The sequence below is a fragment of the Streptomyces toxytricini genome (genome assembly GCF_014649915.1).
GTDB classification, from domain to species: Bacteria; Actinomycetota; Actinomycetes; order Streptomycetales; family Streptomycetaceae; genus Streptomyces; species Streptomyces toxytricini.
On record NZ_BMTY01000013.1, the window covers coordinates 144027 to 199958 of the forward strand.

Sequence of the window (55932 nt, forward strand, 5' to 3'; positions counted from 1 at the left end):
CCGGCGAGGTCCGTTCCAGGTGGAGCCGGTGGGCGTGGCCCGCCCCCATGTCAGACCGCCGAGGTTTCGGGGTCGGCGGCGGGGCGCGCGGCGGCGGTGCGGCGGCTGCGGGCCGCCCAGAAGACGCCGGTGCCGACGGCGACGGTCGCGCCGACTCCGATGACGCCCGCGAGGCCGACGGAGAGGCGCTCGTCGTCGACGTCCTTGACGCCGTAGTCGGCGAGCGGGGAGTCGGCGGTGGCGTGCTCGTACTGCTCGGCCTTGGCGTCGATGCCCTGGTCGGCGGCGACCTTCTCCAGGCCGTCGGGGCTGGCGGAGGCGTAGAAGGAGACGAAGCCGGCGAGGACGAGGGCGGCGGCCAGGCCGGCGGCCCACACGGCGCGGCCGGAGCGTGCGGGACCGGCGGCGGGGGCCTCGGCGGCCGGGGCGTCGACGAGTTCGCCGCCGACGCGCAGCTTCAGCGGGGCGGCGAGGCCCTTGACGCCGTGGACGAGGTCCGGGCGGACGGCGAGGACGGCGCCGACGGTCGCCGCGGTGATGGCGGCCTCGCCGATGCCGATCAGGACGTGGACGCCGAGCATGGCGGCGAGCACCTTGCCGACGGGCACGTCCGTGGTGCCGCCGACGGCGTACAGCAGGGTGAACGCGGCGGCGGAGGCGGGCACGGAGACGAGCGCGCCGGCGAAGGCGGCCGCGAGCGCGGAGCCGCGCCCCCGGGGCAGCACGGCGAGCAGGCCGCGGAAGACCAGGTGCGCGGTGATCACGGTGACCACGCCCATGACGGTGATGTTGACGCCGAGGGCGGTGAGCCCGCCGTCGGCGAAGAGGACGCCCTGCATCAGCAGGACCACCGAGATGCACAGCACCCCGGTGTACGGGCCGACGAGTATCGCGGCGAGCGCCCCGCCGAGGAGGTGCCCGCTGGTGCCGGCCGCGACCGGGAAGTTCAGCATCTGCACGGCGAAGATGAAGGCGGCGACGAGGCCTGCGAGGGGGGCGGTGCGCTCGTCGAGCTCGCGGCGGGCGCCGCGGAGGCTCACGGCGACCGCGCCGGCGGCGAGGACACCGGCGGCCGCGGACACGGGGGCGTCGATGAATCCGTCGGGCACGTGCATGGCTGGCTCCGCTTCCTGCCGTCCTTGAGCTGACAAAATCTTTATCCACCCAAGATTAAGGCTCACCTGCAAACCATGGGCAAGAGCGGGGAGGTCACAAAAAGCGCCTCGCACTTTCGTGGGAATGTGCGAGGCTGGGGGCAATACGGACTTATATGTTCCGATTCGAGGAGTTGTCGATGTCGCCGACCGCCGAGAATCCGACCGGGCCTGCAGCCGGGGCCGCCACCGCCTCGCTCACCGCCGTCGCGCCCGCCGCCGCGGTGGTGCCGGGTGTGGAAGAGCGCGTCATCGCCCGCGTCATCAGCGACGATCCGCTCTACCGGAAGATCCCCGTCGCCCTGCGGTACGCACCCGCCGAGCCGCTCGCCGTACGGATCGTCTTCCCGGCGGGCCTCTCCCCCGAGGGCACCGACAACGAGTGGGTCCTCCCCCGGGCCCTGCTGGAGTCCGGGCTGCAGGCCCCCACCGGCACCGGCGACGTGCGCGTCTGGCCCTGCGGCCGGGTCCAGGCCGTCGTCGAACTCCACTCCCCCGAGGGAGTCGCCGTCATCCAGTTCGACATCGCCGCGCTGCGCCGCTTCCTGCGCCGCGCCGCCGCCTCCGCCCCGGCCGCCGCCACCCGTCCGGCGTAGAGCGCGCCACCGGGCTCCGGCCCGCGCGGCCGCCGGACGCGCGGACGGCCCGGCCCCGCACCCGCCGTCAGAAGGGGGTGCGGGGCCGGGCCGCAGGCGCACCGGGCCGCCAGGGCACCGGGTGGCAGGGCGTCAGGCGCTGACCAGCTCGCGGTCCTTGCCCGTCCCCTCCCCGGAGTCCCCGCCGGCCAGGTGCTTGCGCAGGCTCTCGCCCTCGACGTCCACGTTCGGCAGGATCCGGTCCAGCCAGCGCGGCAGCGCCCACGCCCGGTGTCCGAGCAGCGCCAGCACCGCCGGGACGATCGCCATGCGGACCACGAACGCGTCGAAGAACACGGCGACGGCCAGGCCGAAGCCGATCATCTTGACCATCTGCTCGCTGGAGCCGATGAAGCCCGCGAACACCGCGATCATGATGACGGCCGCGGCGACGACGACCCGCGCGCTGTACTTGAAGCCGGTCACGATGGCCTGGCCGGGCCGCTCGCCGTGCACGTACGCCTCGCGCATGCGGGTGACGAGGAAGACCTCGTAGTCCATCGCCAGGCCGAAGACGACGCCCACCATGAAGATCGGCATCATGCTCATGATCGGACCGGTCTGCTCTACCCCGAACACCGAGCCCAGCCAGCCCCACTGGAAGACCGCGACGACCGCGCCGAGGGCGGCCACCACCGACAGCAGGAAGCCGAGGGCCGCCTTGAGCGGGACCAGGATCGAGCGGAACACCACCGTCAGCAGCAGGAAGGCGAGGCCGACGACGAGCGCCAGGTAGGGCAGCAGCGCCTCGTCCATCTTCTGCGAGAAGTCGATGTTCATCGCGGTGGCGCCGGTGACGAGCACCTCGTCGCCGCTGGCGTCGCGGATCTCGCGGACGAGGTCCTCGGTCGCGACGGAGGACGGCCGGTCCTTCGGGATGACGGTGATCACCGCGGCGTCGCCCGCCTCGTTGGGCGTCGGCGGGGTGACCACGGCCACGCCCTCCATGCCCTTGATCCGCGCCTCGGCTGCGCCGGCCAGCTTCTCGTCGCCGTCGACGACGACCATCAGCGGGCCGTTGAAGCCGGGCCCGAAGCCCTCGGACAGCAGGTCGTACGCCCGGCGCTGGGTGGTGGAGACCGGCTGGGAGCCGTCGTCGGGCAGGCCCATCTCCAGGCTGCCGGCCGGGACGGCGATGGCGCCGAGGCCGATCACGCCGAGGAGGAGGACGGCGACGGGGCGGCGCAGCACGAAGCTCGCCCACCGGGTGCCGACGTTGGCCTTGGGCTCCGCGCCGGCCGGCCGGCCCTTGCCGAACAGCCTGCTCTTCGTCCCCGCCGGGAGCACCTTGCGGCCGGCGAAGCCCAGGATGGACGGGACGAGCGTCAGGGCGACGAGGACCGCGATGACGACGGTGCCCGCGGCCGCGAGGCCCATCTTGGTCAGCATCGGGATGTTGACGACGGCCAGGCCCACCAGGGCGATGACCACGGTCAGGCCGGCGAAGACGACCGCGGAGCCGGCAGTTCCGGCGGCGCGGCCCGCGGCCTCGTCCCGCTCGTGGCCCTCGGCGAGCTCCACGCGGTAGCGGGAGACGATGAAGAGGGCGTAGTCGATGCCGACCGCGAGGCCGATCATCATCGCGAGGGTCGAGGTGGTGGTGCCGAGGTCCAGCACGTTCGCGAGGGCGGTGATGGTGGAGACGCCGATGCCGACGCCGATCAGCGCGGTGAGCAGCGGCAGTCCGGCCGCGACCAGCGATCCGAAGGTGATGACCAGGACGACGGCCGCGACGAGGATGCCGATGACCTCGCCCGAGCCGGTCTCTGGGGCCGCCATCAGGGCGTCGCCGCCGATCTCGACGGTCAGCCCGGCCTTCTTCGCCGCGTCGCCGGACTCGGTGAGCGCCTCGCGCGTCTCGTCCTTCAGCTCCATGCCGCTGACGGTGTACTTGACGCTCACGTACGCGGTGGAGCCGTCCTGGCTGACGGCCTGCACCTGGAAGGGGTCGGCGACCGAGGCGACCTGGGCCTTGCCCGGGCCCTCCTGGAGGCCGGAGACGATCTTCTGGACCTGCGCCTTGTTCGCCTCGTCGGTGATCCTGGCGCCCTGCGGCGCCTTGACGACGATCCGGGCGGACGCGCCGTCCGCGGCCATGCCCGGGAACTTCTCGTCGAGCAGGTCGAAGGCCTTCTGGGCCTCCGTGCCGGGCATCGAGAAGGAGCCTGAGGTGGGGGCGGACGCCGATGCCGCGCCGAAGCCGGCGGCGAACAGCAGCGCCACCCATATGAGGGCGACGAGGCCGCGGCGCCTGAAGGCGCCCCTGCCGAGTCGGTAGAGGAAGGTGGCCACTGGAGTGGTTCTCCCGTTCGAGTCGTGGGATGGATCCGGGTGGATCAGGGCGTGGAGAGCCGGCCCGACGACGAGAGCGGCGTGTCAGGAGCAGCGTGGATCTGGTGCGGTGGAGCGTGCGCGGCGGGAGCCGCGCGGTGCATCTGTGCGGTTGTCTGCCGTACGGGGCCCGGGCGGGTCCCGCGCGGCGGCTCAGACGCCGAGGGCGGGGAACACCACGGCGTCGATGAACTCTCCGAGGAAGGCCCGGTCGACGGGACGGTCCTCGATCAGCGGGAGCGCGATGAACGCGCCCACGATGACGTGCGGCACGAACTCCAGGGCGGGGCAGTCCGGGGAGACCTCGCCCCGCTCGACGGCCCGTTGCAGCATCAGCTGCATGCCGTTGAGCTCCGGTTCGACCAGCAGGTCCCGCAGCGCCTTGTGGAGCTCCGGGCTCTCGTGGACGGCATGCGCCAGGCCCCGCAGCAGGGCGGTGTCCTTGGCCATCTGCGCGTCGTCCGAGTACTGGACCATGAGCCCGAAGTCCCCGCGCAGGCTGCCCGTGTCGATCTCCGCGAGGGGGACCGGCTGGGTGCAGCGAAGGGCCCGGGCGACCAGCTCCGGCTTGCTCCCCCACTGGCGGTAGAGGGTGGCCTTGCTGGACTTGGTGCGGGCGGCGACGGCGTCCATGGTCAGCGCCTCGTACCCGACCTCCCGGAGCAGGTCCAGGACCGCCCCGTGGAGTTCGGCCTCGCGCTCGGGGGTGATGCGGCTGCGCCGGGACGACACCTCGTCGGACATCGCTGGGCACCTCCCGTCGAACGAAACCGTTTCGTACACCGAAGACGATACCCCGTACGCAAGCGAAACGAAACCGTTCCGTTTCGCTTGTCGCCGTGGCCTGGATCACCTGTACGGGTTGCCGGGCCCCTTCCCCGCGGAAAACATGGGGACGTGAGCCACGACGTCGCGTACCTCCGCTATCCCCACCTCCACGACGACCTCCTGTGCTTCGCCGCCGAGGACGACCTGTGGGTCGCGCCGCTCGTCCCCGACGGCGCCTCTCCCGGCCGGGCCTGGCGCATCACGGTGGACCGCACCCGGATCGGCCACCCCCGCTTCTCCCCCGACGGCCGCCACATCGCCTTCACCACGTGGCGCAGCCTGGACCCCGAGGTCCACCTCGCCCCCGTCGAGGGCGGCCCGGCCCGCCGGCTCAGCCACTGGGGCGCCACCGACACCCGGGTCTGCGGCTGGACGCCGCCCGACAAGGACGGCCGCAGCGACATCCTCGCCGTCTCCTCGCACGGGCAGCCCTTCTCCCACTACGCGTGGGCGTACAGCCTGCCCACCGACGGCTCCCCCGGCGGACGGCTGCCCTGGGGCCCGGTCTCCGACATCGCCGTGCACGACGAGCCCGGAGCGGACGGCTCCGTCGAGCGGCGCACCCTGCTCCTGACCGGCAAGCCCCCGCACGAGCCGGCCGCCTGGAAGCGCTACCGCGGCGGTGCCACGGGCCGGCTCTGGCTGCACGGCAAGCGGCTGCTGGAGGACATCGGCGGCCACCTCGACGCGCCCATGTTCGTCGGCGGCCGCATCGCCTTCCTCTCCGACCACGAGGGCATCGGCAACCTCTACTCCTGCCTGCCCGACGGCACCGACCTGCGCCGGCACACCGACCACGAGGAGTTCTACGCCCGCCACGCCGCGAGCGACGGCTCCCGCGTCGTCTACCAGTGCGCCGGCGACCTGTGGCTCGTCGAGGACTTCGGCTCCGAGGGCGTGCCGCGGAAGCTGGAGGTCCGCCTCGGCGGCCCGCGGGCCGGCCGGCGCACCCACCAGGTGCCCGCCGCGCACCACGTCGACTCGCTGTCCGTCGACACCACCGGGCGGGCCAGCGCCGTCGTCGTCCGCGGCAGCCTGTACTGGCTCACCCACCGCGACGGCCCGGCCCGCACGATCGCCGACACGCCGGGGGTGCGGGTGCGGCTGCCGGAGATGCTCGGCACCGGCGGCCAGGTCGCGTACGTCACGGACGCCGAGGGCGAGGACGCCGTCGAGATCGCCTACCTGCCGCGCGCCTCGGGCGAGCGGGAGCCGCGCCGGCTGGCCTCCGGGAAGCTGGGGCGCGTACTGGAGCTGGTGGCCGACCCGGACGGGGAGCGCCTCGCCATCGCCTCGCACGACGGCCGGCTGCTGCTCCTCGACGCGACGGAGGAGTCGAACGGCGAGGTCACCGAGCTGGTCGCGTCCGTCAACGGGCCGGTCACCGACCTGGCGTTCTCCCCGGACGGGGCGTGGCTGGCCTGGTCGCACCCGGGCATCGGCCGGTCCCTGCGGCAGATCAAGATGGCCAGGATCTCCGGCCCGGGGCCGCGGACCGTCGTGGACGTGACGAACGGCCGCTTCGAGGACGACCACCCCGTCTTCACCCGCGACGGCCGCTACCTGGCGTTCCTGTCGTGGCGCGGCTTCGACCCGGTCTACGACGTGCACACCGGCGACCTGTCGTTCCCGCTGGGCTGCCGGCCCTACCTGGTGCCGCTGTCGTCGGCGACGCCGTCGCCGTTCGCGTTCACCCCCGACGGGCGGCCCGCGGCGGGCGGGCTCGACCCGGTGGAGGGCGAGTCCGGCGAGGGCGACGGCTCGGTGATGGTGGAGGTGGAGGGGCTGGAGAGCCGGGTGACGCCGTTCCCGGTGTCGGCGTCGAAGTACTCGGCGCTGCAGCCGGTCAGCGGCGGCGGGCTGGTGTGGCTGCGCTGGCCGATCTCGGGTGCCCTCGGCGAGACGTTCGCCAATCCGGCCGACACCAGCGGCAAGCCGACCCTGGAGCACTTCGACATCACGAAGGCCCGCAAGACCGAACTGGCCTCCGGGCTGGACTGGTTCGCGGTCAGCGGCGACGGCACCCGGCTCGTCGTCAACGACGACGGCGACCTGCGGGCCGTGCCCGCCACCGAGTCCGGCGACGGCGACTCCACCGTCTACCTCGACCTGCGCCGCATCCTGCACGAGGTGGACCCGCCCGCCGAGTGGCGGCAGGCCTACGAGGAGGCCGGGCGGCTGATCCGCGCCTACTTCTGGGACCCGAAGATGTGCGGGATCGACTGGGACGGCATCCTCACCCAGTACCGGCCGCTCGTCGAACGGGTCGCCTCCCCCGACGAGTTCGCCGACCTGCTGCGCGAGGTCCTCGGCGAGCTGGGCACCTCCCACGCGTACGTCTCCCCTTCCCGCCGCAACGAGGGCCCCCCGCACTACCAGCGCCCCATCGGCCTGCTCGGCGCCAACCTGGTGTGCCGGGACGGCAGCTGGACCGTCAAGCGGATCCTGCCCGGCGAGTCCTCCGACTCCAAGGCCCGCTCCCCGCTGGCCGGCACCGGCATCCGGGAGGGCGCCGTCCTCACGCACGTCGACGGCCGGCCCGTCGACCCGGTGGCCGGGCCGTACCCGCTGCTGGCGGCGGCCGGCGGCACCACCGTCGAGCTGACCTTCGAGCCGGCCGAGGGCGAGGGCCGCGCCCGCTGGGTGGCGGTGGTCCCGCTGATCGACGAGCGGCCGCTGCGCTACCAGGACTGGGTGTCCAAGCGGCGGGCGGTGGTCCGCGAGATCAGCGGCGGCCGCTGCGGCTACCTGCACATCCCCGACATGGGCGGCTCGGGCTGGGCGCAGTTCAACCGCGACCTGCGGATGGAGATGTCCCGGCCCGCGCTGATCGTGGACGTACGGGGCAACGCGGGCGGGCACATCAGCGAGCTGGTCGTCGAGAAGCTGACCCGCTCCATCCTCGGCTGGGACCTGACCCGCGACGCGCAGGCCGTCAGCTACGCCTCCAACGCGCCCCGCGGCCCGATCGTCGCACTGGCCGACGAGGCGACCTCCTCGGACGGCGACATGATCACGGCGGCGTTCAAGCTGCTGGGGCTGGGCCCGGTGGTGGGGCAGCGGACCTGGGGCGGAGTCGTCGGGATGACCGGCCGGCACGTCCTCGGCGACGGCACGGTCATCACGGTCCCGATGAACGCCGCCTGGTTCGAGGAGTACGGCTGGTCGGTGGAGAACCACGGCGTGGAGCCGGACTTCGCGATCCTGCGGACCCCGCTGGACTGGGCGGAGGGCCGGCACGCGCAGCTGGCGGACGCGGTGCACCTGGCGCTGGAGCTGCTGGAGGCGGAGCCGGCCGCGGTCCCGCCGGGCTACACGGACGTACCGGACCTGCGGCGGCCGAAGCTGCCGCCGCGGTAGCGCCCGCGGGCTCCGGCGGGCGGGCCCCGGGTGGTGGGGGCCCGCCCGGCGGCGCCGTCAGGGCGTGCCGGCGGCGCGGGTGCGCTCCCGCTCGTCGGCGGCCCCGCCCTCGCCGACCAGCCCCTTGGACACCCCGGCCAGGCGCGGTTCGAACCGCCGCACCTCCCGCTGCCCGCCGGCCGCGATCAGCGCCGGCAGGTGGCCCCGTACGCCCTGCATGCCGCGCAGCCACCACTGCGCGTACACGTGCGCCGAGCGGCGCTCGATGCCGGCGACGATCCGGTCGACGGCCGGGCCCAGCGGGTACGTGCGGTTCGCCGGCCAGGGCAGCCGCTGCCGCAGCTCGCGCATCACGCCGTCGCGGTCGGCGCCGCGCACCATGTCGGTGTCGGTCCACGACAGGTAGCCGACGCCCACCCGGACGCCCTTGTGGGCGACCTCGGCGCGCAGGCAGTGCGCGAACGCCTCCACGCCCGACTTGGAGGCGCAGTAGGCGCTCATCATGGGGGCCGGGGTGATCGCGGCGAGCGAGGCGATCTGCAGGAAGTAGCCCCGGCTGTCGGTGAGCAGGGGCAGGAAGGCCCGCGCGGTGACGGCCGACCCGACCAGGTTGACCTCGATGACCCGGCGCCAGGCGTCGGGGTCGGAGTCGGCGAAGGGCCCGCCCGCGGCCACGCCGGCGTTGGCGACGACGATGTCGGCCCGGCCGAAGCGCTCGCGGACCTCTCGGGCGACGCGGGCCATGGCCTCGTGGTCGGTGACGTCGGCGTGCCAGTGGGCGCTGTCGGTGTGCAGCCGCCCCGACACCTCCTTGAGGGCCTCCGGCTCCAGGCCGACCAGCGCCACCCGCGCGCCGCGCGCGGACAGCTTGCGGGCGAGCAGCTCGCCGACTCCGCGGGCCGCGCCGGTGACGACGGCGACCTGTCCCTGAAGGTTCCTGTGCGCGCTCACGGCGTCCTCTCCTCCTGCTGCTGCCGGGTTTCCTGCGGGTGGTCGGCGAGATGGCGGCGGGCCAGGTCGCGCACCGCGCCCGCCACGGCCTCGGGAGCTTCGACGGGCGTCATGTGCCCCATGCCGGCCAGTTCGATCAAGCCGACACAGCGGGGAAGCGCGGCGGCGAGTCTGCGGGCGTGCACGATCGGCGAGAGCCGGTCGGCGGTGCCGCCGAGGACGGCGGTGGGCGCGGTCAGCGCGGCGAGCTGCGCGTCCACGTCGAGTTCGGCGAGGACCCGGGACCAGCCGTGCCGGACGGCGGTGGGGCAGGCGTGCACGATACGGGCGCAGGCCTCGACCTTGTCGGGCGCGGAGCCGGGGCCCATCGTCGCGTACTTGAGCACCTGCCGGGCCGGCGGGGTGACCGGCCCGAGCGGGGCGCGGGAGCCGAGGAGGGCGCGGGTCAGCCGGGTGCGCAGGCGTCCGGGGCGCAGCGGTACGACGCGCGCCTCGGCGGCCAGGCGGGAGCTGCCCGTGCTGCACAGCAGGACGGCCGCGGCGTGCTCGTCGAGTTCGGGCCGGCCCGCCGCCGCCATGATGGTCATGCCGCCCATGGAGTGCCCGGCGAGGACGGCCCGCTCGCCGGGGGCGAGGGCCGCCCGCAGGACGGCCGCGAGGTCGTCGGCGAGGACGGTGGTGGAGTAGCGGGAGGTCGCCGGGGTGCGGCCGTGGCCGCGCTGGTCGTACGCGATGACCCGGTGGTCGGCGGCGAGGTCGCGGATCGGGGCGGCCCAGAAGGCGGTGGAGCAGGTCCAGCCGTGGGCGAGGACGACCGGCGGGGCGTCCGGGTCGCCGTGCTCCTCGACGTGCAGCCGGGCCCCGTCGGCGGATACCGCGACCAGCTCGCGGCGGGCGGCGGGCGGCGCGTACCGGCCCGCGGCGGCGTGCGTCAGCCGGCTCATGCGGCGGCCTCCCCGGCGGCGGCCGCGGCGGCCCGGGCGGGGGTGTCCTCGCGCGTGCCGCCTCGGGCGCGGAGGACCTCGTACTCGGCCATGTCGACGGTCTGCGTCAGCCGGCGGAACTCGCCGGTCGTTCCCGGCCAGACGGTGGTGTTGCGGCCCTGCGCGTCCAGGTACCAGCTGGTGCAGCCGCCGGTGTTCCACACCGTCCGCTCCATGCGCGCCTGGACCTGCCGGTTCCAGCGGCCCACGGCCGAGGGGCGGGCCGCGAGGGCGACCCGGCCGCCGAGGACGTCCAGCTGGCGCAGGTAGTCGGCCATGTAGTTCAGCTGCGACTCGATCATCAGGATCATCGAGCTGTTGCCGAGGCCCGTGTTGGGCCCGATGATCGTCATCCAGTTCGGGAAGCCGGCCGCGGTCGCGCCGCGCAGCGCCTGCATGCCGTCCTTCCAGTGGTCGGCGAGGGTGCGGCCCTCGGCGCCCACGACCCGGTCGGCGATCGGCATGTCGGTGACGTGGAAGCCGGTGCCGAAGACGATGGCGTCGGCCTCGGCCTCGGTGCCGTCGGCGGCGACGAGGACGCTGCCGCGGACCTCCTCCAGCCCGGAGGCGACGAGGTCGACGTGGGGCCTGGCGAGCGCCGGGTAGTAGTCGCTGGAGAGCAGGATCCGCTTGCAGCCGATCCGGTAGGAGGGGGTCAGCTTCGCCGCCAGCTCCGGGTCCTTGATGGAGCGGGCGATGTTCGCCTTGGCGAGGGACTCGATCAGGCCGAGCCGGTTCGGGTGCCTGGTGAACGCGCTGACCTGGAGCTCCCGGATGCCCCACAGCAGTCCGCGGCGCGCCGCCCGCGTGAACGGCAGCTGCCGGTGCAGCCAGCGCTCGGCGGCCGTGATGGCGCGGTCGGTGCGCGGCATCACCCACGGCGGGGTGCGCTGGAAGAGGGTCAGCCGCTGCACGTCGGGGGCGATGGCGGGGACGATCTGGATGGCGGAGGCGCCGGTGCCGACGACGGCGACGCGCTTGCCGCGCAGGTCGTAGTCGTGGTCCCAGCGAGCGGAGTGGAAGACCTTCCCGGGGAACCCGGCGAGGCCGGGCACCTCCGGCAGCTTCGGCTCGGAGAGCGGGCCGGTCGCGGAGACGACGACGTCGGCGGTGAGGGCGCCGCCGGAGGTCTCGATCGCCCAGTGCAGCCGCTCGGCGTCCCAGCGCATCGACTGCACCTCGTGGCGCAGCCGGATGTGGGGGCGCAGCCCGAAGGTGTCGGCGACGCGCTCCAGGTAGGCCCGGATGTGGGGCTGCCCGGAGAAGGTGCGCGGCCAGTCCGGGTTGGGCGCGAAGGAGAAGGAGTACAGGTGTGAGGGGACGTCGCAGGCGCAGCCGGGGTAGCTGTTGTCCCGCCAGGTCCCGCCGACGGAGTCGGCGCGTTCCAGGACGGTGAAGTCCGTGATCCCCTCGCGGCGCAGCCGGACGGCGGCTCCCAGCCCGCCGAACCCCGCCCCGATGACCGCCACCCGCACGTGCTCGCCCATGCCGCCTCCCAGCCGCCGCACCGTCGCGCCACACTGCCAGCAATCACTGGCACAATCGGGAGGGTAGAGCAGCACCGTACCGAGGGGTAGGGGTCGCACCCGGAAAGTTACTGCGGGTACGCCATAGGCTTCGGCCGTGGCAGAGAGGGAAGCGGGGACGACGTTGCGCGAATACCGTACGGAGGAACTGGCCGAGGCCGCCGGCATCCCCGTCCGCACCCTGCGCTTCTACCGCGAGCGCAGGCTCCTGCCGCCGCCGCGCCGCGAGGGCCGCATCGCCTGGTACGACGAGCACCACCTGGCCCGGCTGCGCACCATCGCCGCCCTGCTGGAGCGCGGCCACACCCTCGGCGGGATCGCCGAGCTGACGGCCGCGTTCGAGCGGGGGCGGGACGTCGGCCAGCTCGGCGAGCTGCTCGGCATCGGCTGGTCGGAGGAGACCCCGGTCCGGCTGACCCCGGAGGCGCTCGCCGACTACTTCGAGGGCGAGGTCACCCCGGAGAACCTGGCGGCCTCCCTCGACCTCGGCTACGTCGCCACGGACGGCGACGAGATCGTCCACGTCAGCCGCCGCCTCCTCGACGTCTCCTCGGCCCTGGTCCGCGAGGGCGTCCCGCTCGCGGCGGTCCTGGAGACGGGCCGCCGGGTGCGCGCGCACGCGGACGCCCTGGCCGTGCTGTTCGCCGGGCTGGTCGCGGAGCACCTGCCGGACGACCCCGAGGCGGTCGTGCGGCTGCGGCCGCTCGCGAAGAGCGTGGTCGAGGCGGAGCTGTCGATGGCGATGGACCGCCTGCGGGCGGGAACGGGACAGGCGGAGGCGGGGCCGGCGGAGGCGGGGCCGGCGGGCGAGGACGGGCCCCCTCGGGCTCAGACGGCGCCGAGCCCGTAGACCACCGTCACCGGCGCGTGGTCGGACCACCGCTCCGGGTGCGTCTCGGCCCGCTCCACCCACGCCTTCACGGCCCGGTCCGCCAGTCCGGGCGTGGCCACCTGGAGGTCGATGCGCCACCCGGCGTCGTTGTCGAAGGCCCGGCCGCGGTAGGACCACCACGAGTACGGGCCCTCCGTGTCGGGGTGCAGCGCGCGCACCACGTCCACGTACCCGGCCTCCGCGTAGACCCTGCCGAGCCACTCCCGCTCCTCGGGCAGGAAGCCGGCGCTCTTGCGGTTGGTCCGCCAGTTCTTCAGGTCGGCCTCGCGGTGGCAGATGTTCCAGTCGCCGCACACGACGACCTCCCGCCCGTCCGCCGCGGCCCGCTCCCTCAGTCCGGCCAGGTAGGGCAGGAACGCCTCCATGAACCGGTACTTCTCGTCCTGCTTCTCCGTCCCCGCCTCCCCGGAGGGCAGGTACAGGCTCGCGACGGTCACTCCCGGCAGGTCGGCCTCCAGGTAGCGCCCGGACGCGTCGAACTCGGTGCTGCCGAAGCCGACCTGCACCCGCTCCGGCTCCCGCCGCGTGTACAGCGCGACCCCGGCCCGTCCCTTCGCGGCGGCCGGCGCGAAGACCGTGTGCCAGCCCTCGGGCTTGCGGACCTCCAGCGGGATCTGCTCCTCCTCCGCACGGACCTCCTGGAGGCACACCACGTCGGCGTCCGACCCGGCCAGCCACGGGGAGAACCCCTTCTTGGCGGCGGCGCGGATCCCATTCACGTTCACGGAGGTCACGGTCAGCATCCCAGCACCATAGCCCGACCGTTCCGTACGATGTCCGGATGTCTCACGGGATAGAGATCCGCACCGTGCCGTACGACCACCCGGACGCGGTGAAACTCAACGACGAGGTCCAGCTCGAGTACCAGGAGCGCTACCAGGGCGACGGCGACGCCACGTACCTGGACCCGGCGATGTTCGCCCCGCCGAACGGCCTGTACCTCCTGGCGTACGACGCGGGCACCCCGGTCGCCAGCGGCGGCTGGCGCCGCCAGGACGAGAACGCGGAGGGCTACTCGGACGGCGACGCCGAGCTGAAGCGCATGTACGTCGTCCCGAGCGCCCGCGGCCGGGGCCTTGCCCGCCGCCTCCTCGCAGAGCTGGAGGCCGACGCCCGCGCCGCCGGCCGCGTCCGCATGGTGCTGGAGACCGGCGACAAGCAGCCCGAGGCGATCGCCCTGTACCTGTCGGAGGGGTACGCGATGACGGCCAAGTTCGGCTACTACCGGGAGTACGAGTCCAGCCGCTGCATGGCCAAGCCCCTCTCCTGACGCCCGCCCTCCCCCGGCCCCGCCCCGGCCGACGGCCGGGGCGGGGCCGGGGTCATCCCGTCCGGAGCCGGAGCCGGAAGTCCGGGCAGACGTCCGGGTCCGGGTCGTCGTAGACGAACGTGCGCTTCGCATCGATGCCGATGGAGAGCCTGTCGAGGGTGTCGCCCCGCATGACGCCCTCCGGCTCGGCGAAGCTCAGGAGGAGCGTGGTCCGGTCCCGGCCGCTGCCCGCCGGCTCCACCACCCAGGTACCGGACCCGCTGAAGGCCTTGCCGAGGTGGGCGTGGAAGGAGCTGTCGCCCGTCGGCCAGTTCTCCACGGTGAAGCTGCCGCCCTGGGCCGTCCCCGGGGTGAGGGCCAGCGCCAGGCGGACGCCCTTCGCCTCCAGCTCACCGTCGAACGTCCCCGCCAGCTGCGCCGCACCCGCGGTGTCCGCGGCCTCCGGGACGCACCGCTCGAACGCGTCGGAGCCGCAGCCGGTGAGCAGCCCGGCCACGGCGGCGAGCGCCGCCACGCCTGCCGCCACCCGCACCCTGCGCCGGTACATCGGTCACTTCCCTTCCGCGGGGACGCGCTCGGTCCACGTGATCTTCTGGTCGATCGTGGAGAACCCGCCTTCCTCCCGGTTGAAGTTCTCCAGCCAGTCGGCCATGTACGCAATTCCCCCTATGCGAACGCAAGCACGCGAACATCAAAGCCAGCCCACCCTGGCCCAGCCCACGAACCCCCCGCCCCCATCCCTCAACCCGTTTGCAAACACCACCCCGCCCACAACACACCGCGCGAACACCCTCGCGACGAGTGACCACTCCGAAGCCCAAACCACCGAAGTCCCTCCCCAAGCCGCACAAATGACGCACCATCGACTCTGTCCCCGACTGGCTGCTGCCGACCCGGTTCGACAGCGAGGAGCCGATGAGCCCGGCACCAGAGCGTCGAGGGCGGCAGGAGCGACCGAGAAGGCTTGGTGCCTGCCCTGGATCAACTGGGGTCCCGGCAGCCCCGCGTTGCAGAGAGGGCAGCCGGCCCGAACGTGGAGCTGGGCGCTCTGGGGCGGGCCGCCCTTCCGGACCTCGTCCCCGAGGACGTGGCGTCCGCAATCGCAGCGGAGCGATACCGGCGGCAGGTCCCCACACCGCTCGACCACAAGGGGCGGCTCCGCCGACCCGAACCCCGAAACGCCGGAATCCCGCCCGATCTTTCGATCGGGCGGGATTCCCTGACGTTCGCGAGAGCTACTCGCGGACTGTCGTTTGTGGGGTGTTCACGAGTACGCCTGACCAGGAACTTCAAGGGCGCATGAAGATCGCTTCCCAATCCGGCGGAGATCGTTTCCCACCCCGCCGACGACCGGGCACCATCCACTGTCAGACGCAGGGGCAAGGATGGGCGGCATGACGAAGACCGCAGCGGACTACACATGGTTCGAGGACGACTTTCCCGACATCGCCGAGGCGTACTGCTTCACCCTGGTGCGGGATCTGCCGCCTGCTGAGCTGATGTCCCGGCTCGAAGGACGACCGGAGACACCCCTGCAGGGCATAGCCGCAGTCATCGACGCAACCTTCGCCCAGTACGACCGGGAGGACGGGAACCGGCAGCTGGTCGCCATGACGACTGTGGGTACCTGGACCCTGCTGATCGAGCCCAACGGCTACCTCGGGGTCACCGAAGAACAAGCGCTGCCGGCCTCCGCCGGAACGAGCTGGATCTCCCACTTCAGCAACATCAACGCCGTCGGCACGTTCCTCTGGGCAGAGGACCAGGTGCTGCGGCTGTGCTTCGACCCCATGCTCCCGGAGCGCCGGCGGGGCACCGCACCGGACGAACTCCTCGACGTCATGCGACGGATCGGCTTCCATCTCGACGTAGAGGATCCGGAACCGGACTTCCCCCACCAGGCGGCGTTCGCTCTGGCAGAACACCTGACCGGTGTCGCCATCACTCCCGCGCTGCTACAGGAGACGACGTTCACCTGCGCCACAGTAAAGATCCGCTGACCGCCCCTCGTTGTCAGAGGTCGCCTCTATCGTGCGGGCAACGATGATGGGGAGGAACAGCAATGGGGTTTTCGGGTGAGTTGGTCTTCGGTCGCAGTGAGCGTCCACTGATCGAGGCCCCAGTCTTCGGCGGTGCGCAAGAGGACGACGAGGGTGGCATAACCGCTTGGTGGCCACGGCCAGGTGGGTGGCAGATGTGGCAGTTCCACGGGACCTTGCCCGACGGGGCCGAGGACGTCCTGCGAGCCGTAGTCGAGTGGACAGGGGCTCCGGCTTGTGTGGCGTCCGTGCACGACAGTGACGTCGCGTTGGTGTCGGGGCTGGCGCCTGGTGGCGACGAGTGGGACGTGTGGCTGAATCTCCGCATCGCGGCAGAGATGTTGGACCGTCCGCTGGCCGAGTTGGACGCCTCTGTACCTGCCGGCGCCCGCCATGCCCTGTCCTGGGCTCGGTCTGCAGGGGTCGGTGACGGCGCGGACGCGACCGTGATCGAGAAGGTCCTGCGGTCTCACGAGATCTTCGTGGAAGAGCTCTTCGACGCGTTTCTGGATCGCTTGGGATTTCCTGCGGCAGTTGATCCTGAGGCAAGCTGAGCGAGGACCGCCTCGTCTTGCCGGAGTCCGCTCGATAGTGGCTGGAGTTGCAGCGGCTACACACGGCAGAGTGGCGTGGTGACTGAGATGTGGGCGCACACGCTGACCTGGACGGAAGTGGATCCGTCACGGCATCCGTTCGAGCTTGACGAGGATGCGACGAAAGCGCTGGCCGATCTTGTCAGCGTCTTGTTGCCCAGCCCCGAGGTCGCCGAAGAAGATCGCCTGCGCTCGCTGGAGCCGGTCACCAGGTTTCTGGTTGACAGGTACGGCCGCTGGGCGTGTGGGTGGAACTGGTCGGTAGGAGAGGGCGACACCGATGGTGGGGTGGTCGGCGCTTGGTGCTGCACGTCCCATTCCGTGACGACGGCGGCCGAGACGGCCTCTCTTGTTGTCGCCGGCCTGCTTGAGTGGCGTGACTGGTTGGAGGATCTGGCGGAGCGCTTTGCCGCGCTGGCGCCTCCGTCGCACTCGACGGGGGCCGCGGCGGATCCCTGGCATTGGGAGCGGGCCTGCACGCGGCTGGTCACCGTGGTGGCCGACCGAACGCAGGCCGAGAGCGGCTGGTACGGACACTGTGAGCAGGTGCTCGGCTGGTTCCTCGCCTACAACGGCGTCGATGAGGAGCGAGCCAGCGAGATTGCGGAGGGTGCGATCGGCGGCCGCTTCGGCAGTTGGATCGCGCCGGACGCCACGGTGGTCGACGCGGTGAGTTCTAAGTTCGCCCGGGCCATGGGCGAGACCGGATGACGTTCGCCCCCGACCACTCGAAGGACGCCCTCGCCGACTGGCTGCGCATCCGTCCACAGATCTCATGGCCGTGTTGGAGCAGTGTCCACCGCAGCAATCGAGCACCGCATCGAGACGCCTTCCGGGACTTCTTCAACGCGACCCGTGGCAGCCGCGACACCGAGGGAACCACGAGGGTCCTGGCAGCCCTCGATCTGGCCCTGACTGATGCGAAGAGGGGCGATCGGTTGACGTTCGCTCTCATGGCCGACTGGCAGCAGACCGTGTTGGGCGAGGGCGTGGCCGCCTTCCGTACGGTGCCGGCTTTCTCCAAGAGAGGGCGAGAACGCTACGGCATCGCACCGGGCACGCGGGCGTGGTTCGAGCAGTGCCTGTCCGAGAGCACTCAACCGGACCTGCCGCTCCCCTCACGCGCCGCACGAACCTACCTCGACATCCTCTTCTTCCACCCGTTCGAAGACGGCAACGCCCGCGCGGCGATGCTGGCGCTGGCCTTCGTCCTGGCCCGCGAAGGAGTGGCGATCGACCAGGTGCACCCGCTACAGACCACCCGCTGGGCCGACGACGCCGAGGGAGCGGCCGATCTGGCGGTGCTGCTCGGCATCCTGATCACCGCGGCGGAGCACCGCCTGTCCCACGGGAGGCAGTCATGAGCGAACGCGACATCCTGCTCAACGAGCTCGCGCAGGGGCTGCGCCCGATATCAGAGGGCATCGAATGGTTCGACGGCCTCGGCCAGGAAGAGCAGGCCCAGACTCTACGGTTCCTGGTTCACCACTGCACCCAGGCGCGCGCAGTCCCCGAAGACGGACCGGAGAGCATCCGCCGTGCCGGGCTGCGCCCGACGCATACGCCCGCAGTGCTGATCTCACGAGGCCGGATCGACGAGCAGCTGGGAAAGATCGCCGGTCTCGCACCTCTCGACGAACGCCGCAAGGCGTTCAGGCTGCTGATCGCGGTGCTCACGATTGCCGACGCACGGCGCCGCGAGCGCTTCTGCTCCAACGGCTGCAGTCACTGGTGGCACAGACTGTCCGCCGCCTGAGGCTCCGGCACCGCACCCCTGAGGCCAGTTCCCAGTTGAGCGTTTTCTGCGGACAGGATCAGTCCCACCAGAAGTCCCAGCGGTGGGCGTCGGTGATCCGCTCGGCGTATGCGGGCAGTGCGTACGGACTGCTGCCCTGCCAGATGTTGTCCGGGCAGAAGGCGAAGTGCTCGGCCGCCATCAGGAGAGCCTCGTGCTCGCCCGCAGGCGGCGCGGCGACACTGAGGTGCAGCGTGGAGAACCCGACCGCGACGACACGGGCGCCGAACCGGCGCTCCCAGTCGCGGACGACCGCGGAGAACTTCGCGGTGTCGTTGTCGTAGTTGCAGGGGCCGGCCCAGCCTGCGGCTGTCAGCGCCTCGGCACCGGATGCTGCGGCGACGAGCCCCAGACGCGTCTGGGGGCGGTCAGCGAGGAACGCCTGCGCGAACCCGGCGGCCAGTTGATCAGGGTTCGTTGTCGTCTCCCGACTGGGCGCGAGACCGGGCCAGGTCTGCCCGAAGGGAGCCGTGACGGCGAGGCGCCTGCCTGCGTCGAGCATGTCGTCTTCGTCGACCGCTGTGTAGGTATCCCACCACCGGGCGAGGAGGCCGGCAGAGTCGTGGCTCGCCGGGGAGGACATCTGCTCGGGAAAGACCTCTCCGGATCCCCACGGGCGGAATTCGCCGTCGTTCGGGTCCAGCGAGTCGAGCAGCAGCGGCCACAGGCCGGAACGTGTGTGTTCGGCGTGCATTCGCGTCCACAGCTCGATCGCGGCCGGCCCGTCACTGAGCCATAGGGGTTGTACATCTCCGTCGCCCTCATCGGACGTGACCATCCGGCCGGGCGGAAGGTCCAATCGGGTTTCGGGGTGCATGGGGTGGATGCCGGCGCTGTGACCGGGAGGTATCACTGAGAGGGTCCCATCACTCGATCGCGGAACTGCTGGAAAGCGTGCCAGCCCGACGTCTGCGCCGGAGTGATCAGGTCCCCTTCGGCGCAGTCGAGCGCCTTGCACCGCAGAGCCTCGGTGAGACGGAGGACAGGCGTCAGCACGTCGTCGCCGGAGCCCCGGATGTGGAGCATGACGGAGTCCACCGGGTCTTCTGAGCCGATGTTGAGCTCGATGGACCACGTGGGGCCGGAAAGTTCGCCCCACGCGGGGTCCGAGAGATCAACGTCGGGAACGGCCTGGGTGACTGCCGCGAGTACGTCGTGTCGTCGGCCGAGCGGGTCCGGGGTGTAGTCGGCGGGGATCTCCTGCACCGAGGTGACGTCGTCGGGCAGGCGAAGGAGGATCACGTCCCAGCTCATGATGGCCTTCCGGATAGGACTCGAGTAGCGGTTGCGGTGGGGCAGTCCAGGCTGGGCTCTGTCGGAATCACGGGATGCTGCCGACTGCTGTCAGTACGAATACAGCGCGGTCAAGGCGGGGAGCCTGCGAGCCATCTCTTCACGGTCGTCAAAATTGAAGTTCCAGGCAGGGGCCAGGTCCGGGTACCGGATGGTGAAGGCGTCGGCGGGAAGTTCCTGGCCGGTGGCTTTCTGGTGTGCGTTCCAGGCGATGCTCAGCATGTCTTCGCAGTCGAGGTCGATACCCTCAGCCGCGGCGGCGCGGACGTGGGGGAGTTCGGCAAGTGCGTCGGGGTCTGCAAGGACACGCTCGAATGTCGTACGTCCTTGTGCGATCAGCCAGCCGCGGAAGTAGTCGAAGCCGTCGTCCGAGCAGCCGCCGTTGACGACATAGGCGGCGGCCCACAGCGGGTTCTGGTAGGAGTCGGCCATGAGATCCCACAGGGTCTGCTGCGCCGCGGTGATCTCTTGGGCTGGGCGGCGAGCAAGCAACGCGGAGGCACGGTCGGCGATATCGGAACCGTCCCTGGTATCAGGTACGTGTTCACGGGCTTTCTCGATCAATGTCCAGAAGTGCTCCTTGTTCATGGCCGCGAGCATGCCACCACGTACTGACATCGGCTCCCGGCACGGTGCCTGTCAGAGGGCACGGCTACCGTGCTGGCGTGCCGAACTCATATACGACGTTGTGGACCAACGACTTGTGCCGAGAGCTTGAGCGGTCCGGCTATACCGGTCAGCGGCTGACGATGCTGTTCGGCGGGCCGCACCAGTCGCTGCCGAGTTTCCAGCGCGCGGGAGTGCAGCCTGGCGACCGCATCTACCCCGTGAGCGTCCACCGCACCCGCCTCCATGTGCTGGGGATGCTGGAGGTAGCCCGCATCGTTCCCTACGAGAACGTCGGCTCGACGCTTCCCGATGACGACTACGTGAAGTTGCTGGACTGGCGCCCGCTCAAGGGTGGATGTGTCACTGAAGTGCTCGTCGGACCGCCAGGTGCCCCACTCACGTTCGACACGGTCGTCCCGGGGGACCTCCTGGAACGGCTGACGTTCACATCTCGTCGTGGCGAGCGCCTGCTCAAGTACGTCGACGACGGACGGCTGATCCGCTCGGTGAGCCTCCAGGGCATCTACCGCCTCGCCGCCGACTCCGCCGAGGAGCTTGACCAGCTGGTTCGCCACGACGGCCCGAGCGGAGGAGCCGATGAAGTTTGATGAAATCACGGCGTCCTTCTGGAGCGGACACACCTACGGTGTCCAGCCCACCTTGACCCAGGCGACCGTCACCGAAGCGGAGCGAGTCCTCGGGCTGCGACTCCCCGAATCGCTGCTCGACCTCCTGCGTGTGCAAAACGGCGGCGGTGTCACGGCCGACCGGGATGCCTTTCCGACCATTCAGCCAACCTCGTGGAGCGAGGACCACATCCCGTTCACCGAGTTGATGGGGATCGGCACCGGCGGGCACGGCTTGTCGCTGTTGGACACGCCGTATCTGGTGGAGGAGTGGGGACTGCCGTCTCCAGTCGTGCTGTTGTCCGGTGACGGCCACTACTGGATCGGGCTCGACTACCGAGCCTGTGACGAGTCGGCGGAACCTTCGGTGACATGGTTCGACACCGACTCCGGCGCAGAACTGCCGCTCGCGGCAGACTTCCGGACATTCGTGGAGGGCCTTCAGCCTATGGTCTGGTTCGGCGACCAGCCGTAGATTCGTTCCGTTCGCCTGCCCGTCGCGGATCCTCCTGGACCAGCCGCTCTCCCGGCTCCAGCAGGCAGCTCCCGTGCCGATGCCGTGTCGCTCGTGGCAGCCCTGCTCCGTGACGACCGAGAAGGCTTGGTACCTGCGCTGGACCGCCTGGGCTCCTGGCTGCCTCGCGTTGCAGAGAAGGCAGCCAGCCCGAGCGTGGATCTTCAGAGTCCGGGACTGGCCGTCCTTCCGGACCTCGTCCTCGAAGACGTGGCGTCAGGAATCGCAGTAGAGCGTGATCTGCCATAACCCTTAACGACGTTAAGAGTTACGACTGGCATCGCAGACACGCAGGTCAGGGGTGCCAGACATCAGGCTCATGCTCCGCTGTACCTCAACTGCCAGACTTCATTGGCCATTTGGCTGCCGGGCACGACTGGCATTCCCTACGATGACTGCCGTTGTCCTGTCGCACGGGAGCGCCGAGGAGGGGCGGATGGACTTCACAGGGGCGGGCGAGCCGGATGCGGCTCCCGGGTTGCGGACGGCTGTTGGGATCTACTCCGGCAAGACTGATCGGACGCTGGCGCGGATCTCGGAGCTCGAAGCAGAGCTCGCGGACCTCCGAGTCGAGGCGGCAAAGTACGCGAGCACTCGCGATCAGCTGAGCGAAGCTCTCGCCGAGCTCCTCGCGGGTCGCTCGGCGCCGTCCGAGGACGATCAAAGCTTCCAGCAGGAAGCTGACGCGGAGGACGAGGACGGCGATGCGTCCGCCGACGACGAGTCGGAACCGAGCAAGCCGCCAGAGGAGACGCGTGCCAGGCAGAGCGGGCCTTCACGGTCGCCGTCCGGGCAGTTGATGCAGGCGGTCGAGCAGATCCTCGTGGGCGCCGGACGGCCGATGAAGGTCAAGGACATCACAGAGGCCCTCGGGCGCCCGACCAAGGGCGACGAAGGGCGGGCGCCCATCGAGACGACCCGCCGGACCTGCAAGCGGCTAGTGAAGAACGACCGTGCCGTGGAGCACCCGATTGGCACCTTCGCCGCCCGCCGGGTCACGGAACCGCAGGGAGGGGACGCCTGACGCCGCCGCCCCGAACATGAGACGTCCCCTCCTCCCATTGCGGGGAGAAGGGGACGGATTCCGTTGAGCTTGGACCCTCTTCGGAACCAGTGACGTGGACCCTCGTAGTGGCTCACGCATCCCCGAGGCTAGAGCAATCCGCCCCGCCTCGGGGGCGCGTGGCCTATTTCGTCGTTCCCTGGGACGGGTTTCCCTGGGGACGGGAAGGCCGATTTTGATGCGTACTGCGCATTCCGTCCCGCGGGTACAGCGGGACGGCGAGGAAATCTTCCAGGCGGGCAACGGTGACGACGTCCGGCCAGCATCGGCCGGCGAGCAGGTCGGCAATGGCCTGCCGGCTGACCCCGGATCCGGTGGAGACCTGCCGCAGGCTTCGCTTCTCGCGCTCCAGGGCGAGCGCGAGCGCGCGGGCGATGGCCTGGACGACTCTGGCGGCAACGTCGTCGACGGCGGAGTGGGGCCAGGATTCCGGATCGCGGGCAAGGCCTCTCGGCGCGGTCTTGCGGGCCAAACCTCCGACCATGTCGATGCACTCCTTTCCGTGAAGATCGCCTTCGACGTCTTCACTGGCTGCTTGTCCAGCCGGTTCTGTTGGTCTGTGACACTGAGTTCGGAGGTCTCCAGCAAGATCCGTGACTACCGGCCCCGGCTGCCGTATCGGCAGTGGGCGCCGGTCGCAGAGCTGGTGAGAGCCACCGTGACGGCGACAGCTCCGGCCACCTGCTACGCGGCGGAGCACCTGCTGCACGTGATCGGCCGGATCGCGGTCTGGGCGGACCGACGCGGGTTGCCGCGCGACCCGGGAACCTGGCTGCGGACCGAGACGATCGACGCCTTCATCCTGTCGGGCTGCGTTGCGGCGAAGGACTCGACGGTGCTGACCTACCGGACCTGGCTGCGGCGGGCACGGGAAGCTCTGGTGTGGGTCCAGCGCGGGGAGGCCCCTCCGGCTCGGCTTTCCTCGCCCCGTACGCCTCAGCCGCCTTATGGCGCCGGGGAGTTGGCTCGCCTGCGGGATTGGGCGAATCATCTGCCGGACCAGGCTCGACTCGACGGCCTCGCGCTCATGGCGCTCGGAGCCGGGTGTGGCCTGACGCCGGGCGAGGTCCCTCCCATGCGAGGCAGTCACGTTCGCGTGACCTCTGGTGGGGTCGCAGTGCTTAAGGAGAAGCTCCTCGGCCGGCTCGTGGCGTGCCACTCCGATTGGGAAGGCACTCTGGCCGAGCTGGCAGAGAGCTCCGCAAACGGATTTCTCTTCAGGCCGGGACGGAAGGTCGCGGCAGCCAAGAACCTCGTCTCGTCCTGGCCTGCCCGCCATCGGCCCCATGCGGGTCTGCCGCCGCTCTCCGCTCGGCGGTTGCGGTCGACATGGATCGTCGGCCGGCTTTCCGAGGGCATCAGTCCGGAGGCGGTCGCTTCCGCCGCGGGCATGGCCTCCCCTGCCGGTTTGGCGGGCTACCACCACTGGGTGCCCCCACTACCCAGGGCGGAGGTGATCCGATTGCTGCGCGGCCGCCGCTCGTGAGGGCGCGGCCTGAAGCCGACCAGCTGGCCGCCCGCCATGCGCGGCCACGTCTGCGGCCTGGACGGCTCACCGAGATCCCCGACTCCAAGGTCGGCCAGCTGCTGACCGTCCTCGACCGCTCTGGTCTGCCCCAACAGTTGGAGGACATGCTGCGAGGTCGCCCCGGGCCACCAGGCGTGCAGCCTAGGACCGTACTGGCCGGCCTGATGCTCGCCGTGTACTACACGGGCCGAGCCACAGTCTCCGACGCCTGGCGGATCCTGCACTTCCGCCTCCAACCCACAGCTCGTGCCTGGCTCGGCATCCCCGAGATGCCGCCGTCCACGGCACGCGCGTGCATAGCTGCCAGTCGTCGTCTCTACCGAGGACTGGACCGGATCACCACCATGCTCGACCCGGCACGCTGCGACCGGCGCCGGCGCCTCACCCAAGCGGAGGCTGACATCCACTCCGCTGTCTGGGATGAGGCTGCCGGCCGCGCCGCCGCGAACCGGCTCCAACGACTGGCGAACGATCTCGTACTGGCCCCGGTCCGGCTGGCACAGCAACGCGGATACCTGCGGCACTGGGCCGGTGACGTGGGAGTGGACGCCACCTCGATCCCGGTTCTGGCCAACCCTGACAGCGACCGCTCGGGCACGGCCTCCGTCGAGATCACCGCTGGCTGGCACTTCAGCGGCGGCTCCGACAAGGGCACCTTTGGCTACAGCGCGAGCCTGCTCGTCGCCGCCCATTCCCGCTCCGGCGAGGGGGCCGCGAAGGGCCGCCGGGCGCCCTCCTACCCGCAGCTCTGCCTCGGCCTCGGCCTGGACACTCCGACCGTCCGTACGGGCGAGAACGCGGTCACCGTGCTGAAGCACCTCGCCGAGCTTCGATTGCCGACAGGTACCTGTGCCGCAGATCGCGCCTACACCGGCTGCTCGCCGGAGAAATTCCAGATCCCCGTACGCCGACTCGGCTACCGCCTCGCCCTGGACTACAAGGCGGCCGACCGTGGCATCCAGGGCAGCTGGCAGGGAGCTGTACTGATCGACGGCTCCCTCGCTTGCCCGCACATCCCCAACGCCCTGGCTCAGGCCACTCACGGCATGGACGACAAGGCCTTCCGCCGACGGCTCGATGAAGTGAAGCCGGTGGTCGCCGAGCGGCTGCCCTACTTCCTCAAGCTCAAGCAGAACGCCGACGCCCGAGGAACCACGCGTCTCCAGTGCCCGGCGGCCGGCCCGTCCCCTTCGGTGAACTGTCCACGCCGAGAACGCCTCCGTCCTGCACGACCGACCGCCTCTGGCCCGCCTCAGAGCGTGATCAAGCTGGCGGATCGCCGCTCCCGCGCCAGCCATACCTCGGCTCGCCCCACCATCCAGCTTCCTGACAGGGAGTGGACGGACCCTCCCGGCAAGGATGCTCTGCCGGCTGTCTGTGGGGCATCCGCGATCAGCGTCCCCGCCGACGCGGCCGGAGACCTGAGGATCGCAAAGTTCCGACAGGACAGCCACTACCTCAGCCCCGCCTGGGACCGGATCTACAAGCCGATCCGCTCCCACAACGAGGGCCTCAACGGTCGCCTCAAGGGCACCTACATGGACATCGGCAACCCCATGCACCGCCGAGCACCCGGCCAGGTTGCCCAGACGATCCTGATCGCGATCATGGTGGCCGTCGGGAACCTGGACATCCTGGAAACCTGGCTCTACGAGCGCACTGGCAGCCGACTCTCCGACGCCGACTTCGACTCCATTCCGGCTCCGCCAGATCGCGACCGGCCGCACGTCCCCACGCCACTCGACAAAGGGCGACATCCGCCGGCCAATCTCTGATCGAGCTGCGACACAGCCACACATCACGACCACCAGCCCCGGGCGACCGGGGCCGGTTCGCATGCCCTGGCAACGGCCAGGCGTCTGCCCAGCAACCCGCCAGACCCGATACGCCGGCATCCATCACCCCGAACAGGCATCGAACGACCCCCGAAACGACGAAGATCCCGCCCGATCTTTCGATCGGACGGGATCTCGTCAACGTCCTTGAGAGCTACTCAAGAACAGTCGTTTGTGGACCTGTGGGGATTTGAACCCCAGACCCCCTCGATGCGAACGAGGTGCGCTACCAGACTGCGCCACAGGCCCTTGCGACGTGTGAAACATTAGCACCCCCGCGTCGCAGCACCAAAATCCGTTCCCGGAGGCGGTGCTGCGGGTGTCATTCGTTGGCTGCGCGGGGGCGGTCGTCGCTTTCGTACTGGTCGAACAGGGGGGTGCGGCCGCGGGGGCGCGGGGGCTGGGGGGCGGCCGGCTCGGGCTTGGGTGCGGCCGGCTGGGCGCGCAGGCGCGGGTCCGTCGGCTCGGCGGTGCTGGAGCGGGCCGCGCTCCACGCGTCCGGGGCGGCCGGGCCGGTGGCGCGGGGGGCGACGGGGGCCGTCACGTACGTCGGCAGCGGCACGGGGACGGGCTCCCAGCTCTCGCCGCGGGCCGGCCCGCGCTCCCGCTCGCGCTGCTGGTCCACCCACTCGGCGTGGTCGGTCTGCTCGACGAGCGCGCGACGGCCCGCCTCCTGCGGGGAGACGGGCGGTGCGGGCTCGGCGAGAGGGTCGGCGCCGGGGGGCTCCTCGGGTTCGCGGCGGCGCTGGCGGCTCTCGCGCAGCTGCCGGGCCGCGGCTTCGGCGCGCCGCCGGTCCATTGTGAACTCGTAGCGCCGGCGCTCCTGGGCGCGGAGGTACGCGATGTACACGCTGAGCAGGATCGCCGGCCCGGCCGGCGCCCAGAGGTAGGCGACGCCGCCGACGGCGGCGACGATCGCGCCGAGGGTGAAGACCAGGAAGAGCAGCGCGGTGGTGCGGCGGCGGCGGGCGAGCACCTGGAGGCGCTGTTCGCGCCGGTGCCGCTCGGCCACGGCCGACCGCGGCTCGGTCCTGGTCGGGGGCACGCCGACGGCCCGGGCGTCGGCGTCCACGGAATTCACCGTTTCCGTCGCGGCGTCCGGATCCGCGTGGTACTGGGGCTCCGCCTCCTGGGCACCGCGTTCACGCAGCCCCTTGGCGTAACGGCGCTCCATTCCCGCCCGGCCGGAAAGCAGCCGAATGGCGGTGGAGAAGCGTTCCGTCGGACGGGCCTCGTTCAGCTCGTCCTGCCTCCGGAGCCACATGGGCACCAAGTAGGCGGCCCAGGCCCCCACGATGACTGCGTAGATGAGGCCGCTGCTGCTCACACCCCCCACGGTAGAGGGAGGCGGGCGGGCGGATCCGCCAATTGGACCGGTGTGTCGCACGAACTGGCTGATATCACCGACTTTTTTTGTGACTCTTCGGATCAGGATATGGGTGAACCGGTTCCGAGAGGTGGATAATCCGAACGGATATTCGAATTATCAATCCGGGTGGGGCGGAACCTGTTTACGAAGCCGCCGGGCCTGGCCCCGTTCCCGTCCCGTTCCGCTGCCCCCGCGTGCGGTGCCAGCGCGCCAGGAGTCCCTCCGGGATCTCCTCCGCCGTGAGCGCGTACACCAGGTGGTCGCGCCATGCGCCGTCGATGTGCAGGTAGCGGGGGCGCAGCCCCTCCTCCCGGAAGCCGAGCTTCTCGACCACGCGCCGGCTCGGCCCGTTCTCGGGGCGGATGCACACCTCGATGCGGTGCAGGCCGACCCTGCGGAAGCAGTGGTCCACGGCCAGGGCGACCGCCGTGGGCATGACGCCCCGCCCGGCGACCTCGCGGTCCACCCAGTAGCCGACGTGGCCGGCGCACATGGAGCCCCAGGTGATCCCGGCGACCGTCAGCTGCCCGACGAGCCGGCCCTCGTACTCGACGACGAAGGGGAGCATCCGCCCCGCGTTCGCCTCGGCCCGCAGGTGGCGGACCATCTGCCGGTACGTGGGGCGCTCGACGACCGGCCCCCACGGCGCGGGCGGCGGGATCGTCGCCTCCCAGGGCCGCAGCCATTCGCGGTTGCGCCGGTTGACCTCGCGCCAGGCGCTGTGGTCGCGCTGCCGTATCGGCCGCAGCGTGACGCCGCCGTCGGCCAGCACCACCGGCCAAGTGGGGCCGTTCAGCTCGGGCTCCCCGCCGGCCGGGGGTGGTCGCCGCCGCGGAGCTGGTCCACGGCGTGCGGGAGGATGCGGGCGAGGACGGCGAGGCCGTCGCGCACGCCGCCCGTCGAGCCCGGCAGGTTCACGATCAGGGTGCGGCCGGCGACGCCCGCCAGTCCGCGCGAGAGGGCCGCCGTCGGCACCTTGGCCATGCCCTCGGCGCGGATCGCCTGCGGGATGCCGGGCACCTCGTAGTCCAGTACGCGGGCGGTCGCGTCCGGCGTGCGGTCGGTCGGCGAGATGCCGGTGCCGCCGGTGGTGAGGATGACGTCGTACCCGGCGGCGACGCCCTCGCGCAGCGCCTGCTCGACGGGGTCCCCGTCCGGGACGACCCGCGGGCCGTCGACCGCGAAGCCGAGCGCCGTCAGCCCCTCGGCCAGCAGCGGGCCGCCCTTGTCCGCGTACACGCCGGCGGAGGCCCGGTTGGAGGCCGTCACGACGAGCCCGCGCGGGGCTGCGGCCTGCGGGGCCGGCACGGCCTCACCGCCGCCCGCATCCGCATCCGCACCGGCACCCCCGGCGTGGCTGTGGCTGTACGCGTCGCCGCCGCGCGGGGCGTTCACGCGCGCCTCCAGTCGCCCGACTTGCCGCCCGTCTTCTCCTCGACGCGGACGTCGGTGATGACGGCGCCCTTGTCGACCGCCTTCACCATGTCGACGACGGTCAGCCCGGCGACCGCGACGGCCGTCAGCGCCTCCATCTCCACTCCCGTCCGGTCCGCCGTCTTCACCGTCGCGAGGATCTCGACGGCGTCGTCGGCGACGGACAGCTCGACCTTGACGCCCGAGACGGCCAGCGGGTGGCAGAGCGGGATCAGGTCGGGCGTCTTCTTCGCCCCCATGATCCCGGCGATCCGCGCGGTGGCGAGGGCGTCGCCCTTCGGTACGCCCTCCCCGCGCAGCAGCCCGACCACCTGCGGGGAGACGAGCACGCGCCCGCTGGCGCGCGCCGTCCGCGTCGTGACGTCCTTCTCCGAGACGTCCACCATCCGGGCCGCTCCGGCCTCGTCGATGTGCGTCAGCCTGTCCTGCGTGTTCATGGGTCCGTGCCGCTCCCGCTCCCGGGCCCCGAGGGGGCCTGTGTGGTGCAACACGCTACCCGCACCCGCCGCCGCGCGGCCGCCCCGGGGCGCGGGTGCGGGGCCCGCGGGCGTCAGCCGAGCAGGACCACGTCGAGCTCGGCGCCCGGCTCGACGGAGGTGACGTCCTCCGGTACGACCATCAGCGCGTCGGCGTGGGCCAGCGCGGCGATCAGGTGCGACCCGGAGCCGCCGACCGGGCTGACGGTGCCGGTCTCGGGGCGGTGCGCGCCGCGCAGGAACTGGCGGCGTCCGGCCGGGGAGGTGAGGGCCTTGTCGGCCTCCAGCCGGGCCCGCACCACGGGCCGGCTGACGTCCGGAAGGCCCATCAGGGTGCGGATGGCGGGCCGGACGAAGAGCTCGAAGGAGACGTACGAGGACACGGGGTTGCCGGGGAGGGCAAGCAGCGGGGTGTGGTCGGGGCCGATCGTGCCGAAGCCCTGGGGCTTGCCCGGCTGCATGGCGATCTTCCGGAACTCCATCCGCCCGGCGTCCGGCCCGCCGTCGGCCGCGCCGGCCGAGGACAGCGCCTCCTTGACGACGTCGTACGCGCCGACGCTGACGCCTCCGGTGGTGACCAGGAGGTCGGCGCGGACCAGCTGGTCCTCGATGGCCGCCTTCAGGCTCTCGGCGTCGTCGGCGACGGCCCCGACGCGGTAGGCGATGGCGCCGGCGTCCCGGGCGGCGGCGGCGAGCGCGAAGCTGTTGGAGTCGTAGATCGCCCCGGAGGTCAGGGCCTCGCCCGGCTGGACGAGTTCGCTGCCGGTGGACATGACGACCACGCGGGGCCGCGGCCGCACCCGTACGGTGCCCCGCCCGATGGCGGCCAGCAGGGCGATCTGCGGCGGCCCGAGGACGGTGCCGGCGGCCAGGGCGAGGTCGCCGGCGCGGACGTCGCTGCCGCGCGCGCGGACGTGCGCCCGCGCCTGCGCCGGCCGGTGCACCCGCACCTCGCCGCCCGCCCCCTCGGGGGCGGCGCTCGCCGGGGCCATCGCCGCGGCGGCCCCGGCGCCCGTGCCGCCGTCGGTCCACTCGACGGGGACGACGGCCTCGGCGCCGGGCGGCAGCGGGGCCCCGGTCATGATCCGGGCGGCCTGGCCGGGACCGACGGCCGGGAGCTCGCCGCTGCCGGCCGCCACGTCCCCGATGACGGTGAGGACCGCGGGGAACTCCTCGCTGGCGCCCTGCACGTCGGCGGTGCGGACCGCGTACCCGTCCATCGAGCTGTTGTCGAAGGGCGGGAGCGCGACGGGCACGGTGACGTCCTCGACGAGGACGCAGCCCTGTGCGTCGAGCAGGCGGAGCTCGATCGGCTCCAGCGGCCTGACGGCCGCGAGGATGTCAGCGAGGTGCTCGTCCACCGACCACAGCCGGCTGCTGCCGGTGTCCTGCTGCGACGCGTCAGGGCTGCTCAAGGTGCTACATCTCCTCCGTGACGTAACGGTGAAGCCAGGTGCGGAACTCGGGGCCCAGGTCCTCGCGCTCGCACGCGAGGCGGACGATGGCCCGCAGGTAGTCGCCGCGGTCCCCGGTGTCGTAGCGGCGGCCCCGGAAGACCACGCCGTGCACCGGGCCGCCGATGCTCTCGTCGGCGGCCAGCTTCTGCAGGCCGTCGGTGAGCTGGATCTCCCCGCCGCGGCCCGGCTCGGTCTCCCGCAGTATGTCGAAGATCGCGGGGTTGAGGACATAGCGTCCGATGACGGCGTAGTTGCTGGGCGCCTCGGCGGGGTCCGGCTTCTCGACGAGGCCGGTGACGCGGACGACGTCCGCCTCGCCGGTCGGCTCGACGGCCGCGCATCCGTACAGGTGGACGCTGGCGGGGTCGACCTCCATGAGGGCGACGACGGTGCCGCCGGTGCGCGCGTGGACCTCGGCCATCTGGCGCAGCAGCGGGTCACGGGGGTCGATCAGGTCGTCGCCGAGGAGGACGGCGAAGGGCTCGTTGCCGACGTGCGGCTCGGCGCACAGGACGGCGTGGCCGAGGCCGCGGGGGTCGCCCTGGCGGACGTAGTGCATCGTCGCCAGGTCGCTGGACTCCTGCACCTTCTTCAGCCGGTCGTCGTCGCCCTTGGCGGTGAGGGCGGACTCCAGCTCGTAGTTGCGGTCGAAGTGGTCTTCGAGGGCGCGCTTGTTACGTCCTGTGATCATGAGCACGTCGTCCAGGCCGGCCGAGACGGCCTCTTCGACGACGTACTGGATGGCCGGCTTGTCCACGACCGGGAGCATTTCCTTGGGCGTCGCCTTCGTCGCCGGAAGGAAGCGGGTGCCGAGGCCCGCGGCAGGGATGACTGCCTTTTTGATCACGGGGTGCAACTGAGTCATGGGCAGAACCATAGTGGGTGATGCCGTGGCCCCAGCTTGGATTCCGGCAAATACGTCATGGTCTGGGCCGATTTGAAGGGATAACTGAGACCGCCGTGGTAGAGAACCCGCCGAACGCGTCGAACCCGTCCGAAAAGGCGCTGCTGCGCCGCACCCTGCTGGCCGCCCGCCGCGCCCTGCCCGCCGAGGCCCTGGCCAGGGCGGCGCGCGCCCTGTCCCGCTCCGCCCTCGCCCTGCCCGAGCTGGCCGGCGCCCGCACCGTGGCGGCGTACGTCTCGATCGGCAGCGAGCCGGGCACCCGGGACCTCCTCGACGCGCTGCGCGCGGCCGGGAAGCGGGTGCTGCTGCCCGTCCTGCTGCCCGACAACGACCTGGACTGGGCGGTGTACGAGGGCCCCGGCTCCCTCGCCGAGAGCGCCCGGCCGGGCTTCATGGCGCTGCTGGAGCCGGTCGGTCCGCGGCTCGGCCCGGAGGCCGTCACCGGGGCCGACGCGGTGCTGCTGCCGGGCCTCGCGGTGGACCGCCGCGGCATGCGCCTCGGGCGCGGCGGGGGCTCGTACGACCGGGTGCTGGCGCGCCTGGAGCGGGCGGGGGCCCATCCGGCGCTGGTGGTGCTCCTCTACGACGACGAGGTGGTCGCGCGGGTCCCGGAGGAACCGCACGACCACCCCGTCCAGGCGGTGGCCACCCCCTCGGGGGTGGTCAGGTTCACGGCTTCAGCGTGAGCGTCTCCACGGTCGCGCGGTCCACGGCCTCCTTGCCGAAGGGCCAGTCGAGCAGCTCGCCCTTGGCCCAGAGGGTCGTCTGGTCCGTGTAGTTGCCGTGGTAGGCGTGGCCCGAGGCGCCGGTGAGGTTGATCCAGCGGGATTTGTCCAGGTCGTGGAGGTTCACGACCATGCGCATCGACGGGACCCAGGTGACCCCGTACCCGCCGGAGGCGTTCCAGCCGGTCGCGTTGACGGTGGCCTCGCCGCCGCCGAGGTTCCAGGGGCCGCGGTTGAGGAGCCACTTCATGAAGCCGGGGCCCTCGGTGCCGATGGTCTGGTTCTTCAGGGTCAGCTGGTGCAGGCGGCCCCAGCTCCAGGTGGACTGGTCCTTGCCGAGCTTGGCGGTCAGCTCCCAGCGGGCGTCGACCATGGCGCGGGCGAAGAGCTGGTCGCGGGTGGTCGCCGCGGGCTTGTTGCGGACGGCCGGCGACTGCCACCAGCTCGACTTCTCGTCCTTGACGAGCCGGCGGACCACCTCGAACCAGCGGTCGCCGCCGTCGGGCTGCGCCGAGTCGGCGTCGCGGGCGCCGCATTCGCGGACCACCTCTGCGAGGTCGTCGGCGGGGCCGCTGCTGGTGTCGTGGACGTTCAGGCAGCTGCCCTCGATGCGCAGCTCCTTCGGCATCTTGTCGGCGAAGGCCAGTTTGAGGATGTTGCGCCAGACGGCGTTGAAGTAGGCCGCGGCCGCCGAGTCCGGCTCCTGTGTGTAGTTCCAGCCGTCGAGGAGCTTCTGCGCGGCGCGGACGTCCGGGTCGTTGATCTCGATCTTCGACAGCATCGGGGTCAGCAGCGCGGCGATCTCGCTGCCGTTGTCCATCTGCATGGCCCGCATGTCGTCGGTCGAGATCTTGCCGTTGTCCTTGATCTTCGCCTCGATGAGGTCGTTGATCCGCTGGCTGCGGGCGCCGTAGCCCCAGTCCGACGTCAGGGCGTACGGGTACTTGCCCGCGCCGGAGCCGCTCTCGACGACGGCCTGGTTGGCGGTGACGATGTAGCCGCGGGCCGGGTTCTGGTCGTAGGGCATCTCGTCCTGCGGGATGTAGCCCCCGTTGCCGTCCTTGCCGCCCTTCCAGGCGTACTTGGAGTCCCAGCCGGGGGCGGGGGTCCGGCCGTCGTGGGCGCCGCGGACCGGGATGCGGCCCGGGGCCTGGTAGCCGATGTTGCCCTCGCGGCCCTTGCTGTCGGCGTAGATCAGGTTCTGGGAGGGCACCTCGAAGTCGCGGGCGGCCTCGCGGAAGGACGCGAAGTCCGTGGCGCGGTTGAGCTTGAAGACGGCGTCCATCGACTTGCCCGGGTCCAGCGCGGTCCAGCGCAGGGCGACGGCGTAGCCGTTGCCGCGGTCGGGGGCGGCGCCGGCGACGGGGGCGCGGGCGCCGACGGTGTCGAGCTCGTCGCTGCGGTCGGAGATCAGCGGTCCGTTGTTGGTGGTGCGGACGGTGATCTTCTTGCTCTTCGCGCCCGCGATCCGGATCTCCTCCTCGCGGGTCTCGAAGGGGACGACCTTGTTGTCGTAGACGTAGCCCTCGGGCTTGACCTGCTCCAGGTACAGGTCGGTGACGTCGGCGCCCAGGTTCGTCATGCCCCAGGCGATGTCCTTGTTGTGGCCGATCACCACGCCCGGCATGCCGGAGAAGGTGTAGCCGGAGACGTCGTACTGGCACTTCGCCGAGACGGCGCGGCAGTGGAGGCCCATCTGGTACCAGACGGACGGCAGCTGCGGGGAGAGGTGCGGGTCGTTCGCGAGCAGCGGCTTGCCGGTGGTCGTGTACTTGCCGGCGACGACCCAGGAGTTCGAGCCGATGCCGCTGCCGTTCGGGCCGAGGATCGCCGGAATCTCGTCCAGGGTCTTCGCCAGCGCGGTCAGGCGGGTGCGCAGGCCCGCGCTCGCGCCCGGGGCGCCGGCGGTCTCGGCGAAGCCGTCCGCGGCCGGGGCCGGGCGGGTCGAGACGGGGGAGGCGGGCGTCGACTGCGAGCGGGAGCCGCCGGAGCCCGAGCCGCTGCCGGAGCCGCCCGCGGAGCCGGAGCCCGTGCCGCTGCCCTGGGGGGTGTACTTGCCGCCCTCGATCCGGCCGCCCTCGACGATCGCCTTGTTCCGGTCGAAGGGGTAGGGCGGGTACAGCTCCTCGATCTGCTGCGGGGTGAGCTTGTTCGCCAGCAGCGCGCGGTCGATCTCGTCCTGCATGTTGGCGCGCAGGTCCCAGGCCATGGCCTTCAGCCAGGCCACCGAGTCGACGGGCGTCCACTGCTCGGGCCGGTAGTCGTCGCTGAGCTTCAGGGCGGCGTGCTCGACGGAGAGGTCCTTGCCGGACTTGCCCTTGAGGTAGGCGTTGACCCCGTCGGCGTAGGCCTGCAGGTACTTCTTCGTGTCGGGCGAGAGCTTGGTGTCGTACTCGGCCTGCGCGACGCGGCGCCAGCCGAGGGTGCGCAGGAACGCGTCCGTCTCGACCTGGCCGGGGCCGAACATCTCGGAGAGCCGGCCGGAGGTCATGTGGCGGCGGACGTCCATCTCCCAGAAGCGGTCCTGGGCGTGGACGAAGCCCTGCGCGCGGAAGAGGTCGTCGTCGTTGTCGGCGTAGAGCTGCGGGATCCCGTGGGAGTCGCGCTTGACCTCGACGGTGCCGGTGAGGCCGGGCACCGAGAGGGTGCCGCTCGTCTGCGGGAACGAGGCGCGGATGGTGTCGGCGCTCCAGTACGTCCCGTACCCGAAGCCCGCGAGGAGCCCCAGGACCAGAACGAGCACGATCAGACGGGCGCGTCGTCCCTTCTTCTTGGCGGAAGGGGCGGTTTCGTTGGCGGGCATCGCTGTCCTTCGAGGGGCAGGGTGGTCCTGGGAATGCTGAGAGCAACCATAGGCGCAGGACCGGGTCCGTTGATCCGGCAGGGGTCGAGGGTCCTCAGGACAGGCCCGAACAGGCGTTTCACAATGTGGGTATCGCGTAAAGGATGCGTCAAAGATTAGGTAAGGTAACGAACTGCATCACCGCCGGTCGCCCGGAGGAACGATCCGCCAGGCGCGTTGAGGGAGGGCCGCCCGCTGACCGTCCACACGCTCAATGCACTCCTGCTCGCCTGCTCGCTCGTGCTGCTCGTCGCCGTGGCGGCGGTGCGCCTCTCCTCGCGCAGCGGCCTTCCCAGCCTGCTCATCTACCTCGGCATCGGCATCGCCATGGGGCAGGACGGCATAGGCAACATCGCCTTCGACAATGCCGAGCTGACCCAGGTCATCGGATACGCGGCCCTCGTCGTGATCCTCGCCGAGGGCGGTCTCGGCACGAAGTGGAAGCAGATGGGACCGGCGCTGCCGGCGGCGGCCATGCTGTCGCTGGCCGGCGTCGCGGTGAGCGTGGGCGTGACGGCGGCGGGGGCGCACTACCTGGTCGGGCTGGAGTGGCGGCAGGCCCTGCTGATCGGCGCGGTCGTCTCCTCGACCGACGCGGCGGCCGTCTTCTCGGTGCTGCGGAAGGTTCCGCTGCCCTCCCGGATCACGGGCGTGCTGGAAGCGGAGTCCGGTTTCAACGACGCGCCCGTCGTCATCCTGGTCGTCGCGCTGTCGGCGGCGGAGCCCGTCCACGCCTGGTACGTCCTGGTCGGCGAGATCGCGCTGGAGCTGGCCATCGGCGCGGCGATCGGCCTCGCCGTCGGCTTCCTCGGCGCGTACGGGCTGCGGCACGTGGCGCTGCCCGCCTCGGGCCTGTACCCGATCGCCGTCATGGCGATCGCGGTGTCCGCGTACGCGGCCGGGGCGATGGCGCACGGCTCGGGCTTCCTCGCCGTGTACCTGGCGGCCGTGGTGCTGGGGAACGCGAAGCTGCCGCACTGGCCGGCCACGCGCGGGTTCGCGGACGGGCTCGGCTGGATCGCCCAGATCGGCATGTTCGTCCTGCTCGGGCTGCTCGTCACGCCGCACGAGCTGGCCGGGGACTTCTGGCCGGCGGTGGTCATCGGCCTGGTGCTGACGATGGTGGCGCGGCCGCTGTCGGTGTTCGCGAGCCTGCTGCCGTTCGGGCTGCCCTGGCAGGAGAAGGCCCTGATGTCGTGGGCGGGCCTGCGCGGCGCCGTCCCCATCATCCTGGCGACGATCCCACTGGTGACGGGCATCGAGGGCAGCGACCGCGTCTTCAACATCGTCTTCGTGCTGGTCGTCGTCTACACGCTGGTCCAGGGGCCGACCCTGCCCTGGGTGGCGCGGAAGCTGAACATCGGCGCCGGCGACGAGACGGCCGCCGACCTGGGCATCGAGTCCGCCCCGCTGGAGAAGCTGCGCGGGCACCTGCTGTCCTTCTCCATCCCTGCGGCCTCGCGGATGCACGGCGTCGAGGTGAGCGAGCTGCGGCTGCCGCCGGGCGCCTCGGTGACGCTCGTGGTCCGGGACTCCGAGAGCTTCGTGCCGCTGCCGTCGACGGTGCTGCGGCGCGGGGACGAGCTGCTGGTCGTGGCCACGGACCCGGTGCGGGACGCGGCGGAGGCGCGGCTGCGGGCGGTCGCCCGGGGCGGCAAGCTGGCCGGATGGCTGGGGACGGGGAACGGAACCGGCCACGGGGCCGGACGCCGAGCGGGGCACGGGCACAGGCCTGGGCACGGATCGGGGCACGGGGGGCACGGATCGGGGCAGGGGGCGCGCCGCCGCGCCGGACTCCGGCGCCGGCACCGCCCCGGCGGGTGACCCGGGCGGGGGTGGCGCGGCGCCTCGTTTCGAGGGGGTCGGGGTGCCCGTACGACATTGAACGGCGCTCAAATTCGGCCATTTTCGATGGATTATGAAGGGCTTTGCCCTTATCCCATGGTCCACGGAGGGTGAAGTTCCACTTAATCGCAAGCAAAGGCACGATTTGTCAGCGGAATCACAGGGCGTAGTAGCGGAGCTGCCTGTACCATAAAGGCACACCACATCGAACCAACTCTGCCTGATGCAGAGCTGGCGCGACCGCAAAGCGGCCGTGGCTGCCCCCGCAGTGGGCGCCCAGGTATCACTCGGTTCTGCGCAAGAGGACAGCTCTCGGGGCTCCTACGTACGGGTGCGGCCGCTCACCAGCGAAACACCTCCGCAGACCGGGAGCTCTACCAGGCAGCGGAAAGGCCAGGCCGTGACATCCGCGGTCACGACCGACACGTCCGCCCGACCCGGTTACGGACAGCTCCTGCGCACTCCCGGCGCCCTCGGCTTCGTCCTCCCGGGGTTCGCCGCCCGCCTCCCCTTCGGCATGCTGACGATCAGCATCCTGCTGCTGGTGCAGCACACCACCGGCTCGTACGCGAGCGCCGGCATCGTCTCCGCCGTCACCGGCATATCCATGGCGCTGTTCGCCCCGGTCATGGGCTCCCTCACCGACCGCCACGGCCAGAGCGCCGTGCTCGTCCCGGGCGTCCTCGCGCACGCCGCCGCCGTCGCCGGGCTCGTCGCCCTCGCACTGACCGGCGCCCCGCTGTGGGCGCTCGCCGCGGCAGCCGTTCCGACCGGTGCCTCCGTGCCGCAGGTCGGCCCCATGGTGCGGGCCCGCTGGGCCGCCCGCCTGGAGGGCTCGCCGCTGCTGCCGACCGCCGCCGCGTTCGAGTCGGTCACCGACGAGTTCACCTTCGTCGTCGGCCCCGTCCTGGCCACCGCCCTGTGCACCGGCGTCCACCCGGCCGCCGGCCTGGCCACCGAGGCCGTACTGACCCTCGCCGGCGGCCTCGTCTTCGCCGCCCGCCGCGCCTCCCAGCCCCGTGCGCACGCTCGCCACGAGGCCGGCGCCGTCCGCCGCGGCTCGGCGCTGGCCCACCCCGGCCTGCGCGTCCTGATCGCCGCCTTCCTCGGCATCGGCGCCGTCTTCGGCGGCATGCAGGTCTCCCTGGCCGCCTTCTCCAACGAGATCGGCAACCCGGGCGCGAACGGTCTGCTCTACGGCGTCTTCGCCGCCGGCAACATGATCGCGGGCATCGCCTGCGGTGCCATCGCCTGGAAGATCGGCCCCCGCCGCCGCCTGCTGCTCGGGTACGCCGGCCTGACCGCGGCCGCGTCCGTGCTGTGGACCGCCGACTCCGCGATCCTGCTCGGCGGGCTCGGCCTCCTCGTCGGCCTGTGCATCGCCCCCGCCCTGATCACCGGCTACACCATGGTCGAGGCGCTCGTCCCGGCGAACACCCGGACCGAGGCCTTCACCTGGCTCACCGGCGCCGTCGCCTTCGGCCAGGCCGTGGCCGTGATCGTGGCCGGCAACCTGACGGACTCGCACGGCTCCGCCTACGGCTTCCTCGTCCCGATGGCCGGCACCGCCCTGGCCTTCGCCACCCTGGTCGCCCTGCGCGCCAAGCTGGCACCCAAGGCCCCGAGCCGGGTCGTCGGCGCATCAGCGACCCGCACCGACGCCGCCGAAGGGCGTGGCGTGGGTCACCGCACGCCGGTGACGGTGGACTGATCGGACGGAATGCGTCACCATGGAGCATCGTTAGCACTCATCGAGTCAGAGTGCCAGGAGGAAATTCGTGCCGACCTACCAGTACCAGTGCACCGAGTGCGGTGAGGGCCTTGAGGCCGTGCAGAAGTTCACCGACGAGGCGCTGACCGAGTGCCCGAGCTGCCAGGGACGTCTGAAGAAGGTGTTCTCCGCGGTCGGCATCGTCTTCAAGGGATCCGGTTTCTACCGCAACGACAGCCGCGGCGCCTCGTCGAGCAGCACCCCGGCCTCCACGCCGAAGCCGGCCGCCGCCGCTCCGGCCGCGTCGTCGAGCAGCAGCTCCACCTCGGCCGCCTGATCCCGCCCCATGCCTTGCGAGGCCCCGCCGCCCTTCCGGCCGGCGGGGCCTTCCGCATGCCCCGTTAGGGTGACCGCATGACTGACGCAGAGATCGGTGTGATCGGCGGATCCGGCTTCTACTCCTTCCTGGAGGACGTGACCGAGGTCCGGGTGGACACCCCGTACGGGGCCCCGAGCGACTCCCTCTTCCTCGGCGAGCTGGCCGGACGCAAGATCGCCTTCCTGCCCCGCCACGGCCGGGGCCACAAGGTCCCGCCGCACCGCATCAACTACCGGGCCAACCTGTGGGCGCTGCGCGCGGCCGGCGTCCGCCAGGTGCTCGGGCCCTGCGCGGTCGGCGGGCTGCGCGCCGAGTACGGGCCGGGGACGCTCCTGGTCCCCGACCAGCTGGTGGACCGTACGAAGTCGCGCACGCAGACCTTCTTCGACGGCGAGCCCCTGCCCGACGGGTCCGTCCCGAACGTCGTGCACACCACCTTCGCCGACCCCTACTGCCCGGCCGGCCGGGCGGTGGCCCTGGCCGCGGCGCGCGGCCGCGGCTGGGAGCCGGTGGACGGCGGCACGATGGTCGTGGTCGAGGGGCCGCGGTTCTCCACGCGCGCCGAATCGCAGTGGCACGCGGCGATGGGCTGGTCCGTGGTGGGCATGACGGGCCACCCGGAGGCCGTCCTCGCCCGCGAGCTGGGCCTCTGCTACACGTCGATGGCGCTGGTCACGGACTTGGACGCGGGCGCGGAGACCGGCGAGGGCGTCTCGCACACCGAGGTGCTCCGGGTCTTCGGCGAGAACGTCGGCCGGCTGCGCGAGGTCCTCTTCGACGCGGTGGCGGCGCTGCCGGCGACGGAGTCCCGCGACTGCCTGTGCACGCACGCGCACGACGGCTGGGACCTGGGGATCGAGCTGCCGTGACCCGGCTGCCGTAAGGGGGGACGGGCGTACGCGGCTGCGCACGCGCGCCGGGCCGGACCCGGCCGGGCACTCGGGAGGGTGATGGGGCCGTCCACAAACCCGGGACCGTCCACAGGCCCGGGCGGGGCCGGCCGGGGAGGCGGATGGTGGGGGTGTCCGGACGCCGGGTCCGGACCCCGCGAACCCGACCTCTTGGTGGTGGCAGCCATGTCCTCCGACACCCTCGACGCCTTCCTCTCCCCCTGCCCGCCCGCGCCGTCGTGCCCGCCCGCGCGGCGGGTGCCCGCCTTCGCGCCGCTGCGGGTCGGCCCCGGCCGCTACCGGCTGCGCCCGGTCCTGCGCCGGCGGCGGCGCACCGCCTCCGGGGCGCTGGCCCTGATCGCGGCGGTGCTCGCGGTGGCGGGCGGCGGCCAGGCCGCCCAGGCCTCCCGGGGAGCGTCCCCGCCGGCGGCGGGACCCCCTCCCGCGGCGGTGCGGATGGTGTCGGCGCCGGTGCGCATCGCCGACGCGGCGACCGTACGGCTGCTGCGCCCGGGCGACCGGGTGGACGTGGTCGCGGCGGAACGGGCGGGGCCGCCCCGGCTGGTCGCGGCGGGGGCCCGGGTCGCCCGGGTGCCCGCCCCCGAGCAGGAGGCGGGGGCGGCCGGGGACGGCGGGGCGCTGGTGGTGCTGTCGGTGCCCCGGGACACCGCGCGGGAGCTGGTGGGGGCGGCGGCCACGGCCCGGCTGGCGGTGGCGCTGTGCTGAGGCGGCCGGGCGTGGCGAATCGGACTGGAGTGCCGTCGATCCACCGCGGACGGACGCCCGATTGGACACGGCCGTGCCCGACTGCCGTAGCTTTCGGAACCGTTGGCTCCATGTACGGCGGATTCGAGGAAGGGCTCAGTCGTGAGCAAGAACAAGGAAAGCGTCCTGGCGGGCTTCAAGGCCTTCCTGATGCGGGGCAACGTGGTCGACCTGGCCGTCGCGGTGGTCATCGGCGCGGCGTTCACCAACATCGTGAACTCGGTGGTGAAGGGCATCATCAGCCCGCTGGTCGGGGCGATCGGCACCAAGAGCCTGGACGTCTACTCCTCCTGTCTGAAGGGCCCGTGCGGGGTCGACGAGAAGGGCGAGGCGATCGGCGTCAACATCCTGTGGGGCTCGGTGCTGAACGCCACCCTGACCTTCCTGATCACGGCGGCGGTCGTCTACTTCCTGATGGTGCTGCCGATGGCCAAGTACCTGGCCAGGGTGGAGGAGCGCCGCAAGGCCCGCGAGGGTGTGCAGGAGACCATCGAGGTCACCGAGCTGGAGGTGCTGAAGGAGATCCGCAACGAGCTGGTCGCCCAGCGCGCCCTGAACGGCGGCGGCTCCGGCACCCCCGGCACCGGCGGTCCGCGCCTCTAGCCCGTCACAGGTGGTGGGGCGGCTTCTCGTCGAGGAAGCGGGCCAGGTCGGCCGCGCTCCCGGCGGCGGGCGGCCGCTCCCCCCAGCCGCGGTCGGTGTCGTCAGAGGACTGCTGGTCCAGCGGGTCGTCGAAGACCAGCCGCGGCTTCGGCTTCTTCGGGGCCGGCTCGGCCGCGGGCTCGGGGCGGCGGTCGCCGGAGGCGGGGGCGGTGCTCATGCCTCCAGGGTACGGCCGGGCCCGGGCGCCCTCCGCGCCCCCGGCGCACGCCCGCCCGGGGCACGCGGGCGCACGCGGCCGCGCGCCTCGCCTGCCGCCGCTGCCGCGGCTGGTGTCCTGGCGGCATGGCGTACGCACCCATGACCGCCCGCGACCGGGAGGAAGGCCACCGGGCCGCGACGGCACTGGAGCTGTTCTTCGACCTGTGCTTCGTCGTGGCGGTGGCGCAGGCCGGCCGGCAACTGGTCCACGCCCTCGCCGAGGACCACGCCGCCCAGGGCGTGACCGGCTACCTGTTCGTCTTCTTCGGCGTCTGGTGGGCGTGGATGAACTTCACCTGGTTCGCCTCCGCCTACGACGTCGACGACGTGCCGTACCGGATCGCGACCCTCGTGCAGATCTCCGGCGTGCTGATCTACTCGGCGGGCATCCCGCGCGCCTTCAACGACTACGACTGGACCGTCGCCGTCCTCGGCTACGTGGTGATGCGCCTGGCGCTGACCGTGCAGTGGCTGCGGGCCGCGGCCGGGGAGAGCGGGCCGGCCCGCCGCTGCGCACTCACCTACGCCGCCGGGCTCGTCGTCTGCCAGATCGGCTGGGTGGGCCTGCTCGCGGCTCCCGAGTCGGCCCGCCGGTGGCTGTTCCTGGTGCTGGTGGCGGCCGAGCTGCTCGTCCCGGTCGTCGCCGAGCGGAAGCACCAGACGCCGTGGCACCCGCACCACATCGCCGAGCGGTACGGCCTGTTCACCATCATCGTCCTGGGCGAGAGCATCGCGGCGAGCACGGTCGCCGTCCAGTCCGCGCTCGACGAGCACGAAGCCCTGGACCTGCTGCTGCCGATCGCGGCGGGCGGACTGCTGCTGGTGTTCTCGGCCTGGTGGATCTACTTCGCCGTGCCGGCGCACGACCGGCTGCGCACCAACCGCGAGGCGATCCCGTGGGGCTACGGGCACTACGTGATCTTCGCTTCGGCGGCGGCGATCGGTGCGGGCATCGAGGTGGCCGTCGAGCACGCCGTCGGCAAGGTGCACCTGTCGCAGACGGCGGCCAACCTCGCGGTGACCGTTCCGGCGGCGCTGTTCCTCGCCTTCGTGTGGCTGCTGCACGCGCGGCACTTCAAGCATGGCGCGGCCCGGCAGCTCACCCTGCCGGTGGCGGCCCTCGCCGTCCTCGCCTGCGCGTGGACCGGTGCGTACGCGGTGCTGTGGGCCGGGCTGGCCGCGTCGGCGGCGGTCGCGGTCGGCGTGACCTCGGCCCGGTCGGAGCGTTCTGGTGCGTGAGGAGCGCGCGCGGCGACGGCCGCCGGGGGTGCGCCGGCGACAGGAAGAAGGCGCGATGGAAGTCCCGGTACAGCGGAACGCGGAGGCAGGCGCGGCGGCGGAGTGCGGGGCGCTCGCCGATCCGGCGTTCTGGCGGCAGCCGCCGCAGGCGCGGCTCGACGCCTTCGCCCGGCTGCGGGCCCTCGGCTCGCCCGTGTACGTGCCCGAGGGCCGGGGGCGCGGGCACTGGGCGCTGCTGCGGCACGCGGACGTGCAGGAGGCCAGCCGGCTGCCGAAGGTCTTCGCGAGCGCCCCGGGCGTCACGACGCCCGAGCCGGCGCGGTGGGTGCGGGCCCTGTTCGGAGATTCGATGGTGAACCTCGACGGCGCGGACCACGCCCGGCTGCGCAAGGTCGTCCAGCGGGCGTTCACGCCGCGGCTGCTGGCCGCGGCCGAGGCGGACGTCCACGCGGTGGCCGCCCGGATCGTGGACGACGTCCTGGCGGAGCGGCCCGACGAGTTCGTCTCGGCGGTTTCCTCCCGGCTGCCCCTGGAGGTGATCTGCAACATGATGGGCATCCCGGAGCGGTACCGGCCGGAGATCGCCGACCGGGTCAACCACGCCTCGGAGAACATCGGCGTGGAGCGGGGCCTGGCCTCCCGGCTGCGGATGCCGGGGCGGGGGCTGCGCGCGCTGGCCCGCATGCAGCGGATGGTCGCCGCGATCGGGCGGGAGCGCCGCCGCGATCCCGGCGACGACCTCATCTCCGCGCTGGTCTGTGCGAATGTCGACGGGCAGGCGCTGGGCGCCCGCCAACTGGGCGCCTTCTTCTCGCTGCTGATGGTCGCGGGGGTGGAGACGACGCGGAACGCGATCACGCACGGACTGAGCCTGCTGACGGACCATCCCGGCCAGCGGGACCTCCTGCTGGGGGACTTCGAGGCGTACGCGGACGGCGCGGTGGACGAGATGATCCGGCACTCGACGCCGATCATCCAGTTCCGCCGGACGGTCGCCGCCGAGCACGAGCTGGGCGGCCGCCTGTTCCGGCCGGGCGAGAAGGTGGTGCTGTACTACGCCTCCGCCAACCGGGACGAGGCGGTCTTCCCCGACCCGGACGCCTTCGACATCACCCGCTCGCCCAATCCGCACCTGGGCTTCGGCGGCGGCGGACCGCACTTCTGCCTGGGTGCGCACCTGGCCCGGGTGGAGATGAAGGCGCTGTTCCGGGAGTTGCTGACGCGGCCGGTCGGGCTGCGTGCCGTGGGCCTGCCGGACCTGGCGGGGTCGAACTTCGACAACCGGGTCCGCTCGCTGCGCTTCGCCTTCGACGCCCCCGGCGACGCCTGACGCGGCGGCTGCCGGGCGGGCCGCCGCCGGGCCGGACGCCGCCGGCGCCGGGCCGCGTGGGCGGGTGGCTACTGGAGGCGGCGTACCGACAGGACGCAGTGGGCGCTGCCGGTGAGGACCGCCTCGTCGCCCGCGAACGCCTTGAGGACGTCGGGGTCGACGGGGCGGCCGGGCACGGCCTCGGGCCAGGCGCGGGTGGCGAACAGGAAGTAGACCTGGCCGCTCTCGTTGGCGGCGGCGACCCATTCGTCGGGGGCGGTGCAGGTGGCGTTCAGGCCGGGCATGGTCAGGGCGACCTGGTTGTCGGCGAGCACCACCTGCACCGGGAAGGCGGCCGGGTTGTGGGTGCCGTCCTCGACGACGTCGCCGATGCGCAGGCCCATCTCCCGGAGCAGCGCGCGGGCGGCCTCCTCGCCCGCCTCGCGGCCCTGCGGCCCGTCGCCGAGCGCGTAGGCGAGGAGGTAGGGGACGTCGTGTCCTTCGGAGGGGTCGCCGATCCATGCGAGCACCGAAAGGGTGCCGAGCAGGGTCCGGTCGGTTGCCGCTTGTGTGGAAGTCATGCGCCGCACCCTAGTGGCCCTTCCGGAAGGCTCCGACGGCCTTTCACCCGGGCGGGCTATACGGCCCAGAAGCCCTCTCCGGAATTCGCCTGGACGTTCGCATCGTGGTATTCGAGCCGCACGATGCGGGCGTTCTGCGGAATTTCGAACACGACCCATCCCTCGGCCCGTTCTCCGACCGCGAGGGAATCGAATACGAGGGGTTTGCCGGTGGTGAGTTCGCCGGTCCGCACGACCGGGTGGCGCTGCCCGGAGCTGTCGTGCGCCCACATGCCGCCGAGCGCCCCGTACGAGGCCCCACCGATGTTGGCGAACGACATCGAGGCGGCCACCCAGCGCTTCCCGGCGGGCGGGGAGTAGTTCTCGTCGGCGCTGACGGCCGGGTCGACGTAGGCGTTCAGGACGGCCTGGAGGTGTCGGCCCACCTGTCGGCCGTGCACCTGTACGGCGTCCCCGACGTGCACTTCCCTGACGGCGCCGCGGACCGGGCCGGTGCCGGCCCCGGCGCCGTCGTCGCCCGGAGCGCCGTCGTCCACCGGGGCGGCGGGCAGCGCTGCGGGCGCGGACGCGGCGCGGTCGGGCGCCGGGGAGCAGGCCGTGCCGCCGAGCAGCAGGAGCGGCAGGAGGGCTGCGGCGGCGAGGGCGGGGGCGGAGACGGACTGGCGCATGCGCGATCCCTTCGGGGACCTTCGGGGACGATTCCGGCCAGTCTCACGCGCCCGAGCGGGGAATTGCACACACCGACACGGGTGTACGGGACGAGTTGTCCCGCCGTCTGCCACCACAATGCGGTGCGGCGGAATACCGCCCCGAAGGAACGACCCGGAGGAAACATGTCCATTCGCCGGACCCGCATGCCCCTGACCGTCCTCGCGGCACTGGCCGCGGCAACCGCTTTCGCGACGCCCGCCGGCGCGACCGTGTACGAGCAGGAGATTTCCGTCCGCCCCTGGGCGCAACTCGCCGCGGACGGCACGATCACCCTTTCCGGGTCCTACAAGTGCAGCACCGCATCACCCTCGGGGGCGATGCAGATCTCCGCGACGGTCGTGCAGGAGGGCACCCGCCTGACCACCACCGCGGAGGAGTCCCCGGTCTGCGACGGCACCGAGCGCGAGTGGCGCGGCACGGCCGGCACCCCGCAGAGCCTGGGCATCCCGGGCGGCATCCACGAGGGCGAGGCCCTCTTCGAGGCGCGGCTGCAGGAGATCGGCTTCTCCGGGGCGAGCCTGCTGCCCTCCTCGGTCGACGCGGTCGCCGTGGACAGCCGCCCCGGTCACGTCGGCGGCTGATGCCGCGGCCGCAGGGCTCGGCCGGAGCGCCCGCCGGTAGCCGCCGCTACCGGCAGGCGGGCGCCACGCCCGTCATGGACATGAATGCCACGGAGCGGCAGCCGGTGTCCCCCGCCGGGTTCCCGGCGTCCCGGGCGCGCTCGGCGGCCTCCGGCACGACGGCCGCGAGCAGGAGCAGCGCCAGCAGCCCGCCGGCCGCGCGCCGCGCGCTCAGGCGGCGCCTCACGGAAGCCTCCGGTCCCCGCATGCCGCGCAGTACGTCGTCGGTCTCATGAACCGCATCATCACCCCGCGTACGACCCGCCACAACTCCGTGTGACGGCCCGCCCGGCGCCCGCCCCGCCCTCATTCGGCGCGGCGCAGACTGCCCGGCGCGTCGAACTCGCACCACACCGCCTTGCCGTCGCCCCGCGACTCCACGCCCCAGTGCGTGGCCAGCGCGTCCACCAGCAGCAGGCCCCGTCCGGTGGTCGCGGCCTCACCCGGGGTCCGCCGCCGCGGCCACACGCTGGACCGGTCCTTCACCCACAGCCGGATCCGCCGCACCGGCTCCGGCAGCACCTCCATCGTCAGCACCGCGCCGCCGTCCGTGTGCAGCAGGGCATTGACCAGCAGCTCCCCGGCCGCCAGCTCCACGTCGTCCGCGAGGTCCGGCATGCCCCAGTCCCGCAGCGCCTGCCGCAGCGCGTAGCGGGCCTCCGACAGGCCCTCCGGATCCGCCTGGTGGACGTACTGGTGGATCCGCGGCGCCCGGTGCGTGCCCGGGTCGGGGGCCCGGCGCAGCACGAGGAGGGCGACGTCGTCGCCGGAGCCCCATCGCTCCCACAGCCGGTCCGAGAGGTGGTCGGCGAGTGCCCCCGCCTCCTGGGGGCCGCTGCGGACGGCGTGCGCGAGCGCCTCCATGCCCTGGGTGATCGCCGTGCCCGGCTCCTCCACCAGCCCGTCCGTGCACAGCACGAGCGTCTCCCCCGGCACCAGGTCCAGCCGCGTCTCGGGGAACTCCTCCTGCTCGAACGCCGAGGCCAGGCCGAGCGGCAGCCCGCCGCGCACCTTCGGCCAGCCCGTGCGCCCGTCCGTGTGCCGGATCAGCGGGCCCAGGTGCCCGGCGCGCACGGCCCGTACACCGCCGGTCTCCAGGTCGACCTGCGCGTACATGCACGTCGCGAACCGCTCGGTGTCCAGCTCGGCCAGGAATCGGGAGGCCCGCGCCAGCACCGTCGACGGCGGGTGCCCCTCGCCCGCGTACGCCCGCAGCGCGATCCGCAGCTGCCCCATGATGGCCGCGGCGTGCGTGTCGTGGCCCTGCACGTCCCCGACGACGAGGCCGACGCGGTCCCGGGGCAATGCGATCACGTCGTACCAGTCCCCGCCCACCTCCCGCCCGCTCCACGCCGAGTGGTAGCGCACCGCGATCTCCCCGCCGCTGATCTCCGGGATGCGCCGCGGCAGCATCGAGGCCTGCAGCCCCGTCGCGAACTCGCGCTCCTGGTCGAACAGCAGCGCCCGCTGGAGGGACTGCGCGACGATCCCGGCGAGGCCCAGGCACAGGTTCTGCTCCTCCGGGCTGAACTCGGTGCGCCGCCGGTAGAACAGCACCAGCCCGCCGATCGCCTTGGCCTGCGCGATCAGCGGCAGGTACGCGGCCGCCTCGTAGCGGATCCGGCCCAGGTAGTCGGCGAGCAGGGGGAACTCCCCGGCCAGCTCCGCCAGCGAGGGGACGAAGCGGGCCTGGCCCGTCAGGACGGCCCGGGAGAGCGGCAGCGAGCCGTCCAGCCGCGTGAACCTGCGCTCGGCGAGGATCTCCAGGGACTCCCCGCTCAGCGCGATCACCTTCATCGCGTCGTTCTCGACGAGGCTCAGGGCCAGCCCGTCCGCGCCGAGCCGCTCCAGCGCGCCCGCTCCGGTCAGCGCCGCCGTGACGTCGTCGACGGTCACCGCCCGGGACAGCGCCTCCGTCGTCCGCTGCACGATCGTGGCCTGCCGGGCCCGCGCCGACTCCAGCTTCCGCAGCACGGTGGCGTGCGCGAGCTCCGCCGTCGCGTCGCGGACGATGCCCGCGATCCGGCGGGGCGTCCCGTCGTCGTCCCGCAGGATCCGGCCCTGGGTGTGCGTCCACTGGTCGACGCCGTCGCGGCGGCGCACCGTGAAGTACGAGCCGTACGTCTCGGCGCCCCCGTCCAGGGCGGCGCGCACCGCCTCCGCCAGCCGGTTCCCGTCGTCCGGGGGGATGCGCAGGCCGAGGCCCTCCGGGGTGCCGTCGAACTCGTCGGGCTCCAGGTCGAAGACCACGAGCCCGGACCCGTCCAGGGCCAGCGTCCCGGCGTCCAGGTCCCACTCGAAGCTGCCCATGCGGTTCAGCGCGAGGCGCTCCCCGGGGCCCGTCACCGCCCCGTGGCGGTTCCGTCCGGATCCGTCGTGCTCCGCCGCTGCCAATGGACACACACCACCTAACGGCCTGGCCAGCACGGCTGGGAGATCAGCCGCTCCCACTCCTCGTCAGGATGCCCCGGAAGGGTGCGCCCGGCCTCCCGCCAGCGCTCCAGGAGGGAAAGGTAGATCGTCGGACGGTCGGGGGCGGCGGGCGCCGGGGGCCTGTACGGGCCGTGGCCGTACGGTCCGGGCCCGTACGGGGCGGGGCCGGGCGAGGCGGGCCGCTCCGTCCGGCTCGCGGGGATCCGTACCCAGCCCCGGCCCTGTGCTCGCTGCTCCGCAGTCATCGCGGACCCCTCTCACCTCACCGCAGAGACGTCTTCGGACGGCCCCCGGCCCGCCCGGGCGGGGCGCGGGGTCCCGAGGGGGCCCGCCGGCCGGCTGCGGGCGCCGAGCCGCCTGCGGACTCCCCCGACCAGTCTCCCCGCCGTGAACCCCGCACCGTGCACGAATCGCATGGAAGGGCCGAATGAGGGAGCCGTCAGCAGCCCCGCGAAGAACAGTCCCGGCCACGAGGACTCGAAACCGGAACTCAGCTCGGGCGTGCGGCCGGCCCCGACGGTGTCCAGCGCGTCCCGCAGCCGGGCGTCCAGCAGGTCCAGGCGCGCCAGGTCGGCGGCGAAGCCGGTGGCCGCGATGACGTGGGCGACGTCGAGGACCACGGACTCCCCGGCCGCGGTCGTCAGCCCGAGCCGGGTCCGGTCCCCCACCGGGACCGCACGGTGCAGCCGGTGCCCCAGCAGCACCGGCACGCTCCGCTCGAAGCGGTCCCGCAGCCACCACGCCCCGGCGGGCCCGAGCGCGGTCGCCGCGATCCGCTCCCGCCGCGCGGCGGGCAGCCGGCGGACCGCCCACGGAAGCTCGGCCCACGCCCAGGTGCGCCAGCCGCTGCCGAGGGCGCTGTGCGGACGGCGCAGCGCCGCCGGCGCGGGCCGTTCCAGCGGCGGAGGGACGGTGTTCCAGCCGATCCAGGAGCGCCGGGCGACGAGGCAGGGCCGGGCCCCGCACTCGGCGAGCAGGGCCGCGGTCTCCAGGGCGGCCTGCCCGGCGCCGATCACCGCGACGTCCCGGCCGGCGAACCGCGCCAGGTCGCGGTGGCCGGTGCTGTGCGAGTAGTGGCCGGGCGGCAGGGCGTGCAGTGCCTCCGGATGGCGGACGAAGGGCATGACGCCGACGGCCAGCGCGACCGTCCTGGCGAGCAGCTGCGTGCCCTCGGCGGTGCGGATGCGGAAGCCGTCGCCCTGCGGGGTGACCTCGGTGACGGTGAGCTCCTCCACCCCGGGCACCGCCTGCCCCGCGAACCACAGGCCGTACTCGCTGAACGTGCCGATCGGCAGCGGGCGGCCGTGCTCCGCCGCCACGCCGCGGCCCGCGCAGAACTCGGCGAGGGTGTGCCGGCCGCCGGGTGCGGACAGGTTGGAGGCCCACGGCTCGGACTTCAGGTACATGCCGTCGGGCATGTGGTCCCGCCAGGAGGCCATGGGGCGCCCGAGCACCCGCACGCCGATCCCGGCAGCCGCCGCGTGCGCGGCGATCGACAGGCCGTACGGACCGGCGCCGACCACGACGAGATCGTCCATCCGCGTCACCGCTCTCCCTCCAGTCGCATGGGTCTCCCGCCGTCCGCTGCGGCGGGTACGGGCCCGGAGCCGTGCGCCGTGACTTCCCGGCGCCCCTCCGGTCAAACACCGACACGCCGCGTGTCGCCCGCAGGGGGCACGACCCGCCGGCTCCCGCCGTCAGCGAGCCACCAGTTCGTCCGGCTCGGCGTCGGCCGCGCCCGGCGGCTCGGCCGGGCCGGCGGGCGGGGGAACGGCGGGCGGGGGCCCCGCCGGCCGGGTGCTCGGCGGGGGCGATCCGGCCGGCGGGGTGAGGCCGCGGTCGCGCTGGCGGGGGGCGCGGACCACGGCCCGCGCCGTGCGCCGCCCGTGCGCCGGGACGCGACGCAGGGCGCGCGCGCCCTTGTCCGCGCCCCGGCCGAGGAACGCGGTGATCATCGCGAGGAACGGCAGCGGGTCGTCGCCGGCGAACCAGGCCGCCTCCACCCGCCGCCGCACCCGCCGCCGCGCCGGCACACCGCCCCCTGTGCCGCCCGCCGAACCCGGGGAGGCCGCCACGGCCGCCGCGGGTTCGGGACCGCCGGAGCCGTCCGTACCGCCGCCGGCCACCGGGCCCCCTGGCACCCCGGCGCCTCCCCGCGGTCCGCGCGGCGGCAGGCGGCGGCCGCGTACCGCCGCCAGGAGCGCGTAGTTCTCGGCGAGGAAGACCCGCCCCGGCCCGCCGGACTGCGCCGGCACCTGCTGCCCCGTCAGGTCGAGGTACATGGCCTGCACGACGTCCAGCCCGGACCCGTCGGTGAAGAGCCGGAACTGCGCCCCCGGCCGGGGGTTGAAGTCCACCAGCCGGAAGCAGCCCTCCTCGTCCCGCCGGAAGTCCAGGTCCAGGATCCCCTGGTAGCCGAGCCGCTCGGCGAGCCGCAGCCCGGCCTCCTCGACCGCCGGATCCGGCAGCCAGCGCCCCACCGCCGTCAGGCCGGTCCGCACCGGCCACGACAGCTCCTTGCGGCCCGACCCGGCGAGCAGCGGCCGCCCGCCGCTCCCGAACGCCCCGTGGAAGAACCAGTCCGTGTCCGTCCCGGCCGGCAGGAACCGCTGGAGCAGCAGCCGGCTCCCCGCCTCGCCGGTCCGCTCGTACAGCCGGCGCGCCTCGGCGGCGGTGTGCACGAGCGTGGTGCTGCGCAGCCCGCTGCCCGCGGGCAGCAGCCAGGGGCGGCTCCACTTGGCGACCGCGGGCAGGCCCAGCCGCCAGGCGGCCTCGGCGGCCTCGGCCCCGCTCTCCGGGAGCGCGGTCTCCGGGTGCGGGACGTCCCAGCGGGCGCACAGCGCGGCCAGTTCGGCCTTGTCCGCGACCCGGGCGGGAAGCCCGTCGGGCTGGTGCGGGATGCGGAACCGGCCGTCGAGCCGCCCGGCGCCGATGCGGGCGACGGCGATCGCGCTCAGGTCGTCCATCGCGACGAGGACCGCGGGCCGGCCGATCCGCTCCGACACCCCGGCGAGGCACTCCTCCAGCCCGTCGGGGGCCTCCGGGTCCAACCCACCCGGAGGCCCCGGATGCACGGCGCGCAGGTACCGCGAGCGCCCCACGGGTCCTCCCCCGGCCTCGACGACGGCATGGACCTCCACGCCCTTGCGCCCGAGGGATCTGACGGCGCCGAGGGTTCCGTGGTGGAACGGGTTCCGGTCGAGTCTGAGCACAACGGCGGGCACGTGGGAGGCGAACTCGTACATGGAAGGGGTGTCTTTCACCTAGTCGGACCAAGCGGGGTCGATGCGCAACTGCGAATGGCCTACGCGGCGGGTCACCGGACAGGCCGTTCGTCGGATGTGATGCCTAACGTCTTGGACAAGCACACCGATTCGGGAATGCCCGGGAGATGCCATGCCCAGACCTCGTCGCCGCCTGGCGAACACCTGCGTCGGGACGGTCGCGGCCGGCCTCCTCGCCACCGGGGCCACCCTCGCGGTCCCGGAGGACGAGGAGCTCCCCGGGTCGTCCCCCGACATCGCCGTGGGCGCCTACCTGGACTACGGGCCCCCCGGCGTCGAGCGGATCCCGTACCTGTCGCGCTGGCTCGGCGGCAGGGAGATCCGGGTCGGGCACACGTATCTGCCGGGGGACCGCTGGGCCGGCATCGAGGGGAACGTCAGCTTCCTCGACGACTGGGCGCGCTGGCGCCTGGCCCGGCCCGACCGGCTGTTCGTCCTCAACGTGCCCATGCAGGAGCGCAACGAGGGGCGGGTGCCCGACCACGAGGTGGCCCGGCTCATCCGCGCCGGCGCCGCCGGCGACTTCGACCAGCACTTCCGCAGGCTGGCGCAGCGCCTCGTCGACCTCGGCGTCCCGGACACGGTCGTCGTGCTGGGCTGGGAGATGAACGGCACCACCTACACCCACCGCTGCTCCCCCGACCCGGAGAACTGGAAGGCGTACTGGCGGCGCATCGTGGGCACCATGCGGTCCGTGCCCGGGCAGCGCTTCAGGTTCGACTTCGCCCCGAACCGCGGCTCCGACGCGATCGGCTGGACGACCTGCTACCCGGGCGACGACGTCGTCGACATCATCGGCATGGACTCCTACGACCAGGGCCCGGGCCGCACCTTCGACGACCAGATCACCCAGCCGTACGGGCTCCAGCACCACGCCGACTTCGCGAAGGCGCACGGCAAGCCGATCTCGTTCCCGGAGTGGGGACTGTTCCGCCGCGGCGACAATCCGGAGTACGTGCGGCGCATGCTGCGCTGGATCGAGCAGCAGAAGCCGGTGTACCACACCATCACCGACTACTGCCCGCACGGCGTGTGGCAGTGCAAGCAGAACCCTCGGTCCGCGAAGGAGTTCCGCAGGGCGCTCACCCCGCAGGTGCCGCCTCCGGTCGTCCCGACGCCGGTCGTGCCCACGCCCGTGGTTCCGACGCCGGTCGTCCCGACGCCGGTCGTGCCCACGCCGGTGGTCCCGACGCCCTCCGTCCCGGTCCCGTCCGTGCCGACGCCCTCCGTGTCCGTGCCGGCCGTCCCCACCCCCTCCGTGCCCCCGCCCGTCGTGCCGGAGCCGTCGCCGCAGGTGCCGACGCCCCAGCCCGTGCCCTCCGCCGAGGTCACGCGCCCGGCGCCGGCACCCTCCGAACCCGCACCGGCCGAGCCGAGCCCCGACGCCCCGAGCCCGGCGGCACCCACCCCGGTCGCGCCGAGCCCGACCGCACCGGCACCGCAGCCGCAGCTGCCGTCGCCCGTCAACACCACGCAGTGGTGCGTGCCGCTGGGCTTCGGCGACTGGCTCTCCAAGCTGGTCGGCAAGGAGTCGGTCTGCGTCTCGGTCGACTGGGGCTCGGATTCCGGCTTCTGGCCCTGGTAGAGCCGTCATCGCACCCGCAGCTCGCCCAGCCGCGCCCGCCAGTCCCTGGCGGCCGGCAGCGCCTCCCGCAGTGCGCCGACCGCCCGCTCGCGCCCCGTCACCTGCGACTCGTGCAGCCGCAGCAGGGGCGCGAGCGCCGTACGCGCCATCAGGAACCGCTGGTTGACGACCGTCTCGGGACGCCAGTGGTTCTTGTACGGCTCGCTGCCGCGCAGGAAGGACACCACCTGCCGGCCGTCCGCCAGCGCGCGGCCCGTCTCGTAGCGCAGCAGCAGCGTCGCCACGTCGACCTTCCGGGTCCGCAGGTCGGGGTCGGCCCCGTACAGGTAGCCGCCGCTGAACGATCCGGACAGCAGCGTCACGTTCGCCGCGACGACCCTCCCTTCCAGCCGGAACTCGGTCAGCCGGCCCTCGCCCGTCCGCACCATCCGCCGCGTCGCCCGCGTCAGGTGCTCGGCGAAGCGGGGCCGCAGGTGCTCGGGGGTGACGCCGCGGCCGCGCCACTGCTTCTCGTGGAGCCGCAGCAGGGTGCGCACCGCGCGCGGCACCTCGTACTCGGTGACCTCGCGCTCCTCGATCCCGGCGGCGTCGGTCTTGCGGAGCTTCGCCCGCACCCGCTGGGCGCCGGAGGCCGGCATCCGCTTGACAAGCTCGTCGAACGGCAGCGCGGGCAGCTCCATGCAGGTGGAGTCGGCGAGCCGGCTGCGGGCACCCGGCCACTGCGCGAACACCGCCTCGGCGGCCGCCCCGGGGCGCACCTCCCGCAGGTCGACGACGGCGCCGCGCGCCGCCTCGTGCAGGCCGCGGGCCAGCGCCGGCACGACCCGGTCGGCGTACTCGTCGGCGACGAGCACGTCGGAGTGGTCGGTGATGCCGCCGCCGAGCGGCACCAGCAGCGGCAGCGGCCGGTGAACCAGCATCAGCGCGGCCGCGCCGACCAGCTCCCCGCCGCGGCGCACCAGCACCACGCGCAGCCGGCCGTCCCGCCCGTACGACAGCCACCAGGAGTGCAGCCAGGCGTGGCTCTGGAACGGCGTCGCGGTCCGGCAGGAGCGGAAGAGCGCGTTCCAGGGCTCTTCCAGGGCGGCGAACTGGCGGGGGTCGCGGCACAGCGCCACCGACAGGGCACCGGTGGAGCCCGTCGTCATCGCACGGGCTCCTTCTCCTTGGGTTCCGCGTGCTCACCCTGCGCGGGCACCTGACCCAGCTCCTCCACGGCGGCCGCCTGCTCCGGGGCGGGCTGCGGCTCCTCCTCGGGGCGGCGGCGGGCCGGCCGGGCGAGCAGCCACAGCCCTCCCAGCAGGCCGCCCGCGCACAGGCCGACGGCGCCGCTGACCGGCGCGGACGGCGAGGCCGGGTCGGTGGGGGCGACGGCCTGGTTGAACAGCAGGAGCTGCACGCCGGTGTTCTTCGCCGCCTGGTTGCTGCTCAGCGTCAGGGCGTCGGCGACCGCGTTGGCGATGTCGGCGGACTCGGCGGCGCTCGCCGAGGTGCCCGTGATCGCGATCATCGGCGACTCGGGGGAGGTCTCCGCCCGCACGTGGGTGCGCAGTTCGCGGGCGCTGACGCCGGCGCGGGGCTGCGCGTACGCGAGGGTCGAGCTGCTGGTGGCGATACGGGCGTACGCCTGGGCGAAGCCCAGTGCCGTGGCCGGCTCGGTGGTGTCGTCGGGCACGGCGACGACGTAGCTGGTGGCGGCGTACTCGGGGGCCTTGAGCACTCCGTACGCGCCGCCCGCGGCCAGCCCGAGCAGGGCGGCGGCGGGCAGCGGCCACCAGGCGGGCGGCGACAGGAGCCTGGCCCGGCGGCGTCGGGCGGCGGGCTTCTTCTGGTCGGCGGTGTCGGCCATGTGCGTGCTCACTTCCTGGAGGAGGGGGTGAAAGGAGGTACTGCGGGCCCCGGCTGCGGGCCCCGGGGGTGCGGGCCCGTGCGGAGGTGCGGGTCAGCCGTTGCCGGGGCGGTCGGGCCCGCCGCCCGGCCGCGGCGGGCCCGTGTCGGGGCCGGGCCGTGGGCCCGGAGCGGGTCCGGAGCCGGGCCGGGGGCCGGTGGCGGGGCGGCCCGGGGCCCGGCCCGCGAGGGCGCGCGGCGGCTGCCCGGCCGCGGCGGGCCGCGCCGGGGCGGGCACGTCCGCGGCCGCACCCGGGCCGGGCTCCGGATCGGCGGCCGCCCGGGCCGGCGTGTGCAGCGGCGCGGGCCCGGTGCCGTGCAGGGCGAGGCGGTAGACGTCCAGCAGGCGTTCGGCGCTGCGCGCCACGTCGTACTGCCGGACCACCGGCGGCACGGGCAGCCGGCTCGCCCCCGCCTCCATGTGCCCGCGCAGCGCGGCGAGGAGCTCCTCGCCGCCGGTGCCGATCCGCCGCGCGCCCGGCGCCTGCGCGGGCGGCAGGTCGTCGACGGCCGGGCAGGTGACGTGCAGGACGGGCAGCCCGGCCGCGAGGGCCTCGACGACCGCCAGGCCGAACGCCTCCTCGCGGGAGGCGGAGACGAACACGTCCATCGCGGCCAGCAGTTGCGGAATCCCGGGCGCCCGCCCGTCGCCGTCCCCGCCGAGCGGGTCCCGCTCGCCGACCAGGTGGATCCGGTGCTGTGCGCCCAGCTCCGCGGCCAGCGCGCGCAGCGAACCGCGCTCGGGCCCGTCGCCGGCGAGCAGCAGATGGGCGCCGGGCAGTGCGGCGACGGCCCGGACG

General features: G+C 72.9%; 54 protein-coding genes and 1 tRNA gene (2 of these 55 running past the window's edge). 25 read left to right on the forward strand and 30 right to left on the reverse strand.

Annotated features, from left to right (window positions below; all coding sequences use genetic code 11):
- On the reverse strand, positions 1 to 49 hold the 5' portion of the coding sequence (cbiQ, locus tag IE170_RS18200; protein WP_189810442.1) for a cobalt ECF transporter T component CbiQ. It extends 713 nt beyond the left edge of the window; 49 of the gene's 762 nt are visible here — the first part of the coding sequence; it begins with the start codon at positions 47 to 49; its stop codon lies beyond the left edge, outside the window.
- 1 nt (position 50) lies between these two features.
- A complete protein-coding gene (locus IE170_RS18205) occupies positions 51 to 1115 on the reverse strand; it encodes an energy-coupling factor ABC transporter permease (RefSeq protein ID WP_189810443.1) in 1065 nt (354 codons plus the stop codon).
- A gap of 179 nt (positions 1116 to 1294) precedes the next feature.
- Between IE170_RS18205 and IE170_RS18210 the strand changes: the two genes are divergently transcribed.
- Positions 1295 to 1750 (forward strand): SsgA family sporulation/cell division regulator, encoded by a 456-nt coding sequence (locus tag IE170_RS18210; RefSeq protein WP_189810444.1) that lies wholly within the window; start codon positions 1295 to 1297, stop codon positions 1748 to 1750.
- A gap of 132 nt (positions 1751 to 1882) precedes the next feature.
- On the opposite strand, the gene IE170_RS18215 is transcribed toward IE170_RS18210, so the two are convergent.
- Both IE170_RS18215 and IE170_RS18220 read right to left on the reverse strand, forming a co-directional pair.
- Complete coding sequence (locus IE170_RS18215; RefSeq protein ID WP_189810445.1) at positions 1883 to 4081, reverse strand: MMPL family transporter; 2199 nt, start codon at positions 4079 to 4081, stop codon at positions 1883 to 1885.
- Between the two features lie 192 nt (positions 4082 to 4273).
- Complete coding sequence (locus tag IE170_RS18220; RefSeq protein ID WP_189810446.1) at positions 4274 to 4864, reverse strand: TetR/AcrR family transcriptional regulator; 591 nt, start codon at positions 4862 to 4864, stop codon at positions 4274 to 4276.
- A gap of 153 nt (positions 4865 to 5017) precedes the next feature.
- Here IE170_RS18220 and IE170_RS18225 point away from each other — a divergent pair, with 153 nt between their 5' ends.
- The gene (locus tag IE170_RS18225) at positions 5018 to 8308 is read left to right on the forward strand and encodes a S41 family peptidase (protein ID WP_189810447.1); all 3291 of its coding nucleotides are present in this window, start codon (positions 5018 to 5020) and stop codon (positions 8306 to 8308) included.
- A 57-nt stretch (positions 8309 to 8365) separates the two neighbouring features.
- Here IE170_RS18225 and IE170_RS18230 read toward each other — a convergent pair whose 3' ends face one another.
- Genes IE170_RS18230 through IE170_RS18240 form a run of 3 tightly spaced genes read right to left on the reverse strand, consistent with a single transcriptional unit; the run spans position 8366 to position 11729 of the window.
- A complete protein-coding gene (locus tag IE170_RS18230) occupies positions 8366 to 9259 on the reverse strand; it encodes an SDR family oxidoreductase (protein WP_189810448.1) in 894 nt (297 codons plus the stop codon).
- A complete protein-coding gene (locus IE170_RS18235) occupies positions 9256 to 10203 on the reverse strand; it encodes an alpha/beta fold hydrolase (protein ID WP_189810449.1) in 948 nt (315 codons plus the stop codon). The genes IE170_RS18230 and IE170_RS18235 overlap by 4 nt, the downstream gene beginning before the upstream one ends.
- Positions 10200 to 11729, reverse strand: a complete 1530-nt coding sequence (locus IE170_RS18240) for a flavin-containing monooxygenase (RefSeq protein WP_189810450.1) — start codon at positions 11727 to 11729, stop codon at positions 10200 to 10202. Before IE170_RS18240 ends, IE170_RS18235 begins: the two co-directional genes overlap by 4 nt.
- A gap of 136 nt (positions 11730 to 11865) precedes the next feature.
- On the opposite strand from IE170_RS18240, the gene IE170_RS18245 reads away from it, so the two are divergent.
- Positions 11866 to 12618, forward strand: a complete 753-nt coding sequence (locus tag IE170_RS18245) for a MerR family transcriptional regulator (RefSeq protein ID WP_189810451.1) — start codon at positions 11866 to 11868, stop codon at positions 12616 to 12618.
- On the opposite strand, the gene IE170_RS18250 is transcribed toward IE170_RS18245, so the two are convergent.
- Positions 12597 to 13403, reverse strand: coding sequence for an exodeoxyribonuclease III (locus IE170_RS18250; protein ID WP_189810452.1), 807 nt, complete (start codon positions 13401 to 13403; stop codon positions 12597 to 12599). The two genes, IE170_RS18245 and IE170_RS18250, sit on opposite strands and share 22 nt — an antisense overlap.
- Before the next feature lie 38 nt (positions 13404 to 13441).
- On the opposite strand from IE170_RS18250, the gene IE170_RS18255 reads away from it, so the two are divergent.
- Complete coding sequence (locus IE170_RS18255) at positions 13442 to 13930, forward strand: GNAT family N-acetyltransferase (RefSeq protein WP_189810453.1); 489 nt, start codon at positions 13442 to 13444, stop codon at positions 13928 to 13930.
- Positions 13931 to 13982: 52 nt separating this feature from the next.
- Here IE170_RS18255 and IE170_RS18260 read toward each other — a convergent pair whose 3' ends face one another.
- Positions 13983 to 14477 (reverse strand): hypothetical protein, encoded by a 495-nt coding sequence (locus IE170_RS18260; RefSeq protein ID WP_189810454.1) that lies wholly within the window; start codon positions 14475 to 14477, stop codon positions 13983 to 13985.
- A gap of 847 nt (positions 14478 to 15324) precedes the next feature.
- Here IE170_RS18260 and IE170_RS18265 point away from each other — a divergent pair.
- The 5 genes from IE170_RS18265 to IE170_RS18285 all read left to right on the forward strand — a co-directional run bounded on the left by IE170_RS18265 (position 15325) and on the right by IE170_RS18285 (position 18318).
- Positions 15325 to 15930: a DUF6461 domain-containing protein gene (locus tag IE170_RS18265; protein WP_223856729.1), complete on the forward strand. Its 606-nt coding sequence runs from the start codon at positions 15325 to 15327 to the stop codon at positions 15928 to 15930.
- 287 nt (positions 15931 to 16217) lie between these two features.
- A complete protein-coding gene (locus IE170_RS32690) occupies positions 16218 to 16523 on the forward strand; it encodes a hypothetical protein (RefSeq protein WP_223856728.1) in 306 nt (101 codons plus the stop codon).
- Positions 16524 to 16610: 87 nt separating this feature from the next.
- Complete coding sequence (locus tag IE170_RS18275; RefSeq protein ID WP_223856750.1) at positions 16611 to 17273, forward strand: hypothetical protein; 663 nt, start codon at positions 16611 to 16613, stop codon at positions 17271 to 17273.
- Positions 17270 to 17926 (forward strand): Fic family protein, encoded by a 657-nt coding sequence (locus tag IE170_RS18280; RefSeq protein WP_189810457.1) that lies wholly within the window; start codon positions 17270 to 17272, stop codon positions 17924 to 17926. Before IE170_RS18275 ends, IE170_RS18280 begins: the two co-directional genes overlap by 4 nt.
- Complete coding sequence (locus IE170_RS18285) at positions 17923 to 18318, forward strand: DUF5958 family protein (protein ID WP_189810458.1); 396 nt, start codon at positions 17923 to 17925, stop codon at positions 18316 to 18318. Before IE170_RS18280 ends, IE170_RS18285 begins: the two co-directional genes overlap by 4 nt.
- Before the next feature lie 58 nt (positions 18319 to 18376).
- Here IE170_RS18285 and IE170_RS18290 read toward each other — a convergent pair whose 3' ends face one another.
- From IE170_RS18290 to IE170_RS18300, 3 genes are all read right to left on the reverse strand, one after another.
- Positions 18377 to 19051, reverse strand: a complete 675-nt coding sequence (locus tag IE170_RS18290; protein WP_223856727.1) for a DUF4253 domain-containing protein — start codon at positions 19049 to 19051, stop codon at positions 18377 to 18379.
- Between the two features lie 155 nt (positions 19052 to 19206).
- Entirely contained in the window at positions 19207 to 19611 is a 405-nt protein-coding gene (locus IE170_RS18295) for a hypothetical protein (protein ID WP_189810460.1), read from the reverse strand.
- A gap of 90 nt (positions 19612 to 19701) precedes the next feature.
- Positions 19702 to 20238, reverse strand: a complete 537-nt coding sequence (locus tag IE170_RS18300; protein WP_189810461.1) for a DUF4240 domain-containing protein — start codon at positions 20236 to 20238, stop codon at positions 19702 to 19704.
- A gap of 77 nt (positions 20239 to 20315) precedes the next feature.
- Between IE170_RS18300 and IE170_RS18305 the strand changes: the two genes are divergently transcribed.
- From IE170_RS18305 to IE170_RS18325, 5 genes are all read left to right on the forward strand, one after another.
- Entirely contained in the window at positions 20316 to 20867 is a 552-nt protein-coding gene (locus tag IE170_RS18305; protein WP_229884923.1) for a hypothetical protein, read from the forward strand.
- A complete protein-coding gene (locus IE170_RS18310; protein ID WP_189810462.1) occupies positions 20857 to 21360 on the forward strand; it encodes an SMI1/KNR4 family protein in 504 nt (167 codons plus the stop codon). The genes IE170_RS18305 and IE170_RS18310 overlap by 11 nt, the downstream gene beginning before the upstream one ends.
- A gap of 475 nt (positions 21361 to 21835) precedes the next feature.
- A complete protein-coding gene (locus tag IE170_RS18315; protein ID WP_189810463.1) occupies positions 21836 to 22423 on the forward strand; it encodes a hypothetical protein in 588 nt (195 codons plus the stop codon).
- 217 nt (positions 22424 to 22640) lie between these two features.
- Positions 22641 to 23948 (forward strand): site-specific integrase, encoded by a 1308-nt coding sequence (locus IE170_RS18320; RefSeq protein ID WP_223856726.1) that lies wholly within the window; start codon positions 22641 to 22643, stop codon positions 23946 to 23948.
- A 206-nt stretch (positions 23949 to 24154) separates the two neighbouring features.
- The gene (locus IE170_RS18325; RefSeq protein WP_223856725.1) at positions 24155 to 25765 is read left to right on the forward strand and encodes a hypothetical protein; all 1611 of its coding nucleotides are present in this window, start codon (positions 24155 to 24157) and stop codon (positions 25763 to 25765) included.
- A gap of 235 nt (positions 25766 to 26000) precedes the next feature.
- On the opposite strand, the gene IE170_RS18330 is transcribed toward IE170_RS18325, so the two are convergent.
- From IE170_RS18330 to galU, 7 genes are all read right to left on the reverse strand, one after another.
- Positions 26001 to 26074 (reverse strand) — tRNA-Ala (locus IE170_RS18330).
- Positions 26075 to 26147: 73 nt separating this feature from the next.
- Complete coding sequence (gene sepX / locus IE170_RS18335; RefSeq protein WP_189810464.1) at positions 26148 to 27152, reverse strand: divisome protein SepX/GlpR; 1005 nt, start codon at positions 27150 to 27152, stop codon at positions 26148 to 26150.
- Positions 27153 to 27336: 184 nt separating this feature from the next.
- Entirely contained in the window at positions 27337 to 27969 is a 633-nt protein-coding gene (locus tag IE170_RS18340) for a GNAT family N-acetyltransferase (RefSeq protein WP_189810465.1), read from the reverse strand.
- A gap of 17 nt (positions 27970 to 27986) precedes the next feature.
- Positions 27987 to 28502: a MogA/MoaB family molybdenum cofactor biosynthesis protein gene (locus IE170_RS18345; RefSeq protein WP_189810529.1), complete on the reverse strand. Its 516-nt coding sequence runs from the start codon at positions 28500 to 28502 to the stop codon at positions 27987 to 27989.
- Between the two features lie 83 nt (positions 28503 to 28585).
- Positions 28586 to 29065: a cyclic pyranopterin monophosphate synthase MoaC gene (gene moaC, locus IE170_RS18350; protein ID WP_114057896.1), complete on the reverse strand. Its 480-nt coding sequence runs from the start codon at positions 29063 to 29065 to the stop codon at positions 28586 to 28588.
- A 113-nt stretch (positions 29066 to 29178) separates the two neighbouring features.
- The gene (gene glp, locus IE170_RS18355; RefSeq protein ID WP_223856724.1) at positions 29179 to 30519 is read right to left on the reverse strand and encodes a molybdotransferase-like divisome protein Glp; all 1341 of its coding nucleotides are present in this window, start codon (positions 30517 to 30519) and stop codon (positions 29179 to 29181) included.
- A 4-nt stretch (positions 30520 to 30523) separates the two neighbouring features.
- Positions 30524 to 31426: a UTP--glucose-1-phosphate uridylyltransferase GalU gene (gene galU / locus IE170_RS18360; RefSeq protein ID WP_189810466.1), complete on the reverse strand. Its 903-nt coding sequence runs from the start codon at positions 31424 to 31426 to the stop codon at positions 30524 to 30526.
- A 95-nt stretch (positions 31427 to 31521) separates the two neighbouring features.
- Here galU and IE170_RS18365 point away from each other — a divergent pair, with 95 nt between their 5' ends.
- Positions 31522 to 32151 (forward strand): 5-formyltetrahydrofolate cyclo-ligase, encoded by a 630-nt coding sequence (locus tag IE170_RS18365; RefSeq protein ID WP_229884925.1) that lies wholly within the window; start codon positions 31522 to 31524, stop codon positions 32149 to 32151.
- Here the strand turns inward: IE170_RS18365 and IE170_RS18370 are convergent.
- Positions 32135 to 34993, reverse strand: coding sequence for a penicillin acylase family protein (locus IE170_RS18370; RefSeq protein WP_189810468.1), 2859 nt, complete (start codon positions 34991 to 34993; stop codon positions 32135 to 32137). The genes IE170_RS18365 and IE170_RS18370 overlap by 17 nt on opposite strands.
- 279 nt (positions 34994 to 35272) lie before the next feature.
- Between IE170_RS18370 and IE170_RS18375 the strand changes: the two genes are divergently transcribed.
- From IE170_RS18375 to mscL, 6 genes are all read left to right on the forward strand, one after another.
- Positions 35273 to 36856 carry a potassium/proton antiporter gene (locus tag IE170_RS18375; RefSeq protein WP_229884943.1) on the forward strand — a complete coding sequence of 528 codons (1584 nt, stop codon included), beginning with the start codon at positions 35273 to 35275 and terminating at the stop codon, positions 36854 to 36856.
- 421 nt (positions 36857 to 37277) lie between these two features.
- Entirely contained in the window at positions 37278 to 38588 is a 1311-nt protein-coding gene (locus tag IE170_RS18380; RefSeq protein WP_189810469.1) for an MFS transporter, read from the forward strand.
- A gap of 67 nt (positions 38589 to 38655) precedes the next feature.
- On the forward strand, positions 38656 to 38925 hold the full coding sequence (locus IE170_RS18385; protein ID WP_189810470.1) for an FmdB family zinc ribbon protein: 270 nt from the start codon (positions 38656 to 38658) through the stop codon (positions 38923 to 38925).
- A 77-nt stretch (positions 38926 to 39002) separates the two neighbouring features.
- On the forward strand, positions 39003 to 39836 hold the full coding sequence (locus IE170_RS18390) for an S-methyl-5'-thioadenosine phosphorylase (RefSeq protein WP_189810471.1): 834 nt from the start codon (positions 39003 to 39005) through the stop codon (positions 39834 to 39836).
- Between the two features lie 207 nt (positions 39837 to 40043).
- Positions 40044 to 40583: a hypothetical protein gene (locus IE170_RS18395; protein WP_189810472.1), complete on the forward strand. Its 540-nt coding sequence runs from the start codon at positions 40044 to 40046 to the stop codon at positions 40581 to 40583.
- Between the two features lie 141 nt (positions 40584 to 40724).
- A complete protein-coding gene (gene mscL / locus IE170_RS18400) occupies positions 40725 to 41225 on the forward strand; it encodes a large conductance mechanosensitive channel protein MscL (protein ID WP_189810473.1) in 501 nt (166 codons plus the stop codon).
- 4 nt (positions 41226 to 41229) lie between these two features.
- Here mscL and IE170_RS18405 read toward each other — a convergent pair whose 3' ends face one another.
- Positions 41230 to 41442 (reverse strand): hypothetical protein, encoded by a 213-nt coding sequence (locus tag IE170_RS18405; protein ID WP_114057905.1) that lies wholly within the window; start codon positions 41440 to 41442, stop codon positions 41230 to 41232.
- 125 nt (positions 41443 to 41567) lie between these two features.
- Here IE170_RS18405 and IE170_RS18410 point away from each other — a divergent pair, with 125 nt between their 5' ends.
- Both IE170_RS18410 and IE170_RS18415 read left to right on the forward strand, forming a co-directional pair.
- A complete protein-coding gene (locus IE170_RS18410; protein WP_189810474.1) occupies positions 41568 to 42722 on the forward strand; it encodes a low temperature requirement protein A in 1155 nt (384 codons plus the stop codon).
- Between the two features lie 55 nt (positions 42723 to 42777).
- Positions 42778 to 44052 (forward strand): cytochrome P450, encoded by a 1275-nt coding sequence (locus IE170_RS18415; RefSeq protein ID WP_189810475.1) that lies wholly within the window; start codon positions 42778 to 42780, stop codon positions 44050 to 44052.
- 68 nt (positions 44053 to 44120) lie between these two features.
- Here the strand turns inward: IE170_RS18415 and IE170_RS18420 are convergent, their stop codons facing one another.
- Both IE170_RS18420 and IE170_RS18425 read right to left on the reverse strand, forming a co-directional pair.
- Positions 44121 to 44612: a DUF5949 family protein gene (locus IE170_RS18420; RefSeq protein WP_189810476.1), complete on the reverse strand. Its 492-nt coding sequence runs from the start codon at positions 44610 to 44612 to the stop codon at positions 44121 to 44123.
- 56 nt (positions 44613 to 44668) lie between these two features.
- Complete coding sequence (locus IE170_RS18425; RefSeq protein ID WP_189810477.1) at positions 44669 to 45280, reverse strand: DUF4352 domain-containing protein; 612 nt, start codon at positions 45278 to 45280, stop codon at positions 44669 to 44671.
- Positions 45281 to 45445: 165 nt separating this feature from the next.
- Between IE170_RS18425 and IE170_RS18430 the strand changes: the two genes are divergently transcribed.
- Complete coding sequence (locus IE170_RS18430; protein WP_189810478.1) at positions 45446 to 45904, forward strand: DUF6299 family protein; 459 nt, start codon at positions 45446 to 45448, stop codon at positions 45902 to 45904.
- 46 nt (positions 45905 to 45950) lie between these two features.
- Here the strand turns inward: IE170_RS18430 and IE170_RS18435 are convergent, their stop codons facing one another.
- The 4 genes from IE170_RS18435 to IE170_RS18450 form a co-directional block, all read right to left on the reverse strand.
- Entirely contained in the window at positions 45951 to 46130 is a 180-nt protein-coding gene (locus IE170_RS18435) for a hypothetical protein (protein ID WP_223856751.1), read from the reverse strand.
- Positions 46131 to 46249: 119 nt separating this feature from the next.
- Entirely contained in the window at positions 46250 to 48253 is a 2004-nt protein-coding gene (locus tag IE170_RS18440; protein WP_223856744.1) for a SpoIIE family protein phosphatase, read from the reverse strand.
- A 380-nt stretch (positions 48254 to 48633) separates the two neighbouring features.
- Complete coding sequence (locus IE170_RS18445) at positions 48634 to 49914, reverse strand: NAD(P)-binding domain-containing protein (protein WP_189810481.1); 1281 nt, start codon at positions 49912 to 49914, stop codon at positions 48634 to 48636.
- 159 nt (positions 49915 to 50073) lie between these two features.
- A complete protein-coding gene (locus IE170_RS18450; RefSeq protein ID WP_373299012.1) occupies positions 50074 to 51639 on the reverse strand; it encodes a carboxylate--amine ligase in 1566 nt (521 codons plus the stop codon).
- 133 nt (positions 51640 to 51772) lie between these two features.
- On the opposite strand from IE170_RS18450, the gene IE170_RS18455 reads away from it, so the two are divergent.
- Positions 51773 to 53245, forward strand: a complete 1473-nt coding sequence (locus IE170_RS18455; RefSeq protein ID WP_189810482.1) for a glycoside hydrolase family 26 protein — start codon at positions 51773 to 51775, stop codon at positions 53243 to 53245.
- 5 nt (positions 53246 to 53250) lie between these two features.
- Here the strand turns inward: IE170_RS18455 and IE170_RS18460 are convergent, their stop codons facing one another.
- The 3 genes from IE170_RS18460 to IE170_RS18470 all read right to left on the reverse strand — a co-directional run.
- A complete protein-coding gene (locus IE170_RS18460; protein WP_189810483.1) occupies positions 53251 to 54393 on the reverse strand; it encodes a GNAT family N-acetyltransferase in 1143 nt (380 codons plus the stop codon).
- Positions 54390 to 55094, reverse strand: a complete 705-nt coding sequence (locus IE170_RS18465; protein WP_189810484.1) for a YveK family protein — start codon at positions 55092 to 55094, stop codon at positions 54390 to 54392. The genes IE170_RS18460 and IE170_RS18465 overlap by 4 nt, the downstream gene beginning before the upstream one ends.
- A 93-nt stretch (positions 55095 to 55187) precedes the next feature.
- Positions 55188 to 55932: the 3' portion of a glycosyltransferase gene (locus IE170_RS18470; protein WP_189810533.1), read on the reverse strand. It continues 629 nt past the right edge of the window; only the last 745 of its 1374 coding nucleotides appear in the window; its start codon lies off the right edge, out of view — the gene reads right to left on this strand; its stop codon occupies positions 55188 to 55190.

What these genes read in the sequence shown, in the direction of transcription:
- IE170_RS18440 (WP_223856744.1), bottom strand. Translation starts at nt 48,253, where the DNA reads ATGGGCAGCTTCGAGTGGGACCTGGACGCCGGGACGCTGGCCCTGGAC.
- IE170_RS18460 (WP_189810483.1), bottom strand. Translation starts at nt 54,393, where the DNA reads ATGACGACGGGCTCCACCGGTGCCCTGTCGGTGGCGCTGTGCCGCGAC.
- IE170_RS18410 (WP_189810474.1), top strand. Translation starts at nt 41,568, where the DNA reads ATGGCGTACGCACCCATGACCGCCCGCGACCGGGAGGAAGGCCACCGG.
- IE170_RS18280 (WP_189810457.1), top strand. Translation starts at nt 17,270, where the DNA reads ATGACGTTCGCCCCCGACCACTCGAAGGACGCCCTCGCCGACTGGCTG.
- IE170_RS18265 (WP_223856729.1), top strand. Translation starts at nt 15,325, where the DNA reads ATGACGAAGACCGCAGCGGACTACACATGGTTCGAGGACGACTTTCCC.
- IE170_RS18250 (WP_189810452.1), bottom strand. Translation starts at nt 13,403, where the DNA reads ATGCTGACCGTGACCTCCGTGAACGTGAATGGGATCCGCGCCGCCGCC.
- IE170_RS18285 (WP_189810458.1), top strand. Translation starts at nt 17,923, where the DNA reads ATGAGCGAACGCGACATCCTGCTCAACGAGCTCGCGCAGGGGCTGCGC.
- IE170_RS18415 (WP_189810475.1), top strand. Translation starts at nt 42,778, where the DNA reads ATGGAAGTCCCGGTACAGCGGAACGCGGAGGCAGGCGCGGCGGCGGAG.
- galU (WP_189810466.1), bottom strand. Translation starts at nt 31,426, where the DNA reads ATGACTCAGTTGCACCCCGTGATCAAAAAGGCAGTCATCCCTGCCGCG.
- IE170_RS18465 (WP_189810484.1), bottom strand. Translation starts at nt 55,094, where the DNA reads ATGGCCGACACCGCCGACCAGAAGAAGCCCGCCGCCCGACGCCGCCGG.
- IE170_RS18310 (WP_189810462.1), top strand. Translation starts at nt 20,857, where the DNA reads ATGAAGTTTGATGAAATCACGGCGTCCTTCTGGAGCGGACACACCTAC.
- IE170_RS18255 (WP_189810453.1), top strand. Translation starts at nt 13,442, where the DNA reads ATGTCTCACGGGATAGAGATCCGCACCGTGCCGTACGACCACCCGGAC.
- IE170_RS18430 (WP_189810478.1), top strand. Translation starts at nt 45,446, where the DNA reads ATGTCCATTCGCCGGACCCGCATGCCCCTGACCGTCCTCGCGGCACTG.
- IE170_RS18275 (WP_223856750.1), top strand. Translation starts at nt 16,611, where the DNA reads ATGTGGGCGCACACGCTGACCTGGACGGAAGTGGATCCGTCACGGCAT.
- IE170_RS18290 (WP_223856727.1), bottom strand. Translation starts at nt 19,051, where the DNA reads ATGCACGCCGAACACACACGTTCCGGCCTGTGGCCGCTGCTGCTCGAC.
- moaC (WP_114057896.1), bottom strand. Translation starts at nt 29,065, where the DNA reads ATGAACACGCAGGACAGGCTGACGCACATCGACGAGGCCGGAGCGGCC.
- IE170_RS18395 (WP_189810472.1), top strand. Translation starts at nt 40,044, where the DNA reads ATGTCCTCCGACACCCTCGACGCCTTCCTCTCCCCCTGCCCGCCCGCG.
- IE170_RS18425 (WP_189810477.1), bottom strand. Translation starts at nt 45,280, where the DNA reads ATGCGCCAGTCCGTCTCCGCCCCCGCCCTCGCCGCCGCAGCCCTCCTG.
- IE170_RS18455 (WP_189810482.1), top strand. Translation starts at nt 51,773, where the DNA reads ATGCCCAGACCTCGTCGCCGCCTGGCGAACACCTGCGTCGGGACGGTC.
- IE170_RS18390 (WP_189810471.1), top strand. Translation starts at nt 39,003, where the DNA reads ATGACTGACGCAGAGATCGGTGTGATCGGCGGATCCGGCTTCTACTCC.
- IE170_RS18370 (WP_189810468.1), bottom strand. Translation starts at nt 34,993, where the DNA reads ATGCCCGCCAACGAAACCGCCCCTTCCGCCAAGAAGAAGGGACGACGC.
- IE170_RS18205 (WP_189810443.1), bottom strand. Translation starts at nt 1,115, where the DNA reads ATGCACGTGCCCGACGGATTCATCGACGCCCCCGTGTCCGCGGCCGCC.
- IE170_RS18295 (WP_189810460.1), bottom strand. Translation starts at nt 19,611, where the DNA reads ATGAGCTGGGACGTGATCCTCCTTCGCCTGCCCGACGACGTCACCTCG.
- IE170_RS18210 (WP_189810444.1), top strand. Translation starts at nt 1,295, where the DNA reads ATGTCGCCGACCGCCGAGAATCCGACCGGGCCTGCAGCCGGGGCCGCC.
- IE170_RS18445 (WP_189810481.1), bottom strand. Translation starts at nt 49,914, where the DNA reads ATGGACGATCTCGTCGTGGTCGGCGCCGGTCCGTACGGCCTGTCGATC.
- IE170_RS18315 (WP_189810463.1), top strand. Translation starts at nt 21,836, where the DNA reads ATGGACTTCACAGGGGCGGGCGAGCCGGATGCGGCTCCCGGGTTGCGG.
- IE170_RS18405 (WP_114057905.1), bottom strand. Translation starts at nt 41,442, where the DNA reads ATGAGCACCGCCCCCGCCTCCGGCGACCGCCGCCCCGAGCCCGCGGCC.
- IE170_RS18240 (WP_189810450.1), bottom strand. Translation starts at nt 11,729, where the DNA reads ATGGGCGAGCACGTGCGGGTGGCGGTCATCGGGGCGGGGTTCGGCGGG.
- IE170_RS18220 (WP_189810446.1), bottom strand. Translation starts at nt 4,864, where the DNA reads ATGTCCGACGAGGTGTCGTCCCGGCGCAGCCGCATCACCCCCGAGCGC.
- IE170_RS18260 (WP_189810454.1), bottom strand. Translation starts at nt 14,477, where the DNA reads ATGTACCGGCGCAGGGTGCGGGTGGCGGCAGGCGTGGCGGCGCTCGCC.
- IE170_RS18420 (WP_189810476.1), bottom strand. Translation starts at nt 44,612, where the DNA reads ATGACTTCCACACAAGCGGCAACCGACCGGACCCTGCTCGGCACCCTT.
- IE170_RS18320 (WP_223856726.1), top strand. Translation starts at nt 22,641, where the DNA reads ATGCGTACTGCGCATTCCGTCCCGCGGGTACAGCGGGACGGCGAGGAA.
- IE170_RS18235 (WP_189810449.1), bottom strand. Translation starts at nt 10,203, where the DNA reads ATGAGCCGGCTGACGCACGCCGCCGCGGGCCGGTACGCGCCGCCCGCC.
- IE170_RS18300 (WP_189810461.1), bottom strand. Translation starts at nt 20,238, where the DNA reads ATGAACAAGGAGCACTTCTGGACATTGATCGAGAAAGCCCGTGAACAC.
- IE170_RS18325 (WP_223856725.1), top strand. Translation starts at nt 24,155, where the DNA reads ATGCTCGCCGTGTACTACACGGGCCGAGCCACAGTCTCCGACGCCTGG.